Origin of the sequence: Paenibacillus sp. CCS19, assembly GCF_033239625.1 — a bacterium.
Lineage (GTDB): Bacteria > Bacillota > Bacilli > Paenibacillales > Paenibacillaceae > Paenibacillus_T.
Genome location: NZ_BTCK01000016.1, coordinates 1 through 56808, shown reverse-complemented (window position 1 = coordinate 56808; position 56808 = coordinate 1). Strand labels below are relative to the sequence as shown.

The window sequence follows — 56808 nt, the reverse complement described above, 5'->3', positions numbered from 1 at the left end:
AGGTGCTGTCATTGTTTGTCCTGGCGGCGGATATGAATTTCTTGCTGACCATGAAGGAGAGCCTGTTGCGAAACGTCTGAACGAGCTTGGCTTCTCGGCATTCGTACTCCGCTATCGATTTGCACCATACAAGCATCCGGTTCCGCTGTCCGATGCACAACGTGCGATTCGTCTCGTTCGCTTGCGGGCGAAGGAATGGAATATCGATCCGGAACATATCGGCATTCTTGGCTTCTCGGCGGGCGGCCACCTTGCATCGTCTGCTGCAACGCATTTTGACCATGGTCAAGCGGATGCCAGCGATCCGGTAGATCGTGCATCGAGTCGTCCGGATGCTGCAGTAGTCTGTTATCCGGTCATCTCGATGGGGGAATTCCGTCACGATGGATCGCGCCGCAACCTTCTAGGGGAGAACCCATCAGAAGCTGACATCGAGCTGATGTCTAATGAACTGCAGGTGACACCGGAGACGCCGCCAACGTTCATCTGGCATACGATGGAGGATGATCTGGTTCCTGTAGAGAATGCGATGATGTTCGCGACAGCTCTACGCCGGAATAAGGTGCCGTTCGAGCTTCATGTATATGAGCGCCATGGTCATGGCATAGGATTGGCAGAGTGGGAGCCATCGGCGAGCACGTGGATGCCGCTTTGTGCGGAATGGCTGATTAAGCAGGGCTTCTAAGCAATCATTACTTAAAGGTAGTTTTCAAGTCGCCTAAGCGACCTGGAAACTACCCTTTTTGGTATCCTATAGCTGCCTTAAACGGAATTTCGAGATTCGACGTAATGCTTCGCAATGAAGCCGATCGCTGCAAGTCCCGCTAACCCTGCTGCGATCAGGAAGAACGTTTCGCGGCCGAACATGCCATAGATGATGCCGCCGAACAGGCCGCTCAGTACGCCCGATATGCCGTTCCACACGATTGCGAACACCGCTTGACCCGAGGATCGGTACTGATCGGGGATCAACTGAGTAATATACCGCAGGGCGGTGGAGAAGAAGATGCCGAATGTAATGCTGTGCATCAACTGCGTTATGACGACCATCCAAGGCTCCGACATCTCTGCGACTAGCAGTAGACGGATACCGTACAGGAGGCTTGCAAGGAACAGGAGCGGGAGCTCCTTGAACTTATGACCGTACTTACCCAGCAGGAAGAAGATTGGAATCTCGCTGAAGGCGGAGAACATCCATGCTAGGCCAACGAGCGAATCCGACGCGCCCATCTGGCGCAGCGTAACGGCTAGAAAGCCTTCGTACATCCGATGCGCGGTCGAGATAACGAGCAGAATCGTGAAGAAGGCAACAACATTGGGCTTGCGCAGCAGCTTGAAGAAGCCGGAAAATTCCATTTTGCGCATCGAGCCTTGATAGTCCCGCAATAGAAACGTTAGCACAAGTGTGATGCTTATCGTTGCTATGGCTAGCGGAAGCGTATATTCTGAACTGGTCATCTTTAATATTAATCCGAACAAATAGGCCGAAACGGCGAAGCCCAGTGAACCGAAGATTCGAATTAATGCATAAGGAGTACCGGTATAAGTGCTGGATAATAGAAACAGGCTGTCGCTGAGCGGATTGATCGGCGTCTGGAAGAAATAGAAGCAGATCATCACGACGCACGTTAATGCGAAAGTATCGATCGGGAACAGCAGCGATACCATGACTAGCTGTCCGAACAGCAGAATATGCAGCAGCTTCTTGATCGTACGATATTTATCGCTCGCCATCCCCATTAGCAGATTCGCGAAGATGGAGATGAACGGGCCGGTCGAATAAATAATGCCGATCTGCTGACTGGAGAAGCCATGGTCTAGAAAATAGAGTGGAAAATACGAGACGACTAGCGCCTGCGTTGCATAAGCTGCGAATGTGAATGACCGCAGTGCGGTCGTTTCCTTCGCGGCTGAGCTGGGCCGTATGCCGGCTTGCTGCGGCGAAGATGATGTTAAGGTCATGTTGAAGGGCTCACTCCTTGGAGTCTGCGAGTTGGATCTTATATTCGTCCCTCAGTATACCACAGCAAGCGAAGAGACGGGGGATTGTCTATGAAAGGCGCAAGGCTAGATTTATGTCATCCAAAATGATAAAATTGAGGGCGGAGGATTGCAGGAGATGGAGAATTACCGATTTGTTTGGAATAATCGTCTCGGCATCTCGCTGCCGATTCTCGACTACGACTGGGACTATTATGCGGAGTCGGAGCGGATGCGTATCGTCGAACAATGGGAGACGATAAGAGGTACGATTCCTGACCGCATAATCGCACTCGAGCAGCAAATTCAAATCCGGCAAGCCCAGCTGTTCGATGAAGACGATTTCGAAATCAGCTGTACGCTTAATTACGATATTGCCGAGCTCGCCAGCCGGATTAACGATTTACATATTTGGTACCGCATCAATCAAGAGATTGAATCGCGGCGTCATTCCTGACGGATCGGAATAAAGGGGGCGCCAAGCAAGGACATGCCGGCAACTAGCAAACGTGCTGCCAAGCCAGGCGGCGCGCTTCGAATGATGTTTCAAGTGTACAAGTATGTGCTGCCCGACGTTCGGAAGGAGCTTGCAGGCTGGAAGCGGCATGCAGCGGCCATACCCGATCAGGAGCTGCGGGAGCAGGCGCTTGCAAGTATAGCAACGAAGCAGTTTCATTGCGAGGGCGGCGCCATCTACGCAGCTGCAAGTGCTGCCTATCGACCGACTCTGATTGCCTTAATCGTTGCGCTTCAGACGATCAGCGATTATTTGGATAACTTGTGTGACCGCAGTACTTCGCTGGACCCGGACGACTTCCGTCTGCTGCATCAGTCGATGCTGGATGCGATTGATCCGAGCGGACCCATTCGCGACTATTATGCGAATCGCGCTGAGCGTGAGGATGGCGGTTATTTGACAGCGCTTGTACGAACATGCCAGCAGGCGATTAGACAGTTGCCTTCCTATGCATGCGTGCAGCCTTATGTAACGGAGCTCGTCGGTTTGTATGTTGATCTGCAAGTCTATAAGCATATTCGCATTGATCTTCGTGAAGATGAACTTATCGCTTGGCGGGATCGCAATGGCAATCTCAGTCCGCAACTGCAGTGGAACGAATTCGCTGCGGCAACGGGATCGACGCTCGGCATGTTCATGCTGTTTCTCGCTGCCTCAATGAAAGACTTGCTGCCAGAGGATGCGCGGCTCATTCGCAATAGTTATTTCCCCCATGTATGCGGACTTCACATTATGCTCGATTATTTGATCGATCAAGAGGAAGACCGACATGGCGGCGACTTGAATTTCTGTACGTATTATCCGGACCAGGAGACGCTGCTGTCCCGTATTATCCTTATCGTGGAACGCGCGCGTGAGGACGTGGGACGACTGCCGGATGCCGGCTTTCATCGCCTGATTATCGAAGGGCTGCTGGCGCTTTACCTGTCCGATCCTAAGGTTAGAAATCAACGGGATGTGAGGCTCGTTGCGCGTAAGCTCATGCGGAACAGTCCTTGGACCCGATTGTTTTTTTATATGAATAGTATTTGGATTCGAACAAGACAAGCATAGTTGATAGGGGGAGACGAATATGTCAGCTGTTAAATCGATTGCCGTCCTTACGAGTGGAGGCGATTCGCAAGGGATGAACGCCGCAGTGCGTGCCGTTGTGCGAAGCGCGATTTTCCATGGAATCGATGTATATGGCGTTCAGCGCGGGTATCAAGGCCTGCTGAACAATGACCTGCGTCCGATGGATCTGCGCAGCGTAGGCGATATTATTCAACGCGGAGGTACGGTGCTCCAGACGGCTCGTTGTAAAGAGTTTATGACAGCTGAAGGTCAACAGCGCGGTGCTGAAATTCTCCGTGAGCGCGGTATCGACGGTCTCGTCGTTATCGGCGGCGACGGTTCGTACCAAGGTGCGAACAAACTGAGCAAGCTCGGCATTAAGACAATGGGTCTGCCGGGAACGATTGACAACGATATTCCGTTCACGGATTTCACGATCGGCTTCGATACGGCTGTTAGCATCGTTGTCGATGCAATCAACAAGCTGCGCGATACGATGACTTCGCATGAACGTTCGTCGATCGTTGAAGTCATGGGCCGCCACTGCGGCGATATTGCGCTGTACGCGGGTCTCGCAAGTGGTGCTGAGACGATTCTCGTGCCAGAGGTTCCATTCAATCTGGAGGAAGTTTCGAACCGGATGGCTGATAACTTCCGCGCTGGCAAACGCCACAGTATTATCGTTGTTGCGGAAGGTGCTGCGAAGGGCGATGATATCGCTGAAGCCATTACGAAGAGCAATGGCATCGAACCTCGCGTTACGGTACTGGGCCACATTCAACGCGGCGGTACGCCAACGCATAACGACCGTATTCTTGCAAGCCGTCTAGGCGACTTCGCGGTTCGTAAGCTGATCGAAGGCGATTCGGCCAAATCGTGCGGGATCATTAAAGGCGAGCTTGTCGCTACGGATATCGATCTGGTCGTCAGCACGAAGAAATCGTTCAACATGGATCTGTACGATCTGGCACTTCGCCTGTCGCAATAAACCAATAACAAACAAGAGAGCCTTATGCACTGCACATTGTCCTTAGCGGACGATGGGCAAGCATAAGGCTCTTTGTTGCATGTTGGCCGTCATTTATTGAGCGCTTGATGAGAGCGATTGAAGAACGCCCAGGATCTCTTCCGTCGGGCGGAGGCCTTTCTCTGCGAAGACGATCTTGCCCTCTTGATCAATGATGAAGACGACACGCTGCTGCGCAATAAGGCCAAGAAACTTGCCTACGCCATATGATTTGCGGATCTCGCCGCCAGCATCTACAACGAGAGGGAAGTCATAGTTATGCTTCTCGGCGAATTGACGATGATGTTCGAGGGAAGCTGGATTAACGCCAAGTACGATGGCGTTATGGCGTGCATAGAGTCCGCGCGAGTCGCGTACTGCGCACAGCTGCTTCGTGCAGCCAGGTGTCTCATCCATCGGGTAGAAGATCAGCACGATGGGCTGTTTGCCGATATATTGCGCGAGATTGATCGTTCCTTGCGTACTATCAGCTTCAAATAGGGGCGCTTTCGTGCCGGTAGACAGCATGTTTATACTCCTCCTCAATTACATTTTATCCAATTACATTGTATACTATTTAATTCGTGTACACAAATGATTTATCAAGCCTCGCAAGGCGAGACAAACAAAGAGCCCGCGGATGGGATCGTCCGCGGGCTCTCGTCATTAGGTTATAAGGAATCGAATAATAGCGGTAGGCTTAGAAGTTCGCATCTCCTGTATAGTTGTTGTTCGCATTCCAGAGCAGGTATTCCTCGATATTCGTATCCTTCAGCGCCTTCAGCTGCGCATCGACTTGGACCTTGCCGTATTTGATGTAATGCCCTTTGCCCAGCCAGCTAGCGGTAAAGTCTTGAATCCAAGGCCGGATAGCAGGGGTATAAGAGCCAAGCGGCTGCAGCTTCTTATGCGTATCTTCCATAGCGCCTTTAATTGTCGCGTAAGGATCCATGTCCGGTTCTTTGACTTTGAACCAGCCTGTGCTATAGTGGCTCGGATAAACCATCGGGCTTATCACGTTGACCTGTTTCGAGATCTTCACGAAATCTTGACCGATCCCTTCTGCGGCTGGAACGGATGCTGCATAGCCGAAAATATCAACGGAGACGCGGACGCCAAGCGGCTCCAGCTGCTCGCGCGCATATTGGACGAAGTCAGCGATGACGTCTGTTCGTTTCTCGTCCGTCTTATCGAACTTAAGCGAAGCTTCTTTCTTCTCGAAGCCTTCCGGGAAACGTACATAGTCGAATTGGATTTCCTTGAAGCCAAGCTTTGCGGCTTCCTTGGCAATCGCAACGTTATAGTCCCACACCTCGCGGCGATAAGGGTTGACGAAGCTGTCGCCTTTGCCGTTCTCCCATACGGTGCCGTCTGACTTGCGATACGACAATTCCGGATGTTTGCGGGCGAGAACGGTATCCTTGAACACGACGACTCGCGCGATCGGATACACCTTGTGCTGTTCAAGTAAAGCCATGGTTGCTTTAATGTCTTTGATGTACTTCTGCGAAGTTCCGAGCTTGAGCAGCTCTTGATTGTCGGTTGGATAGGTAATATACCCGTTGTCATCCTTAACATCAATAACCATACTGTTCAATTCGGTGCGATCCAGCAAATCTAGCAGCTTGCTCATCCGCGAACCGCCTGCACTGTGAGCGGTTACATAGATTCCCTTTACTTTAGGTGCATCGGGCTGAGGATCCTTCTTGACGAACACGTTGGACGGCTGATCGGTCTTGTCTCCGCTGGCTCCAGCGGTGCTGCTAGGAGTTGTCGTCTGACCTTCGGTCTTCGTATGAGTGACCGCTTTGACGACGGTATTGGCGGCAGTGCTTTGTTCGCTTGTGCCGGTCAATAGATGGTTAAGTAATAGAATAACGGTAAGCAAGATGTCCATTGTGTTCTCTCCTCGTCTGTAATCAACCTGATTATAAAGCAGAATGAGGACGAGCGACAGACGTCTAAGGATCGATTTTTGATGAAAATAATTGAAAATTGGAGATAAGCGTCGTGTGGCGCAGTGCGTGTTGTGACAGACGTTGCATAAAGAAGAAAAGCCTGCCGCCGAGTAGGCGACAGGCTGTAGGAAGCGGCGATCCGCTTCTTGCTTGCATAATCTAACTGCTTCAATCATCAATGCAGACTTGCGTCTCTTTGCTGTTCACAAATACTTAGCTGCACAATCTCCATTGCATCTTCCGGTTCCAGTACAGAGAGACCATCCCGCAGTACGATGTTCAGTTGACGTTCTCGTTCTGTAAGGAAAGGTCCGAGTTCAGGTGCCAGCTTTTCCACTATCCTCGACAATTTGACTGTTTCCATATCCATCTGGCATCACCCTTTCATTAGTCATGTTCAGGGCAAAACATCAGGCTAGAAACGCAAAAAACTACGGGATAGCTTTATTATAGCAGTGTGGAATGTAAATGAATAGTCGATTCCATGAAAATCCATTCATGCCCGCTATGGAAGCGGTTTATGAAACTGTCCGATCACGCCGACCGTTTCGACAATGTTGACGAACGCCTTCGGGTCAAGCGTCAGCACCGTTTTGCGAAGCTCGGCAAGCTCGTACCGTGTCGTAACGGTCATCAACATGTCCTGTTCATTGGTGGTATAAGCGCCACGGGTCCGGATAATGGTGATGCCTCTTTTATGCTCGAGCATCTTGGCCAGAATCCGATCGCTTTCCTTCGTAACGATGAACGCCGTTATTTTGATATGCCGAACATGAATGAGATCGACGACCTTGCCCGCTGTAAAAATCGAGATAAGCGAATAGAGCGCAATATCTGGATCTCGGGTAAATATCGCTAATGCGGCGATGACAGCGCCGTTCAGGACGAAGATGATCATGCCGATCGGCAGATCCCGTTTGCGGGAAAGGATGGAAGCGATAATGTCGAAGCCGCCGGAGGACCCGCCATAGCGCAGCGCCAGTCCACTCCCGAAACCGACGGTTAATCCGCCGAATACCGAAGCGAGCACGATATCATCGGCAAGCGTTTTAACAGGAATGAACTGCAGCGCAATCGTTGTACCGACGACGGACACCATGCTGAGCAGCACAAAGCGTCGTCCGAGCACTTTCCAGCCCCACACAAGAACCGGCAGATTAAGAACAAAGTACAGCCAACTAATATTACCGCCGAATATATAGCCGATCATCATCGAGATGCCTGAGATGCCGCCGCTAAGCAGCTGATGAGGAATTAGCAGCAAGTTGAAGCCGATCGCAACGAGAACCGCACTGACCAGCGTCAGCAGTACGACGGCAAGCTGCCTTGCAGCAGAATTCACATTGAAAGGCATAGCGAATGTCAGCTCCTTCCTTTGTTCAGACGAGCAATAAAAAAGCTATCGAGCGTTGGCGGATGGACAGGAATTAGTCAGTTGTTGTCGAATGGTTAACATGCTGTTAACAACGGTCGAAGATGGAGGGGCATCAAGATGTTGTTCAATACGTATCCATTTATTTTTGTATTCCTGCCGATTACAGCGATCATTTACTTCGTTCTGGGCAGGCTCAGGCTCACAGTCGCTGCAAAATGCTGGCTTGCAGCAGCATCCATCCTCTTCTATGGCTATTGGGATTACCGCTATGTACCGCTTATTATCGCATCGATCGGCTTCAACTATACGATAGGACGGCTGCTCGGCGCACGGAGCGCGGATGATACCGTTCGAATAGCAGGCGGGCGCAGACGTGCGGTGTTAACGGCCGGCATTGCCATCAACCTGCTATTATTGGCTTACTACAAGTACGCCGATTTCTTCCTTCAGAACCTCGCAGATGCAACAGGGGCGCGCCTGACGCTTCTTCACGTCACGCTGCCGCTTGGCATCAGCTTCTTCACCTTCACGCAAATCGCGTACCTTGTAGACGTCTATAAGGAGAAAGCGCGCGAAGCGAATTTGATTCAATATATCTTGTTCGTTACATTCTTCCCACATCTTATCGCCGGACCTATTCTTCATCACAGCGAAATGATGCCTCAGTTCGATCGGCTTCGAAGCAAGCTGTGGAACTGGCGCAATGCCGCATCTGGACTTTACTTGTTCGTGCTTGGTTTATTCAAAAAGGTTGTCGTTGCCGATACGTTGGCGGGTTACGCGAATGATGGGTTCGCATCCGCGACGCAGTTCGTCGAGAGCTGGACCGCTTCGCTTGCCTACACATTCCAGCTGTACTTCGACTTCAGCGGCTACACGGATATGGCAATCGGTCTTGCGCTTATTTTCAATATTCGATTGCCTCAGAACTTCAACTCGCCTTATAAAGCATTGAATATTCAAGACTTCTGGCGGCGTTGGCATATGACGCTCAGCCGGTTTCTAAGAGAATATATCTACATCCCGCTCGGCGGCAATCGCAAGGGCGAGATCCGGATGCTCATGAACCTGATGATCACCTTCTTGCTGGGCGGGTTGTGGCATGGAGCGGGCTGGACGTTTTTGTTCTGGGGATTCCTTCATGGAGGTGCGCAAATCGTTCAACGGCTCTGGTCACGTTATGGGCCCGGTATGCCGAAGTGGCTTGCATGGTTCATCACGTTCCAATTCGTGAACTTCGCGTGGATTTTCTTCCGCGCGGAAACTTGGCCGGATGCGATTCGAATGATTCGCGGCATGTTGGGATTGTCCGGCATTACGCTGTCGTCTGCGAGCCTGGAGCTCGTTGCATTCCCGATTTTGCTCATCATCGTTCTGCTTCCTTGCGTATTGATTCTTCGCAACAGCGGAGAACGAGAGCTGCGATTCCAACCAAGCTGGCAGGCTGCGGCGCTGCTCGGATTTATGTTCATCTACTCGCTGCTGTACTTTAATCAGATCAGTACGTTCCTCTATTTCAACTTTTAATGGCTTGCGAATATGGAGGTGTCTCCGTTCATGTCACAATTAGAGCCTGGTCATTTGCAGCCTTCGGCATTGACAGCAGATCAACAGCAATCTGTCTCTCTAAGCGCGAAACAATCTCGGCCGAAGCGCAGACGTTCGGCTGTTCAAACGGCTAAACGGATGGTGCTGCTGACAGGCGCGTTCGCGATTGGATTCGCAGGCGCTGCCGTGCTGCTGTCTTGGACGATCGATCCGCTGCAGCATTACCACAAGTCGTGGTACAAGCCCGTTTATTCCTCTGAAGAGCGATACCAGAATGCTGGGCTGGCCCGCAACTATGATTACGATACGATTATCGTCGGAACATCAATGACGGAGAACTTCCTGCCCTCCGTTGTTGGTCGAACGATGGGCGGACATGTCATGAAGCTGTCGCTTCGCGGATCTCTCATGCCGGAGCAATACGAGACGGCGAAGCTTGCTTTGTCTACGGGCAAAGTGAAGCAGGTGCTGTGGGGGATCGATTACTTCGCGCTGCGACAGCCGACCGATGAGGAGGATGAGAGCTTCCCGTCCTACCTGTACGATGACAGCTGGCTGAACGACTATTCGTATTGGTTCAGCATTACGCCGTATGAACAGCTTGTGAAAGGGCTGACGAAGAAGGCGGTACGTGGTGGCGAGCAGAGCTTGGAGAGGCTCGACAATTGGAACAATGTTGTTCAATTTGGCCGCAAACTGGTTCTGGACGATTATCGCAAAGCTCAGCAGTCGGAGTTTTATTTTGGCGCAAATGAGGATCCGTTGTCGAGCGTGCAGCAGACGTTCAATACGTACGTTCTATCGCTCGTCAAGGCGCATCCGGACGTGAAGTTCACGTTCTACTATCCGCCATACTCGATCCTGCGCCAGGCAGTGTGGCAGCAGACGAATCCGGTTCGATTCGAAAATCAGATGGTCATGCGCAAATGGATGTTCGAACAGCTTCAGCCGCTTGCGAATGCACGTCTTTATGATTTTCAAGCGGAGAGCGGGTGGACCTTCGATCTGGATCAATATAAGGATTTGTCGCATCACCGGGAAGAAATTAATACGGCGATTGCCGAGGCGATGGGGAAGGACGATGATGCATACCGAGTAACGGCAGACAATGTCGATGCCCGGAATGCGATGCTGGAGGAGCAAGTGAATTCGCTCGTTATCGACGAGAGCAGGGGAACGGTCGCTGCATATCCCATTCGGATCGCTGGGCGCGAAGCGAACTTCTCGAATCGTGTGGCAGCAGGGGAGGGCGAGTTGCTCGTTCCTGCCAAGGAAGCTGCCGCGCTGCTCGGTGCGACGATGGCTTGGGATGCCGGTTCCAAGTCAATAACGTTAAGACGAAACGATGTTCGAATGACAATGTCTACCGGGAAAGCGGTTGCAGTTGTCAATGGTATGAAAATGGAAGCGCCGTCACCTGCTCAAATCGTTGACAATAAGTTGAACATTCCACTTATTTTTGTCGCAGAATGTCTTGGCATGAAGGTCGAGAAGTCGGCGGGAGGCCCCGCCGTTACTGCATTTTCCATCGAATGACATCCGTTTGAAGTGTGTTTGGACAGCGTTGGCGCAAATCCTTCCAAGCTTCGCTCGCTGGTATTCAATGTTCAAGGTGTGTTATAATGAACTGGATATTTTTAAGTAGGCTGAAGATAGAAGGAGTTTGAAGAAGTTTGACTACATTTGCTGAATTCGGACTGGAGCCTAAAGTGCTTCAGGCCATTACGGAACTTGGATTCGAGGAAGCAACCCCGATCCAATCCAAATCGATTCCAATTGCGTTGACGGGCAGCGACCTGATCGGCCAAGCGCAAACGGGCACAGGTAAAACAGCTGCATTTGGTATTCCATTGATTAACAAAATCCCGACAAGCGAAGATCGGATTGTGGCGCTTATCATGACGCCAACCCGTGAGCTTGCGATCCAAGTCTCGGAAGAGATCGGTAAATTGACGCGTTTCAAAGGTCTCCGCACACTGCCGATTTACGGCGGTCAAGAGATCGGTCGTCAAATCCGCGCACTTAAGAAACACCCGCAAATCATTATCGGTACGCCGGGTCGTTTGCTCGACCATATCAACCGCAAGACGATCAAGCTTGCGGACGTGAAGACGGTTGTACTGGATGAAGCGGACGAAATGCTCGACATGGGCTTCATGGAAGATATCACTTCCATTCTGAGCCTGGTTCCTGAAGAGCGTCAGACGATGCTGTTCTCGGCTACAATGCCTCCGAACATCCAACGTCTTGCACAGCAATTCCTGAACAATCCTGAGCATGTATCGGTTATTCCGAAACAAGTCAGCGCTCCGCTGATCGATCAAGCATACATTGAAGTGCACGAGCGTCAGAAGTTTGAAGCACTTAGCCGTCTGATCGATATGGAATCGCCGGAACTCGCAATCATCTTCGGTCGTACGAAGCGTCGCGTAGATGAGCTGAGCGAAGCACTCCAGAAGCGCGGCTACTCGGCAGAAGGCCTCCATGGCGATCTGTCCCAGAACCAACGCGACAACGTAATGCGCAAATTCCGCGACGGCAGCATCGACGTACTCGTTGCAACTGACGTTGCAGCGCGCGGTCTGGACGTTTCGGGCGTAACGCACGTTATCAACTTCGACCTTCCGCAAGACCCTGAGAGCTACGTTCACCGTATCGGCCGTACAGGTCGTGCCGGTAAAGAGGGTACGGCTTGGTCGTTCGTAACGCCACGTGAGATTGATCACCTGCACTTTATCGAGAAGGTGACTCGTCACAAAATTACGCGCAAACCGCTCCCAAGCATCGCTGAAGCGATCGAAGGCAAGCAACGCGTAACGGCTGAACGCCTCATCGAGAATGTTCAGAATGATGATTCACAAGAATACAAAGGCATCGCGATTCATCTCCTTGAGCAGTATGATTCGGTCAATCTGCTCGCGGCAGCGATCAAGCTGCTTACGGGCGAGAAGAAAGACGTTAACATCGAGTTGACGCCGGAAGATCCGATCCGTGCGAAGAAACGTCGTCCAGACGTTCGCGCTAGCGGTCGTCGTTATACGGGCAGCTCGTACGGCGGCAATCGCAGCGGCGGCTCCAGCTCTAATCGCGGTGAAGGCGGCGGCGGATACCGTGGCGGCAACCGCAGCGAAGGCGGACGCGGCGGCTACGGCGGCGGCGGACGCAGCTACGGCGGCAACCGCAGCAGCAATAACGAAGGCGGCAAAGGACGCAGCGAGCGTTCCGGCGAACCACGCCGCAAATATTCCTCGTCCGAGGACTTCGTGAACAATTAGGGAGAGTAACGTCCGGGTGATTAGGCTGCGCATTCCGCGCAGCCGCCTCCCGGATTTTCTTTACCGCATAAGATAAGGATGTTGCCGACTGTTATGGTGGACAACCTTTCTTAACAGTGGTGAAACCTACCTCTAAACGCGGCCGTACTTATACTGTATGGGCTGCGATAGAGGTTTTCTCTTATTGGGACCTGGTATAATATTTACATTGTATCGAAATGACACCGCTTACCTACACATTAGCCGATGCGAAATTGGAGGAAACGTCAATGGAAATGAGAGGCCTCATGGGTGGATTCTATCGAATCTCCGAATGGATTATGCGCCTTGCGGTAACGAACGTGCTGTGGGCTGTATGTTCGATTCCGTTCTTATTTATGGTCTTGTCAGCTGTCTTCTTTGCGACGGATGCGGCGACGCAGACGTCGATGCTGATCGTAGCGGCAGTACTGGCGCCGTTCACGCTGTTCCCTGCCACTGCTGCGCTGTTTACACTGACACGCAAGTGGGTCATGGGCGAAGTTGATGTTCCGCTGCTCAAGACGTTCTTCCGCGGCTATAAAGAAAACTACAAGCAAAGCTTGCTGGGCGGCCTGCTGTATGCAGCGCTGTACACGATTATTTTCGTCGATTTCAAGGTGTATTGGAATCAGCCAAGCATGCAGCTTATCTCTTACTTGTTCGTTGGATTCTTGTTCGTCCTGCTCGTATCGATGTTTAACTTCTTCTCGATGATGGTGCACTACCACATGAAGACGATGCAGCTTATCAAGAATGCGCTGCTTATCTCGATCGGACGACCGTTCCGCTCGATCAGTACGCTTATTATGGCGTGCGTCGTGTTCTACATCAGCTTGCGCTTCACGTTCTTATTCCCGTTCTTTACAGCAAGCATCATCGGCTACATCTCGTTCTGGAACTTCAATATCATTTATCAGAAAATGCAGGACCAGATGGAGAAGCAGCGTGCGGCTGCCGAACAGGGCGATGATGCGTCGGACGGGGATGCAGGACCGGATGATTTGGTGCACGTATCAGGCAAAAAATAGATTCATCTGAATCGTTTACAATTGCCCTCGATCCGTCTATAATACAAATACATCCTGCGGTGTACGTTACGATTCATAATTGTTTTGAACCAATGGCTGTTTTACGGGAGACCTAAATCGAAGCGCGGCTGACATGCCTTCATTTTATGAAGGACCTCAAAAATGCTTCTGCGGACACCCACCTGCGAGAGCGGGTTCAGAAACAAGCGAGTCGGACGGCATTAGCGGGTACAAGCAGCAGATGAATCCCGATCCTAACGGATCGGGATTTTTTGTTTGTTTACCTGTTAAAATTGTCGGAAACGGCTAAAACGTGTTATGATAAGAAATAGCGTTCATAGATGTTGGAGGGGGAGATCTCGTTGTTGAAGCGGACCTTGATGGGGCTACTGCGCAGTCATGAGCAAACGGGGGACAAGGCAAAGGATCCGTTGTTAAAATCCCATTATTACAAGCTGTCGAAGGATAAGACATGGGAAGAAGTTCTGTCTACGCTTAAGAAAATTCAGGGCTATCGGATTATTCACGAAGTGCCATCCGTTGGTGAGATCGTTCTTGAGAAGCGTACTGTTACAGGACGTACGATGGATATTACAGTATCAGTCATTGGCGTAAACCCGCTGACGAGTGCTGTCGACGTATACTCGGCTTCTCGCGGCTCGCTCGGCGATCTTGGCTCCAATTATCGCGTGATCATCGAACTGTACCGTGTATTGGACAAGAAGTTATCTGCTTATAAGACGACTGCTGTGAAATAAGATTAAAATGGACATGAAAAAAGCGAGGAAGGAGGCTCCTTCACTCGCTTTGTCTATGAGATGGGTTATACGAGCGCTTTGACAGCGTTGATTGCTGCCTCGTAGTTCGGATGTTCCGTCATCTCGCCGAGGTACTCCGCGTACTGGATCGTGTTGTTCGCATCGATAACGAAGATCGAACGCATATCGAGGCCGAGCTCTTGGATGTACACGCCGTATGCTTCGCCGAAGCTGTGCGATTTGTAATCGGAGAGAAGGACAACGCGATCTACGCCTGCCGCACCGCACCAGCGGGATTGTGCGAATGGAAGGTCAACACTGACCGTAATGATAACGACATTATCGCCGAGGCTGCTAGCCTCTTCGTTGAAACGGCGAGTTTGTGCATCGCATACGCCTGTGTCGATCGAAGGAACAACGCTGATCAGTTTTACTTTGCCGGCATAGTCGTTGAGTGATGCTGTTTCGAGCAGATTTTTATTGATTTGGAAGTCTGGAGCTTGGTCTCCAACCTTGAGTTCTGGTCCGATCAGCGTGATCGGGTTACTTTTGAAAGTGGCTGCACCATTGCGTGCTTGAGACATAATGGATTCGTCCTCCCTAATTGATTTTTGGTGGATTAACATCCATTATTATATACGTTTTGATTTGGACTTGTCCAATTCATACCAAGGTGGAATGAGCATGATTTTTTTCAGATATGAATCTTTTCGCGCTTATTTGCGTATGTATCCTGTCACGGCTGCACTCATTGCGATTAACCTCGTTATATACGGCTATGTAGAGTTGAAGGGCGGCCCGAACGGCAGCGATATTCTGTTTCGCTACGGGTTTCTTCAGACTGAGATAGATCCGTATGTAACGACGGAATGGTGGCGTTATGTTACGTCGATGTTCCTTCATGCGGACTTTATGCATCTATTCTTCAATATGACCTCGCTGATCATTTTTGCGCCGCCTCTGGAGCGTCTGCTTGGCTCTGTACGCTACACGGTGCTCTACATGGCAGCAGGCGTTGCGGGTAATCTGCTCTCCGCTGTGGTGTATTCTGGGGTAACGTTGTCTGTTGGTGCATCGGGTGCGATTTACGGTATTGATGGAGCTTTTCTGTTCTTTGCTATATTCGGCAAACATCTGCTTGATAAGGGCACTCAACAGACTGTGTACAGCATTATTGCAATTGGGCTGGTGTATTCGTTCATGAATACAAATGTGAATGTAGCTGCTCACATTGGCGGTGCGATTGCAGGCTTTATTCTGTTCGGGTTATTTACTTGGAAGAAGCTTCGCCGCCGCTAATGGGATCGAGATAGGCACATGCGGATACGAGCGATCAGTGAAGAGGAGCATAACGATTTACTATGGAACTTCGTCAGTTATACTATTTTGTTAAAGTGGCAAAGAAAGAGCATGTGACACAGGCAGCCGAAGAGCTGCATGTCGCACAGTCGGCGGTGAGCCGGCAAATTCATCAGTTGGAAGAAGAATTGGGCGTTAAGCTGTTCTTGCAGAAAGGCCGTAATTTGCAATTAACGCCGGCAGGACAGTTGTTCTTGAAACGTGCGGAGGTCATTCTAGATGACCTTGAGAAGGCCGTTGTCGAGATTCATGAGTTCATGGACCCAGAACGCGGAGAGATCCGTCTAGGCTTCCCGCACAGTCTTGGCATGTCGCTCGTACCGCAGGTCGTTGCCGCTTTCCGCAAGCAGCATCCGAAGGTGCAATTCCGTTTCAAGCAGGGCATGTTCCCGAGCTTGCTGCGGGATATGATGCAAGGTGATATTGATCTGGCATTCATCTCGCCGTTCCCTGATGATCATCAGTCCGTATGTGGCGAGGTGCTGCTGACTGAGCAATTGTTTGCGATTCTTCCGCCAAGCCATCCGCTTGCTGGCAGCGAGGAGATCGATCTGGCGTTGCTCAAGGATGAGACGTTCGTCATGTTCAGCGAAGGCTATTCTCTTCGCCCAATCGTGTGGGAAGCGTGCCTGGAGGCGGGCTTTACGCCGAAGGTTGGGTTCGAAGGGGAAGAGACGGATACGATTCGTGGACTTGTTGCAGCAGGAATGGGCGTCAGCTTGCTTCCTGACATGGCACTTCGCCAGACCGGTCCGCTGCAGCCGGCGAAGGTGAAGCTGAAGTCGCCAGCAGTAACGCGTACGATCGGCCTGATTCGCCGTTCTAACGAGAAACTGCCGCTTGTTGCTAACGTTTTCCGTGCGTTCTTGATCGATTATTTTAAGAAAGAGCTGCAGGATAAGCAACTTGAACGATGAATCTCACATTATATTAACATTGAGCTGACACGGCTTGTCCGTTGTCAGCTTTTTTGTATCGTAATTCCTGACATTTGAATCTGCTGATGCGGTGATAGCGTCAACGTAAGGAATTGTTACGTCATTTACTTCACATATAACGCAAAACAAACAGGAAGAAGCGCTGCTCAGCAGCGCTTCTTCCTGTTTGATTCTACTCTACAACACTCTAAAAGCTCTAACGGTCCTAGTGTTTGGCAAGTTTACTCACCAAATGCTGCAGCATATCGGAGTCTCATTAATGGGCGGTGACTAGTGGATACGAAAGAATAAATTATGCAGACGTGCGAACATGTCTAGATACAGTAACCAGAAGCTTTGCTGCAAGGCGGCAAGAGCTGGGACACGAACCTGATTGATCAAAGCAGCGTCCTTGTGAGGAGTCCAGAGGTAAAGGTTTCCGCAGGAAACCACATCGGGAGCATACACCCAAACCCTCCCTTGTAGGGAGGGTTTGGGTGGGTAGAAAAACCTTAGTCGTCGTTATTGGACGAAGTGAAGATCATTATATATTTGATGAGCTCGAGCAGTGAGATGAGCGCTGCTGCAACATAAGTGAGCGCCGCTGCATTCAATACTTTCGCTACGCCGCGTTCTTCCTCGTTGCGAATGAAGCCCTCTGCGACCATGATGTCACGGGCGCGATTGCTGGCGTTGAACTCAACCGGTAGTGTGACGAGTTGGAATGCGACAGCTGCCGAGAAGAAGATAATACCTACGCCAATCAGTCCAGTGAAGTGGAACAGGAAACCCGCAATCAGCAGGAATGGTGCAAGGCCCGATGCGAAATTGACGACTGGGAACATCTTGTGACGCAATACGAGCATCGGGTAATGCTTCTGATGTTGAATCGCATGTCCGACCTCATGGCATGCCACGGAGATGGCTGAGATCGAACGTTCGTAGTAAACCGATTCCGACAGCCGTACGACGCGGTGAATCGGGTCGTAGTGGTCGGAGAGCGTACCGCGAACCGGTTCGATTGGAATGTTGTGCAGTCCATTCGCGTCCAACATACGGCGAGCGGCGTCGTAGCCTGTCATGCCGCTGGAGACCGGAACGCCGGCCCATCGATTAAATGTGCCGCGTACTCGAAATTGAGCCCAGATTGAAACGGCAAAGGCGATCAGAATGAGGAAATCCATCGGATGAAAAAATAACATAGCTGCAACCCCTCCATGCATGAATTTGGCTTGTTGTAGTCTGCACGCAAATTCGCTGGTTCATTACATCAGGTTGCTCTTATTCATGATGAGCATCAAAGCTTCGATACAAGCTGCTGTCTGCGGAAGCAGTCTCGTGTAGAGTCGATTGGCTTGCCGCGGCTTCAGCTGCTCGATGACAGGCTCGAGCTCCTTCACTTCGCGCTCCAGCTTGGCAAGCTGATGCTGCAGTTCGCTGAGCTTCTGGGATACGACTTCTTCGGACGTCACTCGGTCCCAGTCGGACAGGGTGCGCTTGATCTCGTCCAGCGAATATTTGTCGTGCTTCATCTGTTCAATACGTTTGAGCCGTCGAATTGTTTCGTCATTATATAGTCTGTAGTTTTTGTCTGAACGGCTTGCGGCTTCGATCAATCCCATTGAAGTGTAGTAGTCGATCGTTCTAGGGCTGATGTTCGTTTTCTTGGCTAATTCGCCGATACGGTACAGTGATTGTTCTGCCACAGTTCGCACCTGCTTTCATTCTAATTCTTCTATATTCATGATAATGCGTAATGAACCATACAGTCAAACGTCATGCTTTAATGTTGACAGATTCGTAACATTCTCGTCACCAGTTGTCCAAATGTCCGAAAACCTCACATCCGTATAAACGAGAATAACGTCTGCTAACTTATGTCAGGTATTTTGGAAAAAACGTATTGTCAAACCACTTAATCCTAACTATAATGACATTAAGTCTTTCGCACTATGTTATGTTATATGACATTAAGGGAGTGGTTGTAGTGGTCAAGAAGTTGATGCTTTCCGTAGTAGCTTTACTAATGCTGTTCCCGGCAATGGCCTTTGCCGCAGATGAAGGTCCATCGACAAGTTTGTTGAATATGGGACTTAACTCGGTGTGGATCATTGTCGCATTCGTACTCGTACTTCTTATGCAAGGCGGATTTATTCTTCTCGAGACGGGTTCGACTCGAATGAAAAACGCAGGCCACGTGGCCGGCAAGACGATCTTCACGATTGGTTTATGCACCCTCGTATATTGGGCATTCGGATACGGCATTTTCAACGGCGGTGCAGACATTAGCGAAGGTTTAAGAAAGTTCATCGGCTGGGGCGATTTCTTCTATAGTCCTGCTACTTCGGCAGGAGAAGGCGACGGCTATCCAAGTACGGCATTCTTCCTATTCCAATTGGCGTTCGCAACGATCTCGCTGTCGATCGCATGGGGCGGATTCGCAGAGCGTGCGAAACTGTCGGTATATCTGGTATTCACAATCTTCTTCACAGCACTTGTATATCCGGTTATCGCACACTGGATCTGGGGCGGCGGCTGGCTCGCTAAAGATGGCGCGCAAGACTATGCAGGCTCGACCGTTGTTCACTTGACGGGTGCACTCGCTGCAATGGCAGCTACGATCTTGCTCAAACCTCGTATCGGCAAATACAATAAAGATGGTTCTGCTAACGAAATTCTCGGTCACAACCAAGTGTTCAGCGCATTGTCCGTTCTCTTGCTGTGGGTTGGCTGGTTCGGCTTCAACGCAGGCAGCGCACTTAGCGTAGGCGATGGCTTCTTCGGCTTCGTGGCTTTCAACACGATGCTTGGTGCAGGCGCAGGTACAGTAGCGGCTCTGCTCATCTCGTGGGCGATTTCGGGTAAAGCTGACATCTCGACGACGCTTAACGGCGCACTTGCAGGTCTGGTTGCTATTACAGCATCCTGCGCATTCGTTGATCCATGGGCAGCGGTTGTTATCGGTCTCGTAGCTGGCGTTCTCGTATTCTTCAGCGCGAAGTTATTCGAGAAGCTGCGTATCGACGATCCGATCTATGCACTGTCGGTGCACGGTGCAGCAGGTGTATGGGGTACGCTGGCGAACGGTTTGTTCGCAACGGATGAGCTGGCAACAAAGGTTGGCGTGGGTCAAGGCGGTCTGTTCGATACAGGCAGCTGGCACCAATTCGGCGTACAGCTCGAGTCGGTTGTTGTCTGCGGATTGTATGTTCTGATTATTTCATTCATCATTCTTGGTGTAATGAAGCTCGTAATGGGTCTTCGCGTAACGGAAGAACAAGAAATCGTTGGTCTGGACTTGAGTGAGCATGGTACGTATGGCTACCCGGAACAAATGAAAAAAGCGCAAAATAACAATCTTCAAGCATAATGCTTCCTGCTCGTAAGTTGACGGAGGGGAGAGGACAGCGCATGAGCGATCCGCAGCGGTTGCAGCTTCTGCGATCCATCAATGAAGCAGCTGATGCAGACGCGCTGCGCAGCCTGCGGGATCATGTGAACGATCGCATGGCGAGCAAGCGGTCCGAATTGCCGATTGATCAATTCTATACGGAGCTGAACGAGGCTTACGATGCAATCATCATACGCGCGATAAGCCTCGCGGAGGCACATATGGCACGGGTCGGGATGGGTCCTCCCCCCGTGCCTTATGCGTATTTGTTGTTCGGAAGCGGCGGAAGAGGCGAGCAGACGCTGTCCAGCGATCAGGATAGCGGGCTTGTCTATGAGGATGAGCCGAATGCCGGGAAGGCAGAGGCGAATCGAAACTATTTTGCACAGCTGTCGGAGCAGGTGGTTCTCATCTTGGAGAAACTTGGTTTCCCTCGCTGTGAAGGCAACGTGCTTAGCGATAATCCGTCCTGGGGCATGTCCTTATCGGGTTGGAACAAGCAGCTGGACGACTGGTTCGAGCATCCGGCATGGGAGTCCGTTCGTTATTTGCTCATCGTGGCAGATGGTCGTTCGGTATACGGGGACTCCGCACTGATGGAGCGGATGCGGGATCACTTCTTTGCGAATATGGTGAAGCATCCGGTCATTGTCGGACGAATGCTCGAGAACACGATGCGGCATAAAGTGCTGGTCGGAATCTTCGGTCAGCTGCTTAAAGAGCGGTATGGCGAAGATACGGGCAGTATCGATATGAAATATGGCGCCTACATTCCGATGGTGAACGCCATTCGACTGCTAAGTATTCAACAGGGTCTTCGCAGCACTTCAACCCTCAAGAGGATGAAAGCGCTGCAGGCTGCGGGGATATTGTCGGAGTCGGATGTCCAATCGTACAGCCAGGCGTTCCAATTGTTTCTGCAGCTTCGTCTTATGACGACAGAGAAGCTGGAGCATGGGATGTATGCGAATAACGGCAAGCTGGCTGTTCGGTCATTAACGCGCGAGATGATTGAACAATTGAAGAAAGGTCTTCGAATCGGCAAAAGGCTGCAGCGTCGCGTCGTCAAACAGGCATCAGTCAGGCTTAAGTAATTCGGAGGGGAAGTGCGATGAAGGATCAGAAGGGCGCCGGGCGGATGTGGCATTTGTACAAAATGGGCGGCATTACGCCTGCTATCGCTTCCATGTTGGGCTCTCCGAATGCACAGCAAATGGCATTTATTCGTTCCATGGCGAAGGACCAGCGCAACCATTCCACGTTAGATATGCCGCTCCGCGAGCTGCCGATCGTTGTGTTCGATCTGGAGACGACCGGTTTCTATCCGAACAATGACGATGAAATTATTTCGTTCGGCGGCGTAGTCGTTCAAGGAGAAGAGATTGACGAGGGCAATACGTTCTACAGTCTCGTCAATCCCAAACGTCGAATCCCGCTGCACATCACGGAATTGACGGGGATTACGAATGAAATGGCAGCTGCAGCGCCGGATTTGATGCAAGTGCTGCATGACTTCATGGAATATATCGGAAGACGAATGCTGATTGCGCACGGCTCCGGGCATGACAAGCAGTTTCTGAACGCGGCGTTATGGCGCACGTCGAAGGTGCATTTGACTCATCGCGTCATTGATACGATGATGGTAGCGAAGTGGCTGGAGCCTCGCCGAAGCGATGGCTATGGTCTGGATGAGCTGCTCATGAGTGCGAATATACCGATCGAGAATCGGCATCACGCGCTGCATGACTCGATCATGACAGCCAAGCTCTGGGTGCAATATTTGAGACGGATGTCGGATCGGAACATTATTACGTTAGGCGATTTGTATGCTTATTTGAGCAAATGAGCAATAAAGCTACTAATGAAGAGGCAGACTGGCTGAGGCGATATTGCCTATGTCAGTCTGCCTTTTGGTTATCGGAAGAAGATTCGATCGTCAATGCAACCGGCAGCCATTCATCCGATGGTTTCCAGTAAGCGCGCATGTTGGGTTGACTCGTAGAGAAGGACACAATAAGCGTAATCGCCCCCGCTTGTGACATCGTCCCTAAAGAATCGCTGGAGGACGGAATCGGCAGACTTCTCGGGTGACTGTGATAATAACCGACAAGCTGCTGATTATTGCGTTGGAGTCGGTAGAGCGCCGAGATCCAGCCTGCTGGATCGAATGAGAAGGAACTGAGCGGGTGTGGATGGGCGTTCGCAATCGGATGAATCGTATCAATCATAGTAGGCGTATCCAAATTGGTGCTTATGAGCAGTCCGCATCCTTCATTCGGCAGCGTGGAGCGGCAGTGTGCGATCAGTTGCTCGTGAGCGTTAGCTGTAAGCTGGATTGGTAAGCCATCGTTTGTCCTCATCATTAGGGTTGCTCCTGCATTGGTAATAAACACAGTATAACGAACTTTGGGGCGAGCGGGATAAACAAATGGACACCAGGTCAACAATAATAATGTTAAACGCCTAGGAATGTGGCATATTCATGAACTTCATGACAACGACGTCTGGCTTCAAGCTGCATTGGGTTGAGTGAATGATGGCGAGCATGGTAACATGTTAGCAGTTGAGTCATCTTAGCTCATGCATCGGATTGGCATCGTATGAGAAGGAAGGTACATGTGGATGGATCGGAATCGAAAATTAATACTCGTGTTCTTATGCATAGCGGCGCTTGTTGTGGTTGCCATTGTACAATATACGCAGGACAAAGCAGAGGCGGAGACAACGACGGCATCGAAGCCGAAGGCGGGGTATCCAGCGCCAGTGATCGAGCTGCCGAACCTGCAGGATGAGATCGTAACGCTCGGTGGGAAGAACGACAAAATTCAGCTTATCAACTTCTGGGCAGCTTGGTGCGGTCCCTGTGAGCTGGAAGCGCCGGATCTTCAGAAGTCGTTCGAGAAGTACGGCGACAAGATCTCGTTCCTCGGCGTGAATGCCACGAAGTTCGACCGGGAGCGGGATGCGCGTAATTTTGTCGATGAGCAGAAGCTGACATTCCCGATCCTCATGGACCGTGAAGGCGATGCGACGGATGAATATAAAGTCAAATCGTTCCCGACCACGTTTGTAGTGGACAATAACGGTACGATCGTGGAGCGGATAGATGGCGTTATGACCGAAGAAGACGTGGCGCGCATTGTGAAGCAATATGTTAGCTAATCGCTAGAAGGGTGAAAGCTGCAGCAGCTGTCGGTGGACAGAGGCTGCAGCTTTTTTATATATAAAAAAGCCGAAGGGACAGTCATTGCTGTCCTTTCGGCTTACATTCATTACAATTAGTGATTCACAAGCCCGATGCGTTCCTTGGACTCGTTGTTGACTTCGATCTTCGACATGCCGAGCAGCGCGTAGCGGATGCTGTCCACGAGCGCTTCCCAGCTCGCTTCGATAACGTTGCTGGATACGCCGACCGTGCTCCACGTATTGTCGAAGTCAGAGGACTCGACGAGTACGCGGACTTTGGCAGCTGTTGCATCCTTCTCATCGATAACGCGAACCTTGTAGTCGGACAGGTGGAAGTTCTCGATCTCTGGATAAAATTGAACCAGCGCTTTGCGAAGCGCATTATCGAGTGCGTTCACTGGACCGTTGCCTTCTGCGGCGGTATAAACCGTCTGGCCATCGACCGAGATCTTCACGATTGCTTCGGAAACCATATGTCCATTCGTCTTATCGACGAGCATCTTGAACGATTCAACCTTGAACAGCTCCGTCGCTTCGCCATATGCTTCGCGGAGGAGCAGCTCCAGCGAGGCGTCTGCGCCTTCGAACTGGTAGCCTTGATGTTCAAGCTCCTTGATGTGGTTCATGATGTCCTTCGTTTTCTCCGTGTTCGCATTGACATCCAGACCAAGCTCTTGCGCCTTGGACAAAATGTTGCTCTGGCCAGCGAGTTCGGAGACGAGGATGCGCTGTTTGTTGCCGACAAGCTCAGGCGCGATATGCTCGTATGTCTTCGAATCCTTCATGATCGCGGAGACGTGGATGCCGCCTTTGTGTGCGAATGCTGCATTACCAACATAAGCTTGGCCTACCGGCATATTGACGTTGGCAATCTCGCTCACATAACGAGCCGTACCTGTGAGGGATTGAAGCTGCTGATCCGAAACGCAGTTATAGTTCATCTTGAGCTGCAGCGTCGGGATGATCGAGCACAGGTTGGCGTTGCCGCACCGTTCGCCGTATCCGTTAATCGTGCCTTGCACTTGACGAGCGCCTGCTTGTACAGCAGCTAGCGTGTTCGCTACAGCCAGTTCGCAGTCATTGTGCGTGTGAATGCCGATCGGTGCGTTGATTTCTTGGCGTACACGCGTGACGATGTCATGGATCTCGCCTGGCAGCGTGCCGCCGTTCGTATCGCACAGCACAAGCCAGTCCGCACCAGCATTGTGAGCATGCTTCAGGACGGAAAGCGCATATTCCGGGTTGTGCTTGAAGCCATCGAAGAAATGCTCCGCGTCGAACATGGCTTCAAGTCCGCTGCGTTTCAAGAAGGCGATCGAATCATAGATCATGGACAGGTTCTCTTCCAGCGTCGTCTGCAGAGCGGTATGTACGTGGAAGTCCCACGATTTGCCGACCAGCGTAGCTGCAGGAACGCCGGATTCAATAATGCGAACGAGGCTCGCATCTTGATCCGCAATGCTGTTCTTACGGCGCGTACTGCCGAATGCAGTCAGCTTGGCGCGCAGTCCAAGGGACTTCGCGCGTTGGAAGAACTCAATGTCTTTCCCGTTGCTGCCTGGATTGCCGCCTTCAATATAGTGAACGCCCAATGCGTCGAGCTTCAGGGCGATTTTGATTTTGTCTTCCGCAGACAAGCTGATCCCTTCACCTTGTGTGCCGTCACGCAGCGTCGTGTCAAAGATCGAGATGGCATTTGTCATAGTCGGACGCTCCTCCTTCATTACCGATAACGTAGATTTTTCAAAGTTCGCTTATATTCGAGCTTCTTCGATAAAGGTTTTCTCATTATAACACTCGTGCTTTGGAAATTGATCGTCAAGTCATAATTTCCTATTATAACACTTGTACGCTCGAAAGTAGAGAGGAAAGCGCTATTTTTTTGCCCGGATCCTCACATTGCTGGATAGCCCATAAGATTGTATGCTGGAAGATAGATGTTATCAGGGCGAAATGGCTCAGCAAGGGACGGTTGAGCAGCGAAGTGTGATTCATTTTGGAGTAAGTTTAGGACAACCTATAAGGGGCATGGGGGGTTAGGCATGGAGCAGACGGATCGATATTACCCGGCGAAGGGCAGAGTCATTCTGCATCTTGATATGAATGCGTTCTACTGCTCCGTGCATGAAGCGGAGGAGCCTCATCTCTACAGGGGCAAACCGACTGCCGTTGCCGGCAGCGTCGAGCTGCGCAAGGGCATTGTGGTCACTTGCTCTTACGCTGCAAGAAGTCGAGGCGTTCGGACGGGGATGACCGTTCGTCAGGCAACGCGTCTCTGTCCGGAGCTCATCCTTATACGACCGGACTTTGATCTGTATCGGAAGTATTCGCGCGGCTTCATGAGCATTGCGATGCAGTATACCCCGCAAGTCGAAGCGACTTCGATCGATGAATGTTACCTTGACATTACGGGGTCGAAACAGTTCGGCACACCGCTCGAAATTGCGCGTACTATACAGCAGAGGATCTGGAACGAATGGTCGCTCCCCTGCTCGATCGGCGTCGCGCCGAATAAGCTGCTGGCGAAGATGGCCTCCGATATGCACAAGCCTAACGGCCTTACGGTGCTTCGGCTGCGGGATGTGCCGGAAGTGCTGTGGAATAAGCCGTGCGATACGCTGTTCGGCGTTGGCCGCAAGTCAGCGGATAAACTTCGCAAGCTGAACATTATGACGATTGGAGAGCTTGCGGCTGCCGAGGAAGCGCTGCTCGTACGACAATTCGGCGTTTATGGGAGCTGGATGAAGGCGGCTGCGCATGGACACGACGATTCGCCGGTGAAGGAAGGCCGCGAACGGAATAAGTCGATCGGTCATATGACGACGTTAGCGGCGGATGTGATGAAGCGGGAGGATGCGCATCGCGTGCTCCTGAATCTAGCGGATCAGACCGGCCGCAGGCTTCGTCGACAGAAGCTGATGGCGAAGACGGTGCAGGTAACGATTCGGCGTCCGGATATGTCGACGATTCAGCGATCCGTAACGCTCGAGGTGCCGAGCGAAACAGCGGATTTATTTTATAAGGAAGCGTGTAAGCTGTTCGATGCGAATTGGCGGGAGGGCGAGCCGGTACGGCTGCTTGGCATCACGCTTGCACAGCTGTCGCCGCGGGAAGAAACGGCCGTGCAGCTTGATCTGTTCAGCTACGAAGAACAACCGAAGAAGGAGGCGCTGACACGCGTAATGGATGCGCTTCGCGACAAATTCGGTGAGGCGGCAGTGCTTACGGCGGGCATGCTGGGCGACGATCCTTCGGCATTAATTCGTAACAAACGAATTAGGGGGACATCCTTGCAAACAGACGAGCATATGTTATATAGTGAGGAGTAAGAGTCATGGATTATGGCGAATTCGTTCTAATCTGTATAAGATATCTGCTTGTCAACGCATCAATTTAGGAGGGTTCAAAAATGGGCAAATTTACGTGGGTCGAGAAAGATACTTGCATCGCTTGCGGCGCTTGCGGGGCAACGGCTCCTGACATTTATGATTACGACGATGAAGGTCTTGCTGAAACGATCTATAATGGCGACGGAAACACCGGTAACCAAGAAATTCCGGAAGATCTGTACGACGACCTGCAGGATGCAGCTGACGGCTGCCCGACAGATTCCATCAAGATCGCAGACGTACCATTCAACGCTTAATAATATTGAACGTGCAAGAAGCCTTGTCCATCCTATGGACAGGGCTTCTTTTTTGTGTTCGTTCGATGTGTGGAGAGTCGAGAGATAGTGGCAGTGGCGGCGGCTAAAGGATGCTGCAACGCTTATGATGCTATTGGCTCAAAAAGCGGGTTGAATGCCATAAAAGGAGCGAATAGGCGCTGTGGCAACCGTTCGAGCCGATAAAAGCGGGATATGAGCTGAATAAGCACTCGCGCCACCGTTAAAACGATTCGCGTGACAATCGTGATCTAATGGAATACCGAAACCATTGTCTCAGCGCAATTACGGATGCGAGGAATAGATCATTCTGGTCGCGAGCGAAGCGAACTGTTCACGTTCGGCTTCCGTCAGCACTTCCGCCATCTTCGTGAGCTGCTGCTCGATTTGGGCTGCACCCTCTTCGATTAACTGCCTGCCATGGCTGGTAACTCTCACAAGAAAGCCGCGTTTATCGTACGGAGATACGACACGTTCGACGAGACCGCGCCGTTCTGCGCGATCGATAAGGCCCGTAATGCTCGATTTGTCCAAGCCTAGATGCTGAGCAAGCTGCTGCATGGTAGGTTCGCGGTCGCGTAGGATGCCTAACAGTCGGATTTGGATAATGGACAGATCGTTCTCGGAGCCGATTCGGTTCAGTTCATTATGAATAAGGAAGGAGAACTGCACCATGCTGTCGACAAGAGAAAGTGCATCTTCTGTTGGTTTGAAAGGATTGGTCACGGTCATTCACTCCATACGGATTGTTGTCCACTTATTGTAACACGAAAAGTACCCATTGACTTAGTACGTGACACAAACTATTATAGTTTGTATAACAAACTAATCGAGCGTAATTTGCTCCAATGGAGGGTGAACTTCATGATGAAAGCAGCAGTTGTACGTTCATTTGATCGAGGTCCGCAATACGAGGCGTTTGAAGTCCCGCAGCCGAATTCGCCGCATGAAGCAATTGTTGATGTGCTTGCAGCAGGTTTGCATCATTATGTGCGGGCACAGGCTAACGGATCGCATTATTCGAGCAGAGGCAAGAATGGACTGCCGCTTATTCCGGGTATCGATGGTGTTGGTAGGCTATCGGACGGGAAACTGATTTATTTTGTTGCGCCGGATACATCGATCGGGACGATGGCGGAGAAGACGATCGTGGATCTGCGCCGCAGTGTTGTTCTCCCCGAAGGCGCTGATTCGGTTCGAATCGCCGCTGCAATGAATCCTGCAATGTCTTCTTGGGTGGCGCTGCGTCGACGTATTCTGTTGGAGCCGGGGCAGAAGGTGCTTGTATTAGGCGCGACAGGGAGCTCTGGTCAGATGGCGGTCCAGATTGCCAAGCAGCTTGGCGCAAGTCATGTTATTGCTGCGGGTCGGGATCAAGAGCGTCTGGAGTCGTTGAAGGAGCTGGGAGCGGATAGCACAGTTTCGATTGCAGGCGATTTGGCGGATGCAGCTAGCCGATTAGGTGAAGCAGCGTCTGAGGTCGATGTTGTAGTCGATTTTCTGTGGGGGAAACCGACTGAGCTCACGATACTTCCTCTGCTTATGAAGCGATCGGACCGCAGCCGGGCTTTAACTTGGATTCAGATTGGTTCTATCGCAGGCGCTGAGGCCGTGATCCCATCGGCTGCGCTCCGATCAGCGAACTTCCAGCTGATCGGCAGCGGTCAAGGTTCGGTAACGCCTGCAGGTTATTTGGCGGAATTCCCTGCTCTAATCGATACGATATTGGCCGGCAAGCTGCAAGTGAACGCCGTTCCTAGTCCGCTGTCGAAGCTGGAGGAAGTGTGGGACGCACCCGTGGCTGCCGGCCAGCGGATCGTATTCGTGCCTGGTGATAACTAAACGTTACTTCACCAATCATAAACCGCTTAGCGTTCGTTCTTATTCCTAGCTCCGTCGTATTGTCCGTTATGAATCGGTCAAGGATCGCAAAGTCGTTCTCGTCCTGGCCGAAATTCGGAATGATGGGCGACCTGCTGGGTAAGGAAACTACCGCTTTCGGCTAACACCCGATAAGCCTCCGATGCAAGAAAGCCGCAATGGCGGCTCGACACGATATCAAAGAAGGAATCAGGGGAATTCAGCGACTGCTCAGCGTCCATCTTCAGGATGCGCACGTTGGATTTCCCTGATTTCGTTATATTCAAAGCCGCTGTTTCAAGCATGCCGTATGATTGATCGATTCCGATGAGCAGCAGGGCCGAATCCGCGATAGACAGCAGGGCTTCTCCCCCGCCGGTGCCCATATCGAGTAATAGATCCGATGGTCTGCAGCGTAAGGCAACCTCGTCGTACAAATTCCACTGCGCGCCTGTAGTAGAGCATTGCACTTGGCAGAAATTCCATCCGTTTAATCGTCCTACTTGATCATAGAACGGTTTATAAGCTGATTGATTCAATGTTAATCATCCTCTCAGGAGATTGGATTGGTTCCGCTCGAAGTTGTTCCGCAGTCTGGCATAGAAGGCAGACTGCCCCTTTATTGGCTGGCATGCGTTTTGATCCAGCTCGACAACCAGCTACTTCAAATCGTTCGGAACGGCATCCATTTCACCCCACGAAGAAGAAGGTTCCAATTATAAGACCGTGCTTGCAATCAGACGAGAAGGCGTAAACTTCATTCAAACGTCAACGAAATCGTTCTTCCGTCCGATATAGAAGGAAGATAAGTTGACGCGAAAGAAGGGGGACGAGATCGAGATGGAGCCAATTCGGAATTCGGAGCATTTGAAGGAGTATGTGAAGCTGCACCCGGAGAATCGGATGGCTTGGTATTTGCTCGGCAAGCAGTATGAGCAGCAGGGCAGAGCAGCGAAGGCGAATTACTGTTACATACAAGCTGGCGATATTTATGAAGCGTATGAGCAAAAGCCGGACCCGCTATCGGAGGCGCAGGAACAGGTACGCGCGCAAGCTGAGCATGCGATGGAGTGGCTGCGGAAGGAACGACAGCGTCGAATTCGTTGGCGCGCTGCATATGTAGTCGCTGCCATCTTAGTGCTTGCAGTCGTTTTCTCCATCAGCCGATCGAAGACGAGCAATGTAGCGGCTCCGGCCGAAAAACCAGTTTCGATGTCGGCAGTTGGCGTTGCGCTTGTTGATTCCACAACGGCGGGAGAACTCGGCGATGCGATGCAGCAGTTGATGGCAGGCGACGATCGTGCCGCGCTCGGAATAGCTGCTCGGTTGCAGCAGGATGGGAACTGGCGCAACTGGAATGGAACGACTGAGCTGTTATTCGCAGTCGAACAGCTGCCGCAAGGAGGCGTCATGCAGCTAAGCTGGTACGAATCCCGACTGTGCAACTGCTCGCCGGCAGATGCAACGAAATCCTATGCGGCATACGGAGATTGGACGCTAGAGCAGGAGCAGCGCTGGACGCTGGCAAGCGGCATTCGTCATTACTACAATCGCACAAGCCAGTGGCCGGCTTCAGTCGATGATTTGGTCAAGCCCTATCCAAACAATTATATGGCAGGGGATACACCCATGATGCAGACCATATTCGAGCCGCTGGTGACGGAGCTGAAGCGGGAGATGAAAGGCCAAGAAACTGGTAAAGCAACCGGTGCTGCAAGCACGAATGAACAATCCAATGACGCTCAGAGTGAGGATGATCAGGGGAAAGCGGGTAAGGGTAATGCTTCGCCACAGGCTTCCGCAGTTCAATGGTCGAATACACCTCTTCAAATCCGGGTCGATAAAACGACGCATCGGCTCGCGGTTGTAAGTGGTGATATTATCATTCGCTCGTATAAGGTAGGGCTTGGCGGCGACCGTACGCCGGAAGGGTCGTTCTTGATCAGCGAGAAAGTGCGGAATCCGAACGGCCGCGAGGATGGTCCATTCGGCAGTCGAGGGATGACGTTATCGGATACGAATTACGCTATCCACGGGACGGACGAACCGAATAGCATCGGGGTGGACGATTCGCTTGGCTGCATTCGAATGGACCGGGAGGATCTCGAGGAGTTGTATGATCTGGTGCCATTAGGCACGAAGGTGACGATATCACAAGGGGGCTTGCCCGCCTCTGTATCGGTACCGGCGGAACGATTCCACCTGGAGCCGAAACAGGACGAGACAAACCCCCGTCGAACCTATGCATGGTTGAACTAGTTCAATCAATGCTTACCTTGATTAGGTGAAAACAAGCAGCAAGATCATGGCGATCAGAATGACGCCAACGATTCCAACCCACCAATATAACATTTTCTTGTTAACGGTCTCAGGTTGCTTGGCCTTCATCGCCGGAGCTTTACGTTTCGGTGCGCTCATGCACTTCACCCTTTCTATCGAACCAAAGTAATGGTCTACCAATGCTATTATTGTAATCGTTTACTTCAATAGCTGCAATACTTGGACATGGATTAAAGGGTTACTCCATGCGACTTAAGGGCTGCATCTAACGCTGCAGCCCTTTTCTTTTCGTTTAGAAACAGATAAACTGAGGAGTAGAGGATTTAGACATATATAGAGGAAAGAACGGAGTGAACACATCAGTGCTGTATTCCAAAATATTCAAGCCGTTTATGTTCCGGCTTGATGCTGAGCGTGCGCATCATCTGACAATCGACGGTCTGGCGGCCGCAGGACGTATTCCTGGCGCAACGTCGGTTCTGAATGCGATGTACGGCGTCAAACCTTCGCCGGAGCTGGCAGTAAATTTGTTCGGCCTGCATTTTGACCATCCGATCGGGTTGGCAGCAGGTCTAGATAAGAACGGAGAGGCGACGGATGGTTTCTCGAACATCGGCCTGGCGTTCATGGAGGTTGGTACGGTAACGCCGAAGGGACAAGCGGGCAATGATCTGCCGCGGTTGTTCCGTCTGCCGCCTGACCAAGCGTTAATTAACCGAATGGGCTTCAATAATAAAGGGGCCGAAGCGATGGCGGACAAGCTGTCGCGCCGACGCAGCCACAAGGTGCCGCTTGCGGTCAACATCGGCAAGAACAAAGTGACGCCGAATGAACTGGCGCACGAAGATTATCGGAGCTGCATTCAGACGTTGTATGATCAAGGCGATTTCTTCGTCGTCAATATCAGCTCGCCGAATACGCCGGATCTGCGTGCTCTGCAGCATGGCGATGAGCTGAAGCTGCTGCTCTCCACTGTGAACGAGGAGATGGGCAAACAAGCGGCGAAGCGCAATTCGGCGGTTAAGCCGATTCTGGTGAAAATTGCGCCGGACATGACCGACGAGCAGCTCGAATATACGGTCGATACGATCGCAGCAAGCGGTGTGTCTGGTATTATCGCGACGAATACGACATTGTCCCGTGAGGGTCTTACGCATCCGAATGCGAAGGAAGCGGGCGGCATGAGCGGCAAGCTGCTTAGCGCTCGTTCGACACAAGTGATATCCGCTGTCTACCGTCAGACGGGCGGCAAGCTGCCTATTATTGGTTCAGGAGGCATCTTTACGGCTGATGACGCATACGATAAAATTCGCGCAGGTGCGAGTCTGGTCGAAGTTTATACTGCTCTCATTTATAAAGGGCCAGATTTGTTCCGCGAGCTGACCGATGGATTGAAGGAACGACTGAAACGTGACGGATTCCGCTCGATCCAAGATGCGGTAGGCTCCAATCATCACTAATCGAATCAGGAGGCGGCCGGATGGACGGAAGGGACTGGACTTTATTTCTACAGCCTTATGAACAGACGGTAGAGGAGCTTAAAGTCAAATTCAAGACGATGCGTGCCGAGCTGAAGATGCGAGAAGCGTACGCTCCAATCGAGTTCGTAACGGGCAGAGTTAAGAAAATATCGAGTGTATTAGAGAAAGCGAAAAGGCTTCATGTTCCGCCCGATCAACTGGAACAAGGAATCGAGGACATTGCTGGCATACGCATTATGTGCCAATTCGTCGATGATATTCATCGCGTGGCGTCGCTCATTCGTTCAAGGCATGATCTGACGCTCGTATATGAGAAAGACTACATTACGAATTATAAGGACAGCGGCTATCGCAGCTACCATATGATTATCGAGTATCCGGTTCAGACGGCGCTCGGCCTCAAGAAGGTGCTGGCTGAGATTCAGATTCGGACGCTTGCGATGAACTTCTGGGCGACGATCGAGCATTCGCTGAACTATAAATATAAGGAAAGCTTGCCAGACGACGTCAAGGAGCGGTTGAAGAAGGCTGCGGAAGCCGCATCGCATCTCGATGCGGAGATGTCGAGCATCCGTCAGGAAATTATCGACGCGCAGCGCGACTTCGAGGAGAACTCGAACGTCGTGTCCCGCGTGTTGACAGGCATTCAGCATCTCTACTTCTACAACCGCTTCCGTGAAGCGGCGCAATTCCAACTGAAATTCAACGAGCTGTGGGAGCACGAAGATGTATTCGAGCTGAAGCAGCTGTCAGACGATATTGAACAGGCAATTGTACGAGCTAAGCGCGGCAATTAGCCTCAACCATCCACATGAAGACCGGGCCGGCCTTGCGGTGAGCCCGGTTTTTCATTTGTTTTAATAGAAGGGCACACGAGTCTTAACATGGATAACCTAATATACGCTTCTACTCATCCCGCGTTTCATATTACGGAGTCTGGGATTTGAAGTAACACGCTCGAATAAGAGTTGTTCCCAGAGGGGCACGCGGCTTGCAGTACGTAGTATCATATCCGAGTATGATCAATGCAAATGCTTGATATTGGGGTCTTGGGTTTGAAAAAACACGCTCGAACAAGAGTCGTGCCCCACAGGGGCACGCGGCTTGCAGCACGCAGTATCTTATCCACGCTTCAGTCTATCATGCGTTCTCGGTACCGGGGTCCAGGGGTTGGAAACCCCTGGGGTCCTCCCTAGCAGGGAGGATTTAGGTGGGTAGAAAAATTGGTTTTAGATGTTTATAAAAGTTGGATTTTGATTTTGATTTTGTTTTGGATTTTGTTTTGGATTCTCATTTTGAATTTTTGATTTTGGAATTTAATTTTGAAAGATGTTAGATTTTAAATATAACTAACGGGGTCAAAGGGGCAGCGCCCCTATTGGAGGACAATCGATGAAACAACAGTTGCCGGAAGCGTTCGTCGATGGCATGCGAACGCTGCTCGGCGAGCAATTCGATGCATTCATGGCATCCTACGATGCGCCGAGGTTGTACGGCCTGCGCTCGAACAGCCTGAAGATTGCTCCTGAGCAGTGGCGGCGGCAGTCGCCGTTCCAACTTCGCCCGATTCCATGGTGCGAGACGGGCAGCTATTATGATGGCGAAGACCGGCCAGGGAAGCATCCGTATTATCATGCGGGCCTCTACTATATCCAAGAACCAAGTGCGATGGCTCCTGTTGAGCTGCTGGACGTGCAGCCCGGGCATCGTGTGCTGGATCTGTGTGCAGCGCCTGGCGGCAAGTCGACGCAAATCGCAGCGAAGCTGCAGGGAGCTGGCGTGCTCGTCACGAACGATAACGCAGGGGAACGGACGAAGGCGCTCGCGAAGAACGTAGAGCTCGCTGGCGTCCGCAACGCGGTTGTACTGAATGAAGAGCCGGCATCGCTCGCACCGGTGTTCACAGGCTGGTTCGATCGCATTCTCGTCGATGCGCCATGCTCCGGCGAAGGCATGTTCCGCAAGGATGAGTCGATGATTGCCGCATGGGAGCGGCATTCGGTCGAGCGATGCGCAGGCATGCAGCGGGACATTGCGAAGCATGCAGCTAAAATGCTGGCGCCTGGCGGCATCCTTGTCTATTCGACCTGCACATTCTCCCCGGCGGAGAACGAGGTGCAGATTGCGGAGCTGCTTGCTGGCGACCTAGAGCTGGAGCGGGTTCCAATCATGCTTGCGCCTGGTTTCGTAGAAGGAAGTGCGGATTGGGGACAAGCTGGAGCGAAAGTTCTGGATGGCGTTGATAAACAAAAGCTTAGTGCAGCAACGGATTCCACCGCAATCGCTGAAACAGCTGCAACCGAAGCACCTGCTGGAGATGAGCTTGCTGGTACTTCGTTGAGCGATCGCGTTGCAGTATCGGGCATGGCGCGATTGTGGCCGCATTTGCTTAATGGCGAAGGGCATTTCATTGCAGTGGTGCGGCGGAAACTTCAGACCACGGATGGACAAGCTGGTGAAGAACGTGAGTCGAATGGTGCCGGCCATGACGAGACACTCGCTGCCAGCGAGCAGCCGATGGGAAGCGGGAAGCGCGATCGATTAGAGCGTCGCGAAGCAGGACGTGCGGGGCGCGATGATCGTTCTTCGCGCAGCGTCGGCAAAGGTGCAGCAGCGAGCAAGCACGCGAAGGGCGGCAAAGTTGGCGGCGGTGCATCTGCCGCTGCAGTGGACCCGGCGGAAGCGTGGCGAAGCTTTGCTAGCGAGCACTTGATCGGCGGGGACGAATGGCAAGGCCGACTTGTCGCATTCGGCTCGCGCGTGTATTGGCAGCCGGAAGGGCTGCCATCGCTGGACGGACTGCGAGTCGTTCGAGCAGGCTGGTATCTAGGCGATGCAGGGCCGCATCGATTCGAGCCATCGCAAGCGTTGGCGCTAGGCCTGCTTCGGAGCGAGATGAAGCGGTCGTGGAGCGGCAGCGCGGACGACGCGGCGATCGTACGATTTTTGAAAGGGGAAACGCTGCATCTGGCACAAGAGGAATTAACGGTTATCGGGGATGATACGCCGCTTAAGGGCTACACACTCATATGTGTCGATGGTTACCCAATCGGATGGGGCAAATATGCGTCTGGCATGCTCAAGAATGAGCTGCCGGCGGGTTGGAGATGGGTGTAACGATGGCGAAGAAAGGTAAGTCGGCAGCAGGAGCAAGGCTTCGGCTGGACAAGCTGCTGTCGAATATGGGCTATGGAACACGCAGCGAGATCAAGCGGGCCGTGAAGCAGGGCGTGGTCACGGTTGACGGCAAAGTGGTGAAAGACAGCGGCATGCAGATTCAGCCAAGCGAACAGCAGGTTGCTTATGCAGGCGAAACGGTTGTATACCGCGATGTCATCTATCTCATGATGCATAAGCCGCCAGGGGTCGTCTCGGCAACAGAGGATTCGCGTGATGAGACGGTCATCGATCTGCTGGAGACGGATGATCAGGTACTGTCTCCTTTTCCAGTCGGGCGATTGGATAAGGATACGGAAGGGCTGCTGCTGCTCACGAATGACGGCCAGCTCGCGCATGATCTATTGTCGCCGAAGAAGCATGTGCCGAAGACTTACATTGCGAAGATCCATGGCAGTCAGCCGGTGAGCCTGAATGATAAGAAACAATTCGAAGAAGGCGTCGAGCTGGATGATGGATATGTGACGCTGCCTGCGCAGCTTGTTGTTGATTCAGCGGAACTGCTCGGCGAGATCTATGAGTGCTGGATTACGATTACGATCCATGAAGGCAAGTTTCATCAGATCAAACGGATGTTCCAAGCGGTCGGCAAGCAGGTCGTCTATCTGAAACGGGTATCGATGGGCCCGCTCAAGCTCGATGAATCGCTTCCGATCGGTTCGTATCGTGAGTTGACTGAAGATGAACTTGAGCTGCTGCGAGCTCACAAGAATTAAGTCTTAACATAGTGATAAGTCTTAACAATACAGAGTGGAGAGTGAGAGACATGACAAGAGAAGTGCTGCCCTACGAGCTGATTGCATTGGATGTAGACGGAACGCTGCTAACGGACGATCACGAGCTGACAGAAGGCAATCGTCAAGCCGTGCGCGAGGCTGGGCTGAGAGGTGCAGAAATTATGGTGTGTACAGGCCGCGGTCCAGGCGGTGCTTTTCAAATTATGGATAAGCTTGGTCTGCAAGGCATCGTCATTACGCATAACGGCGCGGCAACGATCGATGCGGACGACAAACGCGTCGTGCATCAATATGAGTTCACGCAGGAGCAGGCAGTTCGTTATATGGATTACTGCTGGGAGCAAGGCATCCATTTTGACCTGAATACGGCGTTTGATCTGTATCTGTTCACGGAGCTGGATCAAGAGGGGCTCGATATGTATGCGAAATACGGAATCGTGCCGATCGTCATCGAGAAGGAACAGATTCCAGCAGGTCTTGTGAAAATGACGGTGTTCGCAGATCCGAAGACGCTCGACAAGGTTGAGGAAGAGTGGCGGACATGGGATACGGAGCTGCAAATTATTCGAAGCGGTGAATACTTCATCGATATTCAACATCCATCGGCGAACAAGGGAAGCGCGCTTGAGCAGTACGCGAAGCAGCAAAACATTCCTCGCGAGCGTGTGATGGCGATCGGCAACTATTATAACGATATCGGCATGCTGCATTTCGCTGGATTAGGCATAGCGATGGACAATTCGCCAGATGAAGTGAAGGAAGCGGCTGACGAACATACGCTCTCGAATGCCGAGGACGGGGTTATGCACGCGCTGAATAAGTTCGTCCTTAACGTATAACAGCATTGGAACGGAAAAAACGCCAAGCAGCGCGCTGCTTGGCGTTTCTCTTATGGTGTCGCAATGCTCAGGTGATTAGTACAAGATTCCGCGAGTAACAATTACCAGCAGAATGAACAGAACCAGGATGACACCTGCCGTCGTGAAACCTCCACCGCCGTATACACCGGACATGCGATATTCCTCCCTGACTCGAATTTCCGGCACCCAAGGCTGCTGTGTCTGTTGTTCGTCTTCCTTGCTGCTCGGTATACAGTATAATATGACGATCAGCCCGTAACGTTTGGACATTTGCCCTGTATTCTGCAAGTTTGGGCAGTAACCTATCGGTTCCTTGCAGGGGAAACGTTAATCGGTTGGAGGATGTTCGACCGTGCATGATGGCTGTATCGGAGACGACTGTCCGAGCTGCGGCAGGTGAACGGGACTTGTGTCGGCGGCTAGGTCAGACGGCGAAGGCCTTTAGGCAAATGGTTCTTGAGCTGCCCGCCGCTTGCTTTGGCCCAGCCGAGCGGGAAGCCGTCAACTGCAGCAATCGTCCAGCCGGACAGATTGCCGCTTGCGTCAGATAAGGCTTCTCCGCGCAGGTATGCAGCTGTCTCCGGGGCTTCCGCTTCGAAGCTGGCGAGCTGCGCCGCCTCTTCGGAGCGGATGGCGAGTGCGAGCGCATGTGCAGGCTCGATTCGCTTCGTCTTGAGTTCGCCAAGCTGCAGACCTGGCCGCACAACCTTCAATCCTTCGATGGAAGCGGCGCTGAAGCGGCCTTCGCGGTCATGAGGCAGCCAGTATAGCGCGTCTCCGAATCGAACCGGCTCGCCGGGGCCGAGCTTGAAGCCGGGCAGCGCCTCTACGGCGAACGCCTCGAACAGCGCCATGTCGGAGGCTAGAGAGCTGTTGCTGCCGCTGGACTTAGGCTTACCTTTGCCTCGCTGAGTTGCGTTTCGTTGATCTCTTTGACTTGTGGCGGCTTGGTTCATCGGCACGAAGATTGTGTAGCCCATTGATGCATCCTTCGTCAGCACGGCTACAAAGTGCCCCTCGCCTTCGCAGTGATGCGGCCACAGCCGCTCTGTCCGTTCAAGCTTGAATTCGGGATGCTTCGCTAGAAAAGCTTCCATTGCCAGCTCATTCTCTGATCGATTGAACGTACAGGTTGAATAGACGAGGCGCCCGCCGGGCTTCAACATAATCGCAGCGTGCTCGAGGATATCAGCCTGCCGATCCGCACACATCTGAACATGATCAGGCGACCATTCGCCGATGGCATCGGGGTCCTTGCGGAACATGCCTTCGCCCGAGCATGGCGCATCGAGCATGATACGATCAAAGAACAACGGGAAGCGGGCGGACAACACGTCTGGTGGCGCGCAAGTGACGACGGCATTGCGAATGCCGTACCGCTCGACATTCTCGCTCAGAATGCGGGCGCGTGCCGGATGAATCTCGTTGGAGATCAGGAGGCCCTCGCCTTGCATGCGGCCAGCGATCTGTGTCGTCTTGCCACCTGGCGCAGCAGCAAGATCGAGGATCGTCTCGCCTGGCTGCGGATCAAGCGCTTGAGCGGCCGACATAGCGGAAGGCTCCTGAATATAATAGATGCCGGCCTGATGGTAGGGATGCTTGCCGGGCCGCGTCGTTTCGTTATAGTAGTAACCTGTCTCGCACCAAGGGATGGGGCGGAGGGAGAACTGCTGCTTCAAGGCTTGAATTGCTGGCTGATTCGCATCATCGCTCAGTTTCAAAGGATTCAGTCGCAAACCATACGCTCGTGGAGCGTTGAAGCTGGCGAGAAATTCGTCTGCTTCTTTCACGCCGAGCAGCGCTTGCATCTGCTGAACGTAGCTGTCCGGCAAGGCGACCACGGATGATGCAGTTGTCTGGATATCGGATGATTCGGACAAAATAACGCAACTCCTTAAATAAAGTTGAACAAAATAAATGACATCGCAGCGGATATTTAGAGGACGTGTAACCAGAACAAGCCAAGGCTTCCTCGAGAGGGGCCTTGGCTTGCTGCTATGCGACTAGCACGAGCTCGAGCTACAGCCGGAGATTACCGTCCGCGACGTCCGCCATTGTTGTTGGAGCGGCCGCCGCTGCGACCGCCGCCATCCGAGCGACCGCGACCGCCTCCACGTGGAGCGTCGGAACGTCCGCGACCGCCAGCACCACCGCTGCGGCCTTCGGAGCTGCTACGATTGCCGCCGCCGCGGGAGCTGCCTGCTCCGCCGCGGCCGCTCGCTGGAGCGGAATCCCACGGATTCGCGCTGGCGTCGGCGCCACGTTTGCCTGCAAGGACGCTGCCGCCGGCGAACGATCCGCTGCGCGGTGCGGACGAACCGCCGCGTCCAGCTGGAGCATTACCGCCGCGTCCAGCTGGAGCATTACCGCCGCGTCCTGCAGGAGCATTGCCGCCGCGCGAAGATGAGCTGCCGCCACGACTGAGCGTCGGCGACGGCTCGTTCCAAGCGTCAGCATCGAAGCCACGTTTGCCAGTCGCGGAGCCGGAGCCGCCAGCGCGAGATGCGCCTCCGCGGCCTCCGCTCGCTGGAGCCGCGCTCCACGAGCTGGCCTTTGCAGCGCCACCACGTGCACCGCGTCCTTCGCCTGTTGCACCGCCACGTCCGCCGCGACCACCAGCACCGCCGGAACGTTGATCTGCGCCGCCTGCTCTGCCACGACCGCGTGGTCCGCCGCCGCGGCTTGCTGCTTCTCGCTCTTCCTGGGCACGTCGGCCTTGCTTGTCAGGCTTGACGCGAACGGGCAGATCGCCGCGCGCGACCGCCGAGTCGTCACGGCGCTCTATTCTCGTGTTGAGCGCGCGCTCGATGTGCGCCATCGATGCTGCGTCACGCGACGTCATCAGGGTGACAGACATGCCGGCGTTGCCAGCACGGCCCGTCCGGCCGATGCGGTGAACGTACGATTCTGCATCCATCGGCAGATCGTAGTTGAAAACGTGCGTCACGCCTTCGACGTCAAGACCACGCGCCGCAACGTCCGTTGCCACAAGAACCTGCAGTTTCGCATCACGGAATCGCTTCATGACTTGCTCGCGCTTCGCCTGCGACAGGTCGCCGTGCAGCTCGTCGCTCTCGATTCCTTGCTCTTGAAGCGCTTCGTTCAGTTTCTTCGCACGAACCTTCGTCCGGCAGAATACGACTGCGAGGTATGGACGGTAGCGTCCGATCAGCTCGATGAGCGTATCTTCCTTGCGGCGATCCGTCGTCTCGATTGCGATCTGCTTGATCGCATCGACCGTTATGCGTTCCGGCGTGATGCGTACATCTTCCGGTTTGTTCATATATTCGGAGCCGAGTCTGCGGATCGGGTCTGGAATCGTTGCGGAGAACAGCATCGTCTGCCGGTTCTGTCTTGGCATCTGCGCAATGATCGATTCGACATCCGAGAGGAAGCCCATGTGCAGCATTTGATCCGCTTCGTCGAGGACGAGCATGCGGACTTTGCCAAGCGTTACCGTCTCGCGGCGAAGATGGTCAAGCAGTCGTCCAGGCGTTGCGACGATAATATGCGGCTGGCGATTCGCCAGCTTGCGGATTTGCGATTCAACGTCCTGTCCACCGTATGCGGCGAGGACGCTTGCGCCTGCAGCGGGGGCGAGCTTCGCCATCTCCGCTGTAATTTGCAGCGCGAGCTCTCGCGTTGGCGTGAGCACGAGTGCTTGCGTTTGGTCTTTGCTTGTGTCGATGCGGGAGAGCAGCGGAAGCGCGAACGCAAACGTTTTGCCCGTACCCGTCTGCGCTTGAACGATGACGTCCAAGCCTTTCAACGCGAGCGGGATCGCTTTGGTCTGAACCGGTGTAGGCGCTGTAATCCCATATGATGTGAGAACACTCGTCAGCTCTTGCGAGACGCCAAGTGTTGCGAACGTAGTTGCCATTGTCGTTTAAACTCCTCTTGTATACGATCATCACGACCGTCTTAATCCTATCCAGTATACCAGTAACGGGGCGCTGGTGCACCTTTCCTTCATTATATGGCTTGGTTTGCAAGGTAAGGCTCCTATGCTATACTATTGCCGAACATAGGGTCTTCTAGGCGCTGCGGCATTGCGGGAGATAATGAGGGTGATGATAGCATGGCATTCGGCGTAAGCAGACAAGAGCTGCAGGAATGGAAGAAGTGCGTGCAGCGCGGCGAAATCGCTCTGCTGACACATTACTGGTACGATGAACGGTTTCCGGACAATCGGACGATTACGAAGGTCGGCTGCAATGATCTGGACCGACTAGCAGACTGGTGCCGAACGCAGGGACTCGATCCGAAGTACATTCATCGGCGGGAGAAGTTCCCGCATTTTGACCTGATCGGACCTAGGCAGCGGGTGATACTGGAGGAGCTTGGGCGGCGAGACTTGGTCGAGCGGTTTCGGATGTAAAAATAAATAAGGCGGACGTTCCGAAAGCATCGGAGACTTCTCATGGGAGAAGTCTCTTTTTTTGTTTGTTTTACAAATGATAGTTGCTTGCCATGTTCCAACTATATAAGTTCTCCCTGCAAGGTAGCACATGAAGCTCAGTCATTCGACTCTGGAATGCGATGCTGGCGGGACAGAGAGGTGTGAAAGAATTTGTTCATGGAACTTACGGCTAACTGTCAACAATATGAAGCATCGAGCCTTGAATGGTGATAATGCAAGGAGCAAAAGGAGAAGTGATGAATGAACATAATGATTTCGAAGATATGGGATTATATAGTAGAATATTCCATAGGTGATTAGTTGTATGAGTAGATTAGATGCATCTTGAAGGGGAGGTTACGATAAATTGCTGTAGAAGCTGAGTTAGAAGTGGTTACGATCTTGTTTAGGATACATATGACTTAGTCTTTGCTAAATACGCAGATCCACCCTCGCAGAACGCAACGATTATTAGGGCATCCAGACATTTCGGGAGACATGGACTTAAAGAGTAGATTTACGAAAGACAGAGAAATACTAGTAATCTGCGATTCGTGCAATACTCATGAAAAAACAATAAAGGATGATTGCAATAACTAACAATCCAATAATAATCAATACTAGAATTTCAGGAAAAGATATAACTGTTTTTCAAGTTTCATATTTAGTTAGACAATGGTATTTTGGTATCTTATTAATCATGTCTATTAGTTCAATTGGAATTATTATTAGCAGCTTAATTACTGGTAAACTATCGAAAGTACCGTCCCCAGCTTGGTTTTTCAGCCTTTTTACAGTTTCTTTTATACTAATTTTATTCATTAACTCCAAAAAGAGTATAAAGAATAAATTCATTAATGAAGTCGTATAAGATTTCTGATGAATGTTTCATCATGGAAACATAATCAACAATTCAAAAAATATTTTGGAAAGATTTTGATAAATATATCCTTACTAAAAGGTTTGTATATTTATTTGTTACTAATAATTCAGCACATTTAGTACCGATAGATGCACTTTCAAAAGATGAAAAACTATTTTTAATTCAAACTATTAAATCTAAAATAAGGAAACAGACATTGGGTTGCCTTTTTTATATTGTAATCTGTTTCATTTTGTTTTTTGTATTAGTTGGTGTAGTACAATATCTGTCAGTTAACTTATCGTGATTAATTATTGTAGGTGTTATCTATGAAGGCACGAACTGCAGATAATACCGTATTCACGCATCGGGCCATCCGGCCCTCGGTCCGGCAGAGGGATTTCGGGGAAGTGGAAGCAGCCGGACAACCCTGTACTGGCTAAGTCTCATGACCCGGGCTGGCGCCCTTAAGCCAGTGAGGGTTCGGGAATACAAAGACGTTAGGCGAAATTCCCTAAGGGCGAGGTGAGTGTAATGCGATGGAGTAAGATGAAAGAGCAAATCGAATCAAGGTTGTCAGATTCTCTGAAGAGTAGGGTCACATATAATAGTACACGATATAGAGGGACACATGATCAAGAAGGCAGGGCATGGATTACTTTGGATCATGAGGTTATTCATGATTTCTGTACAGTAAAGAGAAGTTACAAGTATAACAGCATAGCCAATGAAATTAGAACAGAGACGAATTCCATGGATTGGAGAGATCCAGAACAACAAGAAGGATACTATCTGGCATATACACAAGCTGATAAAGAGATGGAGAAGCAAGGAATACATAATCAATACGATTTTTACAGAGCTATACAAGAATATTTGAATTTATCAATTGAAGAGGCAATGAATTCAACAAACCCGATTATAAGGGCTATATCTTGTTTTGATAGGAGATTGGGAAAGAGAAGAATAATAAATCTATTAGAAGATGAAAACGTTATCGTAAAAAAGTTTTTAGAGATAAGGTTGGAAGCCGAGGGGATATTCAAGGATGAAGGGAACTTCGCCTAACACCATATTCACGCACCAGAATTAGTACCTTTAATTATCCCTAAAGATTGGAATGTAAAGTGGAATAACTTTACTCAATCTGGTCGAGATAATTTTATTGATGAAAACTATCAATTTGTCTGGGAATTTCAAGAAGACATTTTTTATTTTAGAAATGAAGAAAAGAAAAGAATCTTAGATCTAGGTTGGTTCCCATTCTTCTGGCATTTCTTCATCATTAGTAATTAATACTTGCACTAATCTCTATCTACCTTTGGGGTTGTGAGAAGGGGTTAAAAAGGGTTAGTGATGGGAAAATATAAAAATCAAACTATTTAAAAGTGCAAGGATAGATTGTTATTGTATATCGATTAAGAAGGGTGCTTCAGCTAACACCATAATCACGCTTAAGGATATTTGGCCCTCGTTCCGGCAGGGGAATTTCGAGGAAGTGTAAGCAGCCGGACAACCCTGCACTGGCTAAGTCCGGCGGACCCGGAGATGGCGCTCCTTAAGCCAGTGAGGGTTTGTGAATACAAAGACGTTATTCGAAAGGAATGAACAGATTGGAATTACAAACGAACAATATTACTTACTCAGTTGTGCTTCGTATTTGTTTTAGATTATATGGGATTTATTTATTTATTCCTGGTTTACTAAAATCACTTATATTGGTTCCAAGTATTATTATCGATTTCGAGACTCCAATTATTTTAATGTTCACTAAATTGGAAGATGCATTAACTGGGGTTACATACCTCGCTATTGGTATTATTCTATTTATCTTTGCTCCAATAATAAGTAACAAAATAATAGATAGTGAAAAACAGATATCAATCAGATCTGAGGAATTATCATTATTAGTTCAAATTGTACTGAAGCTAATTTTTATAATAATTCTTATTCAAGTATTAAGTACATTGACTGTTGCTTCAGTTTTTTTTATTGTACTTGGACTAACTGAATCATTCGAGATAAATGATACTACAAAATTGTTGGTGCCATTTATTTTTTTGGTACTATTATTAATATTTAATGCCAATATAAAGAGATTAACGAAAATTATTATTAAGTAATGTCTTTGGTATTTCAAAGAAGCCATTTCCGTCGTATAACACCAAATCCACGCATCGGGCCATCTGGCCCATAGTCCGGCACGGGCACTTCGAAGAAGTGACAACCAACTTCGTGATCCACTATATTCCAAAGTGATATGAGGTGATATTATTATAAAAAATGTATATGGAGGACATATGAGCCAAGAATTCTCGGAATCGGGACAACCTATCTATCGTCACAAACAAAGAACTAGTGATTTTGAATTCGCCCTGGCGAATGAGGTAATATTGACAGCTATTTCTGAACATGTAGAAAAACACATTGGTGCGATAGACCATGTATTTCATGAAATAATCTCTGATCTTATTCATCTCGATATTCTTGTAGTAAATCCGACAAAGGAAAGAAACTATTATACTTTTGTTACTTGCGGTATGAGTAATCTGCCAATGAATGTACCAGAAGGTGCAGAGGATTTTAAATATGCTGAATTGATGCTCTGTCTTCCTGCAAATTGGAATGTCTCTCAGGAATCCTTCGCTATAGAAGAGAATTACTGGCCAATTCGGTGGTTGAAGACGCTTGCAAGGCTGCCGCATGAATATAATACCTGGCTGTATCTAGCTCATACCGTACCGAATGGTGATCCTGCGGAACCTTTTGCATCGAATACATCGTTATCAGGAGTGATTCTAAACATTCCAACAATGGTTGATGATTTAAAAAGCTTCTTTACATTAAAGCTGCCCGACGACAATGAGGTGCACTTCTTCAGCTTAATCCCACTCTACAAAGAAGAAATGGACTTGAAACTGAAAAGTGGAGCTGAGGTTCTTTTTGAAAAGTTAGAAAAAGCAAGCGTTAATGAAGTGCTCAATATCAAACGAAAAAATGTAGCGAAAAAAGGATTTTTGTTCTTTTAGGGAGCCAGTGGTTCTCTTTTTTTATAGGGGTAGCAGCATGGAAAGCTAACTTCAATAGATGAACATATAAGGGAGATCTATCATGGAAGCTGTTATTTTTGATATGGATGGCGTACTTATCGATTCACATTCGATATCAAGTCAAATGCTATGTGAGACAGCGAATGGATTTGGTTGTAACTTAACGATCGATGAGATTAAAGCATGGGGGAGCTTAAGTTCCCGTCAGTTCTGGGCAAATGTTAAGAATGCGTATGACCTTTCTCAGAGTTTAGAAGAATTAATTCAGTCCTATAACGTCGATAGAGAAATTGAAAAATACAAAGAAATTGGTCTGATGCCAGGTGTGAAGAATCTACTTAAAGATATTAAAGCAGAAGGGATTAAGACAGCAATTGCTACTAGTGCATCAAGGAAACGCATGAATGCGGTGGTTACTATTTTTGAGCTAAGTGACTATTTTGATCAGTATGTATGTGATGATGAAGTAAAGATGTCGAAGCCAGATCCGGGAATATACCTTCTTGCAGCAAAGAAATTAGGTATAAATCCATCTTCATGTGTTGTAATAGAAGATTCCAATAATGGATTAAGATCAGCCAAATTCGCTGGAATGAAGTGTATTGGATTTAAGGGTTTACCCCATGTTAATGAAAACTTGGATGGGGCGGATAAATTAATAACTGAATTCATACAGCTCACTGTTAAAGATATTGAAACACTATGTAGATAGTTCAAGAAAGTGTTAGTGAATGTAGGAAAAATGTTGTAATAAGACATCTCTGGAGGAGGAACAAAATGCTCGTTATTCATGAATCGTTGTCCGATGTAGATATGAGCGCTACCGCAGAAAAATATAAGTACATGAAAGACGAATTACTGCACTTTTTGTTCGAGAATTTATATAACCTCTGTCAGCTGGAGAAAGAAATTTATATCCGCAGCGTACAACTAAATAACGAGAAGCTAGATTTGGGAATTCCCTCACATCAAACACACCCACATGATAAGGGATTATGGGCAGAGTATAAAGATCGCTATAGAGAGATGATTATGCCAATCTGTACGGAAACTTTAATAGCGCGTGGTTTTGCGGGATCTTTCGGAGAACCTGCCGAGTATGATTATCTGAATACTGGTTGCGAGAAGATCTTCTTTATCATGAAAAGCCGCAGTCGAGCAGTAGTGGAAATTCATTATGAATATGGGATTGGCAAGATGCATCAATTCGTATTGCAATTGAAAGATGGCGAATGGAAAATCAATGAGAAGAATTACGGTTTTACTAGTGAGATAGATCGTTGGCACAAAGACCATATCTAGGATGGCTGGCGCCCTTAAATATTAGAGGTGAAGACAATGCAGATTAAGATTATTTCTGACACAGATTACGTTGTCAATGACGTATCTATTAAAGATATTGAGAACCAAAGATATTGTGTCAATGACCCTGTTCTGGTAAAGAGATTTTAAATTATACCAATGGCTTAGATCAGTAAACCGGTGTAGGCTAATTCAAATTGCAGAGAGGTGATCGAGATGAACTTTCCATTGATCGTTCTAGATTTAGATGGCACACTGCTCAACTCGAATAAAGAAATATCTACCCGCAGCTATAACGCCATTATCCAATGTACACGCTTAGGAATGAAGTTCATCTTTGCGACAGCACGCCCTCCGAGAGCGGTCCGGTCATTCGTTAATGAAGAGCTGCTCGCATTAGGCTCTTTCATTTATTACAATGGCGCTTATATTGATTGCAAGCATACGGGAATCGAGGAACATGTACCAATTGAATCGGAGCTTACAGCTGAAGTGCTGGAATACTGTCTCCATCGCAATCCGGATCTGGATATAAGCGTGGAAGCGCAAGATGTATGGATAAGTGTAAGGGAACATGACTACACGGAAGTCATTAAGGTCGAAGACAGTCCGACAGTGAAGTCTCTGGAAGATCTCAAAACAGTTGAGGCCTCGAAGATCCTCTTCTCAGGAAACATCGATATGGATTTATTCCAGGCGAAATTTAATACGAGATTAAATATTCTAACGACAGACAATGGAAAGCTTGTTCAGCTCTCATCGCCAAGGGCTTCAAAGGAAAATGCTGTATCGGTCCTGTGTAAGGCGATGAACATTTCACTCGAGAACGTCATGGTTTTTGGTGATGATTTTAATGATATAGGATTGTTTAGATCATGTGGGTGGCCCGTTGCAATGGGAAATGCAGTTGACGAGTTGAAACATATAGCTAAAGAGATTACGGAAACGAATGATAATGATGGTGTGGCTGTAGTTCTCGAGCGATTATGTAGATAAAGGAGAAACCTATGTTAGGTGCCATTATAGGTGATGTAATAGGCTCAGTTTACGAATGGCACAATACTAAATCTACAGAATTTAGCTTATATAACAGATTTACCAGATTCACTGATGATACAGTGCTGACAATAGCCATTGCAGATGCAGTGTTATGTAGACAGAAACATAAAAATAAGATTACAGATTACTTTGCTAGTAAGAAACTATATGCCAACAGACTTCGTCATTACTATTATCAATTCCCTGATGCTGGGTATGGACAGAAATTTGAGGAGTGGGCAAGGCAGAGAGATGCTAAACCATATAAAAGTTATGGGAATGGTTCTGCCATGAGAGTTAGTCCAATTGGCTTCGCTAGTCAATCATTGGAGGAAGCGCTGCTCGAATCCAAAAGGTCAGCTCTTGTGACACATAATCACAGAGAAGGAATTAGAGGGGCGCAAGCGATCGCAGCAGCTGTGTTCCTGGCAAGGACCGGTTCCCCCAAAACGGATATTAAGAAGTTTATTCAAAAGAGATTCAACTATAATTTGGAACAAAAACTAGATCAAATTAGACCCAATTATACATTTGATCCTAGCTGTCAGGGATCAGTGCCTCAAGCGATCATAGCTTTTATGGAATCCGAAAATTTTGAAGATGCAATTCGTAAAGCGATATCACTCGGAGGAGACAGCGATACGATTGCTTGCATGACGGGTGGAATTGCACAGGCCTTTTATAAGGAAATGCCAAAGGAAATGGTTTAGGAAGTATGGTTAAAGCTAGACCCGGGCTTTAGAACGATGATTAGACAGTTTAATGATAAGTATGAAATCACAGTGTGAGTTTACAGAGAAATGTCTGAGTAGATATCTTAAAGCGTTAATCTATCATATATTCAAATACGCAACTATGATGTAAAATATAACCATTCAACGAAGAAAGAGAGAAGAAATTCTCTCTTTCTTTATTTTGGAAGAAAGAGCGGGCAGAGTAAAAATCGAGCGTTGCATTCATACATCCCATCGGAAAAGGAATGACTTATATTGAGTACGATAACCTTTGAAGAAATAACGACAGAACACATCCATGCAGTTAAAGAGATTTATAACTATTATGTGCTGAACTCGACCATATCTTTTCATACAGAACCATTAAATTCGGATCAAATGAAAGAGTCAGTGCTTAATAAGAACGCAAGATTTAAATCATTTCTAATATCAGATGATCAACAATTAGTCGGTTATGTCTTACTTACGCAATACAAAAATAAGCAGGCTTACGATGTCAGCGCTGAAGTGACTATATATTTGGAACCTAATTACCTAGGGCGAGGAATCGGAAGCCATGCGCTCTCCTTTATTGAAGGCATAGCGAAGGAACAAGGCTTCCATACACTCATAGCAACGATTTGCATGGAGAACGCTCGAAGTATCAAGCTTTTCGAGAAAAACGGATATACGCAATGTGCGTTGTTTAAAGAGGTCGGGTATAAATTTGAACGCTGGTTGGACATTGGCAGCTTCCAGAAGGTATTGTCTTGATCGCTGTTCATTGAAAGGCAAAGGGGGATATTAATGAGACGATGGAAGATTGTTGGACTTGTAGTCGTCTTGTTATTGGGAAGTGTTATCTTCTATTTTCTTAATACACGAATCTGGATCGATAAATTTGAAATGAATGGTGACACCATCATATTCGAGAATCATGTTTATGTCAGTAAAGGTACCTTATCCGAATCTGATACAGACAATCTGGGTAAGAAGATTGGTGTTGCGGCAGACGGGAAGAGGACATTGACTGATTATATTTGGCCGGTCTGGATTTATGAATATAAAGATGATAGAGAACAACATAACCGTATTTTTGCTAAGGGACTCATGGACCTTGGAACGGTCTATTTGAAACAGGCTCAGCAGTGAGTTTGATATTTATAAGTTGCAGAGCAGAGCTTAAAGGAGAATCAGATGACTACAGTAGGGATCCTAGGGACGATACATAATGAACAATTAAGAGACCGATATAATTGCACGCTAGCTCTCTATAGAGAACTTATTACAGCGTTTAATCCGGATATTATTTGCGGTGAAGTACACCCCCATAGTTGGCTTAAGTATCTGAAGGATCGCAATGATAAGGGCTATTGGGGAGAGCCGGCAAGCGAGTATTGGGAGTTAATATTTCCACTATGCGAAGAACGCGGGATCGATTTTGTGCCTATCGATTGGTTTGAATTAGATGTCTGGAACAACTTTGATCCGTTCAACGGTTATTCGGAAGAGAAGCGAAGAGAATTAGAGCAGATGGATGATGATTGGTTTATGAGACAAATGAATACCCATGTCAAGGGGAAGATTCCATTCAATTCGACTGAATTTGATGAAATAACAAGGATGAAATATGAGTGGTTATATCAAATCAATCCCAAAGCTCAAAATATGAGATGGACCATAAGAAATCAAATCATGATTCAAAGAGTTAAGAATACTTATGAGCAGCATCCGGGGGCAAGGATTCTATGTATTGTGGGAGCAGATCACAATTACATTTTCCAAGAGGAATTATGTCAGGAGCCCATTAATCTGCTGTATCCACTAAGATAGTTCGAATGAGGTGTACGGGATGAATAATTACGGCGAACCAAATGGATTTTTTGATTTTCTAGATGAGATTCCGCTGTTCTTCAAACTATTCGGAGGAACTCTCTTTATTATCGTAGTTGGAGCGTTCGGTTATGTCATCATTAAAGGGTTGTCAGGATGGGCCTCGAATAACGCTGCTCAGATAATGACGAAGCGATGTAAAGTCACAGATAAGAGAACAGAGGTATGGGGCGGATCAGGTGAATCCAGTGCCAATACGAGTTATTACATAACGTTTGAATTTGAAGACCATTCAAGAATTGAATTGCCTATAAGGGATAACCAATTCGGATTGATTTCAGTTGGCGATCAAGGCAATCTAACTTATCAAGGTACGCGGTTTAAGGCGTTTAATAGAGATCTATAAGAGGCATAAAGGGGACTACCCTATGAATATTAAAAACAGTTTAATGAATTTGCTGCCGTTTCAATGGTTAGAAAATGCTTCTGCGGATGATCTCCTTCAGCATCTTGGGACAACCAGTTACAAAAAAGAGTTCTCCATTCTGTATTCTGAATCTGTATTTAGAAAGCTTCCGAGATTGATTCAAGATGTTTATCTAATCGTTGAATTCGATATTTCTCTTCAAATGAGTGGCATCTTCGGCTTTATTGAAAATAGCCAATATATCAATGAAACAATTGAGACGCTGCGTAGAATTGGAGCTAGTGAAGACTCAGAAATTCTTCTGAAAATTAGAGATTTGTTAAGCAACGAGAAGGGGAAAATGTTTGAATTCAGAAGCAACCATAATAAGGTGAAATTGTTTCAGATAACAACCTTCAAACAAAGACATAACAATTTGGATGATGAAGTGGTAGAGAAGATAGGCATTGAAGCTGACAATTTATATCTGTATCACAATGATCGGAATATATTTGATTATCTGTTGAAACATATTGATGCATATAAGCACAAGTTATTTGAAGAGATCTATAAGAGGTGAACAATCATGCATCCTCCGAAGCATATCGTTTCTGCAGCTGCGATCGTATTAAATGATAATAATGAGTTATTACTTATAAAAGGCCCAAGAAGAGGTTGGGAAATGCCAGGCGGCCAAGTGGAAGTGGGAGAATCAATAAGCAAGGCCGCGATTAGAGAGACGAAGGAAGAAGCGGGAATTGATATCGAGATCGTCAGATTTTGTGGGATATTTCAGAACCTCGGAAATTCGATATGCAACACCTTATTTCTTGCAAAACCAATCGGCGGTGAACTAACACCGTCAGTGGAAAGCTTGGAAGTCGGATTTTTCCCGCTGGAGCAGGCATTAGAGATGGTGACTTGGAGAAATTTCAGACAAAGAATTGAGTGTTGTTTACGTATAGAAGAACAGCCGTTTTGTATCGAGTTTAACGATGAGACCAATATTTGAGAATGGCATGCAACATCAAAGCGTGACGCTGCATGGAAGATAGTAAGAGTTTATTTTGTCAGAAAATAAATGGTTGAAGATGGTGTTAGTATGGACGAGCAATTGACAAGAGCCAAGGAACTGTTCACTTCCTATGACGGAAGTACATTCCATATGTATCGTGCAGGGCATCTAGAAGAATACAAACAGTATGAGATTCCCAAACAACTGGAGCTTGACTGGTTTAACGAAATGATTGCCCAATACTCGAGGGAACTTTCCATTACAGACTGGAAAGCAGTAACTCGTTTAAGTGCTATTGCAGCTAACTGTCAGAATGAGAGGATCCTCAAGAACGTGTTGTCATTCGCTTCACGAAATGTACTGAGCTCCGATAGCATAGTCAAGCTCATGTATGCAGAAGGAATACTTGAGATTATTCATAAGATCAAGTCAGTATTGCCTGATGATCGCAAACTAGAAGCATACAAAACAACACATATGTTACTTGAAGATATCATCAACAAGCCATTAATCATTGACCCCGGACATGAACTGGAGCAATTCAACCTGCGAGATAAGAAGTCGTTAAACGAGCGAGCCAAGCGAAGTATGGAGAAGATCGTGGCTGACCTTGGATGATATGTTGAAGCGGGAGAGGCAGCTTCGCATGCATAGGAGGACATTGAAGATGATAAGAGAAGCTGAAGCACATGATACAGCTGCGTTATACCGACTTTATCGAATGCTCCTCCCAAATAGCAGACAATTAAATGTGGTAGAGGAAAGAATAATTGAAATCCGAAACAATACCAACAATTTTATTTTTGTCTATGAAGAAAACAATGAGCTGCTAGGTACCTTGACGCTTACCATTTGCTTGGAAGCCCTGCACGGATCGATGTCGTATGGTGTGATTGAGAATGTAGTAGTAGATGAATCAACTAGAGGGAACGGGATTGGCAAGAAACTAATGGATCACGCTGAAGACTATTGTAGAAGGATCAAGTGCTCCAAGCTTATGCTGCTTAGTAGTTCACAACGAGAGCGAGCCCATCAATTCTTTGAAAGTGTAGGTTACGATCAAACAGTCAGTAAAGCATTTAAGAAATATCTACGATATGAATAAAAACGGAAGGCTAATCAGTCCGCCAAGGCGATGTAGAGAAAGAGGCCGCAGCCATTACGTATAGAAAGAGACTGATGAATGAATATACTATGGGACTTTGATGGTACATTGTTTGATACATACCCAGCATATACGGATATTATGTATGATGTATTGAATGGTCATTTCGCCAAACAAGAGATATTAGCCCATCTTAAGAACTCTTTTACCCATACTGTTAAATTCTACGGTTTATCTGAGCAGCAAATTAAAAAAAACTTTGCTTTAGAGAAAGAACTGGACCCTGCGGAAACCCCGCCGTTTCCCTACGTTGAGAATGTATTAAAGCTAGCAGATGTGAATGTGATGATGACGCATAAACCGCGCAAAGAAGTATTGAGGATTTTAAACTATTACAATTGGACGGACTACTTTACTGAAATCGTTGCCATAGATGATGGATATCCGAGGAAACCAAATCCCTCCTCCTATATCTATCTGAACGAAAAGTACAGACTAGACTTAGTAATTGGTGACCGTGAGATTGATATTCTTCCGGGGCATGAAATCGGGATTAAAACATGTTTATTTCAAAACCGTACTCCTGGAGCAGATTGTTATCTGGACACTTATGAAGATTTCGCTGCGAAATGCCTTCAGCGCTGATGCTGATAGGTTACAACAAAGAAGATGAGCATGATTTCCGGATTTATATGAGTTGATCGAAAATCGAACCATAAGAGACAAACATAAATTGGAGTGAATGAGATGTCATTAATCATTACTAGCAATAATGATTCCTCTAGTAAAGACTACGTTAGAAACAAGATGTCAGCGTTCAATTATATGCATTTTCCTGATGATCTGAAAGGTCGTTATGAGGAGCTAGGTTTGTACTTAGTTAATGATGCTGGCGATGTGTTCGGAGGTATCGTCGGAGAGTTTTGTTGGAACTGGTTAGAGATTCATTACTTATATGTTGAAGAAAAATTTCGGCACGCTGGGTATGGCAGAGCGCTCCTAAGGGAAGCTGAGAAGATGGCTAGAGAGAAGCAATGTGACTTTATAAAGCTGGATACATTGAGTTTCCAGGCGTTGGACTTTTATCTGAAAGAGGGCTTTCAAGTCTACGGTACAATTGAAAACGCCGGGAGGCATACGCACTATTATTTGAAGAAAGATATCGTGGATATGATCAACTCCTAGGTAAGGGGCGAACATCAGTGAATCCAAAAGGTGGACAACAAATTGAAATACCCAACTATCGAGACAGAACGTTTATTCATGAGAGAACTCACGCTTGAAGATGCAGAAGCGGTTTATAGACATTTTGCAATAGCAGAGGTTACGCAATTTATGGATATCGATGTATGCAAAGATCGGCAAGAGGCCGAAGAGATCATTGCATTTCATATCGAGGATTCGGGTTGCAGATATGGACTATTCGACAGAGAAGATAATGAACTAATTGGAACATGCGGGTTTCATTGCTGGTCGAATGAAGGCGATGAAACGAAGGCTGAGATTGGGTTCGACTTGTCACCGAGTTATTGGGGAAAGGGCTTGATGCAAGAAGCGCTCAGGGAACTCATCCAGCTCGGGTTCGATGGTATGAAGTTAGATTACATCGAGGCAACCACCGAAATTGATAATGTTCAATCACAGAAACTATTACAGCGAATGGGGTTTATGCGTGAAGACGAATTGAAGGATAATTTATTCTATTTCACCTTGAGGGATACAAGAAAAAGCTAGGTATTGTTAGCTGATGACATGAACCCAATATCAATACAGATGTGCTCGCTCCGTAACGAAGAGTTAGGGCTGCTTGCACAATATAATAAGCTCATAGAAGATGAGCAGCATTATAGCGAGAGAAGTATATACGTGAGATTCAAGCGAGGTGATTAAATATGCTGAAAGGATATGCTCAATGTCAGATTACGATATTGCCGGTGAGAGATTTCAAAGAGTCACTAGCGTATTACACGAATGTACTTGGTTTCGAAGTCGCTTGGATTTGGGATGAGGACGGTTACGGAGCCGTGACCTGCGGTGGGGTTGAGATCCATTTGGACAGACAGGATATTGTGGTGCCCTATAGATCATATCTATTCGTAGAAAATGCCGATGAAATCTATGCTTTCTACAAGGAGCAAGGAGTCCGCGTTATCACAAAAATTGAATCCAAGCCGTGGGGAGTTCGAGAGTTTACGTTTGAAGATCTTAATGGACATTTGTATCGAGTAGCAAGCAGCGAAGAGAAGGATGACAATAAGAATGGAGACGGAATATGATTGTTTTTGCTTTCATCGGCGTCTATATGATGCCTGTGATCGGTTTCCTGTTTATCGTTCTCTTGCTGCGGGCTATTCAGAAGATCGTTAACAAAAAACCGTATACCGTTGAGCTGGTTTGGAGCGGGCTGCTCTTTGCTTTAATTGTTTGGACATTATCGATGTTAGCGCTAGTGAATGAGTGGAGTAATTGAAGTGGGCAATCAATAGTCATCGCGGAGTTCTTGATGGCTGAGATTAACTCGCCTCGATTTAAAGATGGAATCATGGCTGCGCTAGGCAAGCATGATGTTCATGTAATCACTAATCCTAATATAGATAGAGATAACGAGAACCTAATCCGCAGAGATATTCTTGGCCTAACGAGGGGATATGGATTCAATCGAGATTTGTTTGAACAATTTCCTTCTGATGTTCAATGGTATCTCGCAGTAATTGGTAAACAAGAGTTGAGTAAGGTCGAATACATAAATTATAGTTATTGGAATGAGCTATCCGATGCGACGAGGCTCCCATCATGTGTAGCTATTAGAAGGGCACGCACGGATCACGGCTTATTTTATAGAGTCGGATTGGATTCCAGATGAGTCGGAAGTATAGATCGGTTATTCGGAGAGTTTTGTGGAGTGGGAGTTGTATTGAAACCAGATCGACCGGAACTCATCAGACTATGAGAAATGAGGTATCATCATGCAGAATAAAGTCGTTGGACAAACGTTAAGTTCTGGCTATCAGATTGGCGTTAGAAGAACGCTAGACCTATCAGTAGAGGAAGCCTGGAACCTGATAACTTCACCGCAGGGGGTTCTATTATGGCTCGGAGAAGTTACTTCTGATGTCACTTTCGAGAAAGGGCATCAATTTCATACTAAACCAGGGATTTCAGGTGAGGTTCGTACGGTGAATAAGTTTCAGAATATACGACTGACCTGGAAGCTAGCGAACTGGGACAAGCCCTCGACGCTCCAAATACGGACGATTGCAAAGGGAAGCGATCGCACAACCATTAGTTTTCATCAAGAGAATCTGAGTGGTGCGGAAATTAGAGAAGAGCTGAAGATTTTGTGGGAGGATGTACTGGATCGATTGAAGAAAATGATTGAGCAAGCCCCCTAAGCAGTTATTTAACCGCAAACAACAGCATTGTGTAATAGATCGAACGTATAAATTGTAAATATAAATGGGGCCGAATAATGGCTGATATAAGTTTTTTGAAATTAATTTATCAAAAACACTTGCGGAATTCTATAAGTGCATGGTATATTCTAATTCCGGCCGAGAGAAACACGCCGGCAACGAGAAACACAATGCGAAATGAATTGTTCTTTGAAAACTGAACAACGAGCGAAACTGTCAGTTTAAATGTTTTAAATGAGCT

At 48.8% G+C, this 56808-nt stretch carries 61 protein-coding genes, 1 other RNA gene and 1 pseudogene (1 of these 63 only partly in view); 47 read left to right on the top strand and 16 right to left on the bottom strand.

From position 1 onward, the window contains the following. On the top strand, positions 1 to 685 hold the 3' portion of the coding sequence (locus SBI19_RS13190; protein ID WP_317968836.1) for an alpha/beta hydrolase. Its footprint begins 110 nt before the window's first position; the window shows 685 of its 795 coding nt (coding positions 111–795); its start codon lies beyond the left edge, outside the window; its stop codon occupies positions 683 to 685. A 77-nt stretch (positions 686 to 762) separates the two neighbouring features. On the opposite strand, the gene SBI19_RS13185 is transcribed toward SBI19_RS13190, so the two are convergent. After that, entirely contained in the window at positions 763 to 1962 is a 1200-nt protein-coding gene (locus tag SBI19_RS13185; protein ID WP_317968834.1) for an MFS transporter, read from the bottom strand. A gap of 157 nt (positions 1963 to 2119) precedes the next feature. Between SBI19_RS13185 and SBI19_RS13180 the strand changes: the two genes are divergently transcribed. Genes SBI19_RS13180 through pfkA form a run of 3 tightly spaced genes read left to right on the top strand, consistent with a single transcriptional unit; the run spans position 2120 to position 4538 of the window. Next, on the top strand, positions 2120 to 2437 hold the full coding sequence (locus tag SBI19_RS13180) for a hypothetical protein (RefSeq protein WP_317968832.1): 318 nt from the start codon (positions 2120 to 2122) through the stop codon (positions 2435 to 2437). Between the two features lie 33 nt (positions 2438 to 2470). Beyond that, positions 2471 to 3550 (top strand): tetraprenyl-beta-curcumene synthase family protein, encoded by a 1080-nt coding sequence (locus SBI19_RS13175; protein ID WP_317968830.1) that lies wholly within the window; start codon positions 2471 to 2473, stop codon positions 3548 to 3550. A gap of 19 nt (positions 3551 to 3569) precedes the next feature. After that, positions 3570 to 4538 carry a 6-phosphofructokinase gene (pfkA, locus tag SBI19_RS13170; protein WP_317968828.1) on the top strand — a complete coding sequence of 323 codons (969 nt, stop codon included), beginning with the start codon at positions 3570 to 3572 and terminating at the stop codon, positions 4536 to 4538. Positions 4539 to 4631: 93 nt separating this feature from the next. Here pfkA and SBI19_RS13165 read toward each other — a convergent pair whose 3' ends face one another. From SBI19_RS13165 to SBI19_RS13150, 4 genes are all read right to left on the bottom strand, one after another. Continuing rightward, positions 4632 to 5084 (bottom strand): peroxiredoxin, encoded by a 453-nt coding sequence (locus tag SBI19_RS13165; protein ID WP_317968826.1) that lies wholly within the window; start codon positions 5082 to 5084, stop codon positions 4632 to 4634. A gap of 172 nt (positions 5085 to 5256) precedes the next feature. After that, complete coding sequence (locus SBI19_RS13160; protein ID WP_317968824.1) at positions 5257 to 6453, bottom strand: putative glycoside hydrolase; 1197 nt, start codon at positions 6451 to 6453, stop codon at positions 5257 to 5259. A gap of 236 nt (positions 6454 to 6689) precedes the next feature. Further along, complete coding sequence (locus SBI19_RS13155) at positions 6690 to 6884, bottom strand: hypothetical protein (protein ID WP_317968822.1); 195 nt, start codon at positions 6882 to 6884, stop codon at positions 6690 to 6692. A 135-nt stretch (positions 6885 to 7019) separates the two neighbouring features. Further along, positions 7020 to 7868 (bottom strand): YitT family protein, encoded by an 849-nt coding sequence (locus tag SBI19_RS13150; protein ID WP_317968820.1) that lies wholly within the window; start codon positions 7866 to 7868, stop codon positions 7020 to 7022. A gap of 138 nt (positions 7869 to 8006) precedes the next feature. Between SBI19_RS13150 and SBI19_RS13145 the strand changes: the two genes are divergently transcribed. The 6 genes from SBI19_RS13145 (at position 8007) to SBI19_RS13120 (ending at position 14519) form a co-directional block, all read left to right on the top strand. Further along, entirely contained in the window at positions 8007 to 9416 is a 1410-nt protein-coding gene (locus SBI19_RS13145; RefSeq protein WP_317968818.1) for an MBOAT family O-acyltransferase, read from the top strand. A gap of 30 nt (positions 9417 to 9446) precedes the next feature. Next, a complete protein-coding gene (locus SBI19_RS13140; RefSeq protein WP_317968816.1) occupies positions 9447 to 10973 on the top strand; it encodes a copper amine oxidase N-terminal domain-containing protein in 1527 nt (508 codons plus the stop codon). A 137-nt stretch (positions 10974 to 11110) separates the two neighbouring features. Then, the gene (gene cshA / locus SBI19_RS13135) at positions 11111 to 12712 is read left to right on the top strand and encodes a degradosome RNA helicase CshA (protein WP_317968814.1); all 1602 of its coding nucleotides are present in this window, start codon (positions 11111 to 11113) and stop codon (positions 12710 to 12712) included. 269 nt (positions 12713 to 12981) lie between these two features. Beyond that, positions 12982 to 13761 carry a YesL family protein gene (locus SBI19_RS13130; RefSeq protein ID WP_317968812.1) on the top strand — a complete coding sequence of 260 codons (780 nt, stop codon included), beginning with the start codon at positions 12982 to 12984 and terminating at the stop codon, positions 13759 to 13761. A 48-nt stretch (positions 13762 to 13809) separates the two neighbouring features. After that, a non-coding RNA gene (ssrS, locus tag SBI19_RS13125) (6S RNA) lies at positions 13810 to 13996 on the top strand. A gap of 127 nt (positions 13997 to 14123) precedes the next feature. Beyond that, positions 14124 to 14519, top strand: coding sequence for a DUF1499 domain-containing protein (locus tag SBI19_RS13120; protein WP_317968810.1), 396 nt, complete (start codon positions 14124 to 14126; stop codon positions 14517 to 14519). A 65-nt stretch (positions 14520 to 14584) separates the two neighbouring features. On the opposite strand, the gene tpx is transcribed toward SBI19_RS13120, so the two are convergent. Continuing rightward, a complete protein-coding gene (gene tpx / locus SBI19_RS13115) occupies positions 14585 to 15103 on the bottom strand; it encodes a thiol peroxidase (RefSeq protein WP_317968808.1) in 519 nt (172 codons plus the stop codon). 100 nt (positions 15104 to 15203) lie between these two features. On the opposite strand from tpx, the gene SBI19_RS13110 reads away from it, so the two are divergent. Both SBI19_RS13110 and gltC read left to right on the top strand, forming a co-directional pair. Then, positions 15204 to 15818: a rhomboid family intramembrane serine protease gene (locus SBI19_RS13110; protein ID WP_317968806.1), complete on the top strand. Its 615-nt coding sequence runs from the start codon at positions 15204 to 15206 to the stop codon at positions 15816 to 15818. Between the two features lie 62 nt (positions 15819 to 15880). Next, a complete protein-coding gene (gene gltC, locus SBI19_RS13105) occupies positions 15881 to 16795 on the top strand; it encodes a glutamate biosynthesis transcriptional regulator GltC (RefSeq protein ID WP_317968804.1) in 915 nt (304 codons plus the stop codon). 512 nt (positions 16796 to 17307) lie between these two features. On the opposite strand, the gene SBI19_RS13100 is transcribed toward gltC, so the two are convergent. Continuing rightward, positions 17308 to 17997 (bottom strand): zinc metallopeptidase, encoded by a 690-nt coding sequence (locus tag SBI19_RS13100; protein ID WP_317968802.1) that lies wholly within the window; start codon positions 17995 to 17997, stop codon positions 17308 to 17310. A 63-nt stretch (positions 17998 to 18060) separates the two neighbouring features. After that, complete coding sequence (locus SBI19_RS13095) at positions 18061 to 18501, bottom strand: MerR family transcriptional regulator (protein ID WP_317968800.1); 441 nt, start codon at positions 18499 to 18501, stop codon at positions 18061 to 18063. Positions 18502 to 18797: 296 nt separating this feature from the next. Here SBI19_RS13095 and SBI19_RS13090 point away from each other — a divergent pair, with 296 nt between their 5' ends. Genes SBI19_RS13090 through SBI19_RS13080 form a run of 3 tightly spaced genes read left to right on the top strand, consistent with a single transcriptional unit; the run spans position 18798 to position 22032 of the window. Further along, entirely contained in the window at positions 18798 to 20165 is a 1368-nt protein-coding gene (locus SBI19_RS13090; RefSeq protein ID WP_483312289.1) for an ammonium transporter, read from the top strand. A gap of 41 nt (positions 20166 to 20206) precedes the next feature. Further along, entirely contained in the window at positions 20207 to 21280 is a 1074-nt protein-coding gene (locus SBI19_RS13085) for a DUF294 nucleotidyltransferase-like domain-containing protein (RefSeq protein ID WP_317968796.1), read from the top strand. Between the two features lie 17 nt (positions 21281 to 21297). Then, on the top strand, positions 21298 to 22032 hold the full coding sequence (locus SBI19_RS13080) for an exonuclease domain-containing protein (RefSeq protein ID WP_317968794.1): 735 nt from the start codon (positions 21298 to 21300) through the stop codon (positions 22030 to 22032). A 52-nt stretch (positions 22033 to 22084) separates the two neighbouring features. Here SBI19_RS13080 and SBI19_RS13075 read toward each other — a convergent pair whose 3' ends face one another. Beyond that, entirely contained in the window at positions 22085 to 22549 is a 465-nt protein-coding gene (locus SBI19_RS13075; protein WP_317968792.1) for a M67 family metallopeptidase, read from the bottom strand. 259 nt (positions 22550 to 22808) lie between these two features. Between SBI19_RS13075 and SBI19_RS13070 the strand changes: the two genes are divergently transcribed. Further along, a complete protein-coding gene (locus SBI19_RS13070) occupies positions 22809 to 23348 on the top strand; it encodes a TlpA family protein disulfide reductase (RefSeq protein WP_317968790.1) in 540 nt (179 codons plus the stop codon). Between the two features lie 116 nt (positions 23349 to 23464). Here SBI19_RS13070 and cimA read toward each other — a convergent pair whose 3' ends face one another. Continuing rightward, positions 23465 to 25075 (bottom strand): citramalate synthase, encoded by a 1611-nt coding sequence (gene cimA / locus SBI19_RS13065; protein ID WP_317968788.1) that lies wholly within the window; start codon positions 25073 to 25075, stop codon positions 23465 to 23467. Between the two features lie 339 nt (positions 25076 to 25414). On the opposite strand from cimA, the gene SBI19_RS13060 reads away from it, so the two are divergent. Both SBI19_RS13060 and SBI19_RS13055 read left to right on the top strand, forming a co-directional pair. Beyond that, the gene (locus SBI19_RS13060) at positions 25415 to 26701 is read left to right on the top strand and encodes a DNA polymerase IV (protein WP_317968786.1); all 1287 of its coding nucleotides are present in this window, start codon (positions 25415 to 25417) and stop codon (positions 26699 to 26701) included. Between the two features lie 80 nt (positions 26702 to 26781). Continuing rightward, positions 26782 to 27018 carry a ferredoxin gene (locus SBI19_RS13055; RefSeq protein ID WP_110045035.1) on the top strand — a complete coding sequence of 79 codons (237 nt, stop codon included), beginning with the start codon at positions 26782 to 26784 and terminating at the stop codon, positions 27016 to 27018. Positions 27019 to 27321: 303 nt separating this feature from the next. On the opposite strand, the gene SBI19_RS13050 is transcribed toward SBI19_RS13055, so the two are convergent. Next, positions 27322 to 27762 carry a MarR family winged helix-turn-helix transcriptional regulator gene (locus SBI19_RS13050; protein WP_317968781.1) on the bottom strand — a complete coding sequence of 147 codons (441 nt, stop codon included), beginning with the start codon at positions 27760 to 27762 and terminating at the stop codon, positions 27322 to 27324. A 138-nt stretch (positions 27763 to 27900) separates the two neighbouring features. Between SBI19_RS13050 and SBI19_RS13045 the strand changes: the two genes are divergently transcribed. Next, complete coding sequence (locus tag SBI19_RS13045) at positions 27901 to 28878, top strand: quinone oxidoreductase family protein (protein ID WP_317968779.1); 978 nt, start codon at positions 27901 to 27903, stop codon at positions 28876 to 28878. 13 nt (positions 28879 to 28891) lie between these two features. Here SBI19_RS13045 and SBI19_RS13040 read toward each other — a convergent pair. Beyond that, a pseudogene (locus SBI19_RS13040) lies at positions 28892 to 29435 on the bottom strand (class I SAM-dependent methyltransferase); the annotation flags it as partial. Between the two features lie 271 nt (positions 29436 to 29706). Here SBI19_RS13040 and SBI19_RS13035 point away from each other — a divergent pair. After that, a complete protein-coding gene (locus tag SBI19_RS13035) occupies positions 29707 to 31155 on the top strand; it encodes a L,D-transpeptidase family protein (RefSeq protein WP_317968777.1) in 1449 nt (482 codons plus the stop codon). A 21-nt stretch (positions 31156 to 31176) separates the two neighbouring features. Here the strand turns inward: SBI19_RS13035 and SBI19_RS13030 are convergent, their stop codons facing one another. Continuing rightward, a complete protein-coding gene (locus tag SBI19_RS13030) occupies positions 31177 to 31314 on the bottom strand; it encodes a hypothetical protein (protein ID WP_317968775.1) in 138 nt (45 codons plus the stop codon). A 224-nt stretch (positions 31315 to 31538) separates the two neighbouring features. On the opposite strand from SBI19_RS13030, the gene SBI19_RS13025 reads away from it, so the two are divergent. The 5 genes from SBI19_RS13025 (at position 31539) to SBI19_RS13005 (ending at position 37410) form a co-directional block, all read left to right on the top strand. After that, positions 31539 to 32636 carry a quinone-dependent dihydroorotate dehydrogenase gene (locus SBI19_RS13025; RefSeq protein WP_317968962.1) on the top strand — a complete coding sequence of 366 codons (1098 nt, stop codon included), beginning with the start codon at positions 31539 to 31541 and terminating at the stop codon, positions 32634 to 32636. Between the two features lie 20 nt (positions 32637 to 32656). After that, complete coding sequence (yjbM, locus tag SBI19_RS13020; RefSeq protein ID WP_317968770.1) at positions 32657 to 33454, top strand: GTP diphosphokinase; 798 nt, start codon at positions 32657 to 32659, stop codon at positions 33452 to 33454. A 595-nt stretch (positions 33455 to 34049) separates the two neighbouring features. Next, on the top strand, positions 34050 to 35774 hold the full coding sequence (locus SBI19_RS13015; RefSeq protein WP_317968768.1) for an RsmF rRNA methyltransferase first C-terminal domain-containing protein: 1725 nt from the start codon (positions 34050 to 34052) through the stop codon (positions 35772 to 35774). Positions 35775 to 35776: 2 nt separating this feature from the next. Further along, positions 35777 to 36550, top strand: a complete 774-nt coding sequence (locus SBI19_RS13010; protein WP_317968766.1) for a pseudouridine synthase — start codon at positions 35777 to 35779, stop codon at positions 36548 to 36550. 50 nt (positions 36551 to 36600) lie between these two features. Next, entirely contained in the window at positions 36601 to 37410 is an 810-nt protein-coding gene (locus SBI19_RS13005) for a Cof-type HAD-IIB family hydrolase (RefSeq protein WP_317968764.1), read from the top strand. Between the two features lie 75 nt (positions 37411 to 37485). Here SBI19_RS13005 and SBI19_RS13000 read toward each other — a convergent pair whose 3' ends face one another. The 3 genes from SBI19_RS13000 to SBI19_RS12990 all read right to left on the bottom strand — a co-directional run bounded on the left by SBI19_RS13000 (position 37486) and on the right by SBI19_RS12990 (position 41311). Then, positions 37486 to 37584, bottom strand: coding sequence for a hypothetical protein (locus SBI19_RS13000; protein WP_006036210.1), 99 nt, complete (start codon positions 37582 to 37584; stop codon positions 37486 to 37488). Positions 37585 to 37850: 266 nt separating this feature from the next. Next, a complete protein-coding gene (locus SBI19_RS12995; protein WP_317968762.1) occupies positions 37851 to 39311 on the bottom strand; it encodes an RsmB/NOP family class I SAM-dependent RNA methyltransferase in 1461 nt (486 codons plus the stop codon). A 152-nt stretch (positions 39312 to 39463) separates the two neighbouring features. Beyond that, entirely contained in the window at positions 39464 to 41311 is a 1848-nt protein-coding gene (locus tag SBI19_RS12990; RefSeq protein ID WP_317968760.1) for a DEAD/DEAH box helicase, read from the bottom strand. Between the two features lie 198 nt (positions 41312 to 41509). Here SBI19_RS12990 and SBI19_RS12985 point away from each other — a divergent pair, with 198 nt between their 5' ends. The 22 genes from SBI19_RS12985 to SBI19_RS12885 all read left to right on the top strand — a co-directional run bounded on the left by SBI19_RS12985 (position 41510) and on the right by SBI19_RS12885 (position 56546). Then, a complete protein-coding gene (locus SBI19_RS12985; protein ID WP_317968758.1) occupies positions 41510 to 41809 on the top strand; it encodes a hypothetical protein in 300 nt (99 codons plus the stop codon). A gap of 932 nt (positions 41810 to 42741) precedes the next feature. Continuing rightward, a complete protein-coding gene (locus tag SBI19_RS29570; RefSeq protein WP_350340448.1) occupies positions 42742 to 42999 on the top strand; it encodes a YcxB family protein in 258 nt (85 codons plus the stop codon). A gap of 242 nt (positions 43000 to 43241) precedes the next feature. After that, positions 43242 to 43760 (top strand): SF0329 family protein, encoded by a 519-nt coding sequence (locus SBI19_RS12980; protein ID WP_317968756.1) that lies wholly within the window; start codon positions 43242 to 43244, stop codon positions 43758 to 43760. Between the two features lie 1232 nt (positions 43761 to 44992). After that, positions 44993 to 45721 (top strand): suppressor of fused domain protein, encoded by a 729-nt coding sequence (locus tag SBI19_RS12975; protein WP_317968754.1) that lies wholly within the window; start codon positions 44993 to 44995, stop codon positions 45719 to 45721. 82 nt (positions 45722 to 45803) lie between these two features. Then, positions 45804 to 46454, top strand: a complete 651-nt coding sequence (locus SBI19_RS12970) for an HAD family hydrolase (RefSeq protein WP_317968752.1) — start codon at positions 45804 to 45806, stop codon at positions 46452 to 46454. Positions 46455 to 46519: 65 nt separating this feature from the next. Continuing rightward, complete coding sequence (locus tag SBI19_RS12965) at positions 46520 to 47044, top strand: hypothetical protein (protein ID WP_317968750.1); 525 nt, start codon at positions 46520 to 46522, stop codon at positions 47042 to 47044. Positions 47045 to 47260: 216 nt separating this feature from the next. Next, positions 47261 to 48040 (top strand): Cof-type HAD-IIB family hydrolase, encoded by a 780-nt coding sequence (locus SBI19_RS12960; RefSeq protein WP_317968748.1) that lies wholly within the window; start codon positions 47261 to 47263, stop codon positions 48038 to 48040. Between the two features lie 11 nt (positions 48041 to 48051). After that, positions 48052 to 48792 carry an ADP-ribosylglycohydrolase family protein gene (locus tag SBI19_RS12955; protein WP_317968746.1) on the top strand — a complete coding sequence of 247 codons (741 nt, stop codon included), beginning with the start codon at positions 48052 to 48054 and terminating at the stop codon, positions 48790 to 48792. 279 nt (positions 48793 to 49071) lie between these two features. Continuing rightward, positions 49072 to 49569: a GNAT family N-acetyltransferase gene (locus tag SBI19_RS12950; protein ID WP_317968744.1), complete on the top strand. Its 498-nt coding sequence runs from the start codon at positions 49072 to 49074 to the stop codon at positions 49567 to 49569. A 33-nt stretch (positions 49570 to 49602) separates the two neighbouring features. Next, positions 49603 to 49947 carry a hypothetical protein gene (locus SBI19_RS12945; protein ID WP_317968742.1) on the top strand — a complete coding sequence of 115 codons (345 nt, stop codon included), beginning with the start codon at positions 49603 to 49605 and terminating at the stop codon, positions 49945 to 49947. 45 nt (positions 49948 to 49992) lie between these two features. Then, a complete protein-coding gene (locus tag SBI19_RS12940; protein ID WP_317968740.1) occupies positions 49993 to 50628 on the top strand; it encodes a hypothetical protein in 636 nt (211 codons plus the stop codon). 19 nt (positions 50629 to 50647) lie between these two features. Then, complete coding sequence (locus SBI19_RS12935) at positions 50648 to 51034, top strand: DUF2500 domain-containing protein (RefSeq protein ID WP_317968738.1); 387 nt, start codon at positions 50648 to 50650, stop codon at positions 51032 to 51034. A gap of 22 nt (positions 51035 to 51056) precedes the next feature. Further along, positions 51057 to 51614, top strand: a complete 558-nt coding sequence (locus SBI19_RS12930; RefSeq protein WP_317968736.1) for a DMP19 family protein — start codon at positions 51057 to 51059, stop codon at positions 51612 to 51614. A gap of 6 nt (positions 51615 to 51620) precedes the next feature. Next, positions 51621 to 52046 carry an NUDIX hydrolase gene (locus SBI19_RS12925; protein WP_317968734.1) on the top strand — a complete coding sequence of 142 codons (426 nt, stop codon included), beginning with the start codon at positions 51621 to 51623 and terminating at the stop codon, positions 52044 to 52046. 90 nt (positions 52047 to 52136) lie between these two features. After that, positions 52137 to 52667, top strand: a complete 531-nt coding sequence (locus SBI19_RS12920; RefSeq protein WP_317968732.1) for a hypothetical protein — start codon at positions 52137 to 52139, stop codon at positions 52665 to 52667. Positions 52668 to 52716: 49 nt separating this feature from the next. After that, positions 52717 to 53154 (top strand): GNAT family N-acetyltransferase, encoded by a 438-nt coding sequence (locus SBI19_RS12915; RefSeq protein WP_317968730.1) that lies wholly within the window; start codon positions 52717 to 52719, stop codon positions 53152 to 53154. 78 nt (positions 53155 to 53232) lie between these two features. Further along, on the top strand, positions 53233 to 53799 hold the full coding sequence (locus SBI19_RS12910) for an HAD-IA family hydrolase (RefSeq protein WP_317968728.1): 567 nt from the start codon (positions 53233 to 53235) through the stop codon (positions 53797 to 53799). A gap of 102 nt (positions 53800 to 53901) precedes the next feature. Beyond that, positions 53902 to 54339 carry a GNAT family N-acetyltransferase gene (locus SBI19_RS12905; RefSeq protein ID WP_317968726.1) on the top strand — a complete coding sequence of 146 codons (438 nt, stop codon included), beginning with the start codon at positions 53902 to 53904 and terminating at the stop codon, positions 54337 to 54339. A gap of 42 nt (positions 54340 to 54381) precedes the next feature. Further along, positions 54382 to 54888: a GNAT family N-acetyltransferase gene (locus SBI19_RS12900; protein WP_317968724.1), complete on the top strand. Its 507-nt coding sequence runs from the start codon at positions 54382 to 54384 to the stop codon at positions 54886 to 54888. Between the two features lie 158 nt (positions 54889 to 55046). Next, positions 55047 to 55430: a bleomycin resistance protein gene (locus SBI19_RS12895; protein WP_317968722.1), complete on the top strand. Its 384-nt coding sequence runs from the start codon at positions 55047 to 55049 to the stop codon at positions 55428 to 55430. Next, the gene (locus SBI19_RS12890; protein ID WP_317968720.1) at positions 55427 to 55624 is read left to right on the top strand and encodes a hypothetical protein; all 198 of its coding nucleotides are present in this window, start codon (positions 55427 to 55429) and stop codon (positions 55622 to 55624) included. The genes SBI19_RS12895 and SBI19_RS12890 overlap by 4 nt, the downstream gene beginning before the upstream one ends. A 496-nt stretch (positions 55625 to 56120) precedes the next feature. Beyond that, positions 56121 to 56546, top strand: a complete 426-nt coding sequence (locus SBI19_RS12885; protein ID WP_317968718.1) for an SRPBCC family protein — start codon at positions 56121 to 56123, stop codon at positions 56544 to 56546. The last annotated feature ends 262 nt before the right edge of the window (positions 56547 to 56808 follow it).

Bases quoted from the DNA above. Each gene is read 5' to 3' on its own strand.
- SBI19_RS12915 (WP_317968730.1), top strand. From the start codon at position 52,717: ATGATAAGAGAAGCTGAAGCACATGATACAGCTGCGTTATACCGACTT.
- SBI19_RS12980 (WP_317968756.1), top strand. From the start codon at position 43,242: ATGAAAGAGCAAATCGAATCAAGGTTGTCAGATTCTCTGAAGAGTAGG.
- gltC (WP_317968804.1), top strand. From the start codon at position 15,881: ATGGAACTTCGTCAGTTATACTATTTTGTTAAAGTGGCAAAGAAAGAG.
- SBI19_RS13175 (WP_317968830.1), top strand. From the start codon at position 2,471: ATGCCGGCAACTAGCAAACGTGCTGCCAAGCCAGGCGGCGCGCTTCGA.
- SBI19_RS13075 (WP_317968792.1), bottom strand. From the start codon at position 22,549: ATGATGAGGACAAACGATGGCTTACCAATCCAGCTTACAGCTAACGCT.
- SBI19_RS13070 (WP_317968790.1), top strand. From the start codon at position 22,809: ATGGATCGGAATCGAAAATTAATACTCGTGTTCTTATGCATAGCGGCG.
- SBI19_RS12975 (WP_317968754.1), top strand. From the start codon at position 44,993: ATGAGCCAAGAATTCTCGGAATCGGGACAACCTATCTATCGTCACAAA.
- SBI19_RS12930 (WP_317968736.1), top strand. From the start codon at position 51,057: ATGAATATTAAAAACAGTTTAATGAATTTGCTGCCGTTTCAATGGTTA.
- SBI19_RS12910 (WP_317968728.1), top strand. From the start codon at position 53,233: ATGAATATACTATGGGACTTTGATGGTACATTGTTTGATACATACCCA.
- SBI19_RS13110 (WP_317968806.1), top strand. From the start codon at position 15,204: ATGATTTTTTTCAGATATGAATCTTTTCGCGCTTATTTGCGTATGTAT.
- SBI19_RS13030 (WP_317968775.1), bottom strand. From the start codon at position 31,314: ATGAGCGCACCGAAACGTAAAGCTCCGGCGATGAAGGCCAAGCAACCT.
- SBI19_RS13160 (WP_317968824.1), bottom strand. From the start codon at position 6,453: ATGGACATCTTGCTTACCGTTATTCTATTACTTAACCATCTATTGACC.
- pfkA (WP_317968828.1), top strand. From the start codon at position 3,570: ATGTCAGCTGTTAAATCGATTGCCGTCCTTACGAGTGGAGGCGATTCG.
- SBI19_RS13085 (WP_317968796.1), top strand. From the start codon at position 20,207: ATGAGCGATCCGCAGCGGTTGCAGCTTCTGCGATCCATCAATGAAGCA.
- SBI19_RS13185 (WP_317968834.1), bottom strand. From the start codon at position 1,962: ATGACCTTAACATCATCTTCGCCGCAGCAAGCCGGCATACGGCCCAGC.
- SBI19_RS13055 (WP_110045035.1), top strand. From the start codon at position 26,782: ATGGGCAAATTTACGTGGGTCGAGAAAGATACTTGCATCGCTTGCGGC.
- SBI19_RS12965 (WP_317968750.1), top strand. From the start codon at position 46,520: ATGCTCGTTATTCATGAATCGTTGTCCGATGTAGATATGAGCGCTACC.
- SBI19_RS13180 (WP_317968832.1), top strand. From the start codon at position 2,120: ATGGAGAATTACCGATTTGTTTGGAATAATCGTCTCGGCATCTCGCTG.
- SBI19_RS12905 (WP_317968726.1), top strand. From the start codon at position 53,902: ATGTCATTAATCATTACTAGCAATAATGATTCCTCTAGTAAAGACTAC.
- SBI19_RS12985 (WP_317968758.1), top strand. From the start codon at position 41,510: ATGGCATTCGGCGTAAGCAGACAAGAGCTGCAGGAATGGAAGAAGTGC.
- SBI19_RS13100 (WP_317968802.1), bottom strand. From the start codon at position 17,997: ATGTTATTTTTTCATCCGATGGATTTCCTCATTCTGATCGCCTTTGCC.
- tpx (WP_317968808.1), bottom strand. From the start codon at position 15,103: ATGTCTCAAGCACGCAATGGTGCAGCCACTTTCAAAAGTAACCCGATC.
- SBI19_RS13015 (WP_317968768.1), top strand. From the start codon at position 34,050: ATGAAACAACAGTTGCCGGAAGCGTTCGTCGATGGCATGCGAACGCTG.
- yjbM (WP_317968770.1), top strand. From the start codon at position 32,657: ATGGACGGAAGGGACTGGACTTTATTTCTACAGCCTTATGAACAGACG.
- SBI19_RS13130 (WP_317968812.1), top strand. From the start codon at position 12,982: ATGGAAATGAGAGGCCTCATGGGTGGATTCTATCGAATCTCCGAATGG.
- SBI19_RS12885 (WP_317968718.1), top strand. From the start codon at position 56,121: ATGCAGAATAAAGTCGTTGGACAAACGTTAAGTTCTGGCTATCAGATT.
- SBI19_RS13155 (WP_317968822.1), bottom strand. From the start codon at position 6,884: ATGGATATGGAAACAGTCAAATTGTCGAGGATAGTGGAAAAGCTGGCA.
- SBI19_RS12990 (WP_317968760.1), bottom strand. From the start codon at position 41,311: ATGGCAACTACGTTCGCAACACTTGGCGTCTCGCAAGAGCTGACGAGT.
- SBI19_RS12925 (WP_317968734.1), top strand. From the start codon at position 51,621: ATGCATCCTCCGAAGCATATCGTTTCTGCAGCTGCGATCGTATTAAAT.
- SBI19_RS12920 (WP_317968732.1), top strand. From the start codon at position 52,137: ATGGACGAGCAATTGACAAGAGCCAAGGAACTGTTCACTTCCTATGAC.
- SBI19_RS12890 (WP_317968720.1), top strand. From the start codon at position 55,427: ATGATTGTTTTTGCTTTCATCGGCGTCTATATGATGCCTGTGATCGGT.
- cimA (WP_317968788.1), bottom strand. From the start codon at position 25,075: ATGACAAATGCCATCTCGATCTTTGACACGACGCTGCGTGACGGCACA.
- SBI19_RS12960 (WP_317968748.1), top strand. From the start codon at position 47,261: ATGAACTTTCCATTGATCGTTCTAGATTTAGATGGCACACTGCTCAAC.
- SBI19_RS13145 (WP_317968818.1), top strand. From the start codon at position 8,007: ATGTTGTTCAATACGTATCCATTTATTTTTGTATTCCTGCCGATTACA.
- SBI19_RS13060 (WP_317968786.1), top strand. From the start codon at position 25,415: ATGGAGCAGACGGATCGATATTACCCGGCGAAGGGCAGAGTCATTCTG.
- SBI19_RS13010 (WP_317968766.1), top strand. From the start codon at position 35,777: ATGGCGAAGAAAGGTAAGTCGGCAGCAGGAGCAAGGCTTCGGCTGGAC.
- SBI19_RS12945 (WP_317968742.1), top strand. From the start codon at position 49,603: ATGAGACGATGGAAGATTGTTGGACTTGTAGTCGTCTTGTTATTGGGA.
- SBI19_RS12935 (WP_317968738.1), top strand. From the start codon at position 50,648: ATGAATAATTACGGCGAACCAAATGGATTTTTTGATTTTCTAGATGAG.
- SBI19_RS12940 (WP_317968740.1), top strand. From the start codon at position 49,993: ATGACTACAGTAGGGATCCTAGGGACGATACATAATGAACAATTAAGA.
- SBI19_RS13150 (WP_317968820.1), bottom strand. From the start codon at position 7,868: ATGCCTTTCAATGTGAATTCTGCTGCAAGGCAGCTTGCCGTCGTACTG.
- SBI19_RS12955 (WP_317968746.1), top strand. From the start codon at position 48,052: ATGTTAGGTGCCATTATAGGTGATGTAATAGGCTCAGTTTACGAATGG.
- SBI19_RS13090 (WP_483312289.1), top strand. From the start codon at position 18,798: ATGCTTTCCGTAGTAGCTTTACTAATGCTGTTCCCGGCAATGGCCTTT.
- SBI19_RS13080 (WP_317968794.1), top strand. From the start codon at position 21,298: ATGAAGGATCAGAAGGGCGCCGGGCGGATGTGGCATTTGTACAAAATG.
- SBI19_RS13000 (WP_006036210.1), bottom strand. From the start codon at position 37,584: ATGTCCGGTGTATACGGCGGTGGAGGTTTCACGACGGCAGGTGTCATC.
- SBI19_RS12970 (WP_317968752.1), top strand. From the start codon at position 45,804: ATGGAAGCTGTTATTTTTGATATGGATGGCGTACTTATCGATTCACAT.
- SBI19_RS13165 (WP_317968826.1), bottom strand. From the start codon at position 5,084: ATGCTGTCTACCGGCACGAAAGCGCCCCTATTTGAAGCTGATAGTACG.
- SBI19_RS13005 (WP_317968764.1), top strand. From the start codon at position 36,601: ATGACAAGAGAAGTGCTGCCCTACGAGCTGATTGCATTGGATGTAGAC.
- SBI19_RS12895 (WP_317968722.1), top strand. From the start codon at position 55,047: ATGCTGAAAGGATATGCTCAATGTCAGATTACGATATTGCCGGTGAGA.
- SBI19_RS13045 (WP_317968779.1), top strand. From the start codon at position 27,901: ATGATGAAAGCAGCAGTTGTACGTTCATTTGATCGAGGTCCGCAATAC.
- SBI19_RS13140 (WP_317968816.1), top strand. From the start codon at position 9,447: ATGTCACAATTAGAGCCTGGTCATTTGCAGCCTTCGGCATTGACAGCA.